This is a genomic window from Sphingosinicella humi, from assembly GCF_003129465.1.
Classification (GTDB): Bacteria; Pseudomonadota; Alphaproteobacteria; order Sphingomonadales; family Sphingomonadaceae; genus Allosphingosinicella; species Allosphingosinicella humi.
Genome location: NZ_QFFF01000001.1, coordinates 2,652,905 through 2,704,932, shown reverse-complemented (window position 1 = coordinate 2,704,932; position 52,028 = coordinate 2,652,905). Strand labels below are relative to the sequence as shown.

General features: G+C 65.0%; 48 protein-coding genes, 4 tRNA genes and 1 pseudogene (1 of these 53 cut by a window edge). 15 read left to right on the top strand and 38 right to left on the bottom strand.

Annotated elements, in window-relative coordinates:
* Nucleotides 1-808: 808 nt before the first annotated feature.
* Nucleotides 809-1,279: a hypothetical protein gene (locus tag DF286_RS15000; protein WP_146193634.1), complete on the top strand. Its 471-nt coding sequence runs from the start codon at nt 809-811 to the stop codon at nt 1,277-1,279.
* A gap of 152 nt (nt 1,280-1,431) precedes the next feature.
* On the opposite strand, the gene DF286_RS13320 is transcribed toward DF286_RS15000, so the two are convergent.
* The 15 genes and pseudogenes from DF286_RS13320 to DF286_RS13250 form a co-directional block, all read right to left on the bottom strand.
* On the bottom strand, nt 1,432-1,758 hold the full coding sequence (locus tag DF286_RS13320) for a hypothetical protein (RefSeq protein ID WP_146193633.1): 327 nt from the start codon (nt 1,756-1,758) through the stop codon (nt 1,432-1,434).
* 369 nt (nt 1,759-2,127) lie between these two features.
* Nucleotides 2,128-2,253: pseudogene (locus DF286_RS15450) on the bottom strand (tyrosine-type recombinase/integrase); the annotation flags it as partial.
* 116 nt (nt 2,254-2,369) lie between these two features.
* Nucleotides 2,370-4,196, bottom strand: a complete 1,827-nt coding sequence (locus DF286_RS13310) for a DUF885 domain-containing protein (RefSeq protein ID WP_109271884.1) — start codon at nt 4,194-4,196, stop codon at nt 2,370-2,372.
* 165 nt (nt 4,197-4,361) lie between these two features.
* Nucleotides 4,362-5,309: a type II secretion system F family protein gene (locus tag DF286_RS13305; protein WP_158274697.1), complete on the bottom strand. Its 948-nt coding sequence runs from the start codon at nt 5,307-5,309 to the stop codon at nt 4,362-4,364.
* Nucleotides 5,309-6,274 (bottom strand): type II secretion system F family protein, encoded by a 966-nt coding sequence (locus DF286_RS13300; protein WP_109271882.1) that lies wholly within the window; start codon nt 6,272-6,274, stop codon nt 5,309-5,311. The genes DF286_RS13305 and DF286_RS13300 overlap by 1 nt, the downstream gene beginning before the upstream one ends.
* The gene (locus tag DF286_RS13295; RefSeq protein ID WP_109271881.1) at nt 6,271-7,704 is read right to left on the bottom strand and encodes a TadA family conjugal transfer-associated ATPase; all 1,434 of its coding nucleotides are present in this window, start codon (nt 7,702-7,704) and stop codon (nt 6,271-6,273) included. Before DF286_RS13295 ends, DF286_RS13300 begins: the two co-directional genes overlap by 4 nt.
* Nucleotides 7,705-7,884: 180 nt before the next feature.
* On the bottom strand, nt 7,885-8,061 hold the full coding sequence (locus DF286_RS13290) for a Flp family type IVb pilin (protein ID WP_109271880.1): 177 nt from the start codon (nt 8,059-8,061) through the stop codon (nt 7,885-7,887).
* A 136-nt stretch (nt 8,062-8,197) separates the two neighbouring features.
* Nucleotides 8,198-9,400: a CpaE/TadZ family protein gene (locus DF286_RS13285; protein WP_109271879.1), complete on the bottom strand. Its 1,203-nt coding sequence runs from the start codon at nt 9,398-9,400 to the stop codon at nt 8,198-8,200.
* A complete protein-coding gene (locus tag DF286_RS13280) occupies nt 9,397-9,747 on the bottom strand; it encodes a hypothetical protein (protein WP_109271878.1) in 351 nt (116 codons plus the stop codon). Before DF286_RS13280 ends, DF286_RS13285 begins: the two co-directional genes overlap by 4 nt.
* Complete coding sequence (locus DF286_RS13275; RefSeq protein WP_109271877.1) at nt 9,744-11,069, bottom strand: type II and III secretion system protein family protein; 1,326 nt, start codon at nt 11,067-11,069, stop codon at nt 9,744-9,746. The genes DF286_RS13280 and DF286_RS13275 overlap by 4 nt, the downstream gene beginning before the upstream one ends.
* Nucleotides 11,066-11,929: a Flp pilus assembly protein CpaB gene (gene cpaB / locus DF286_RS13270; protein ID WP_109271876.1), complete on the bottom strand. Its 864-nt coding sequence runs from the start codon at nt 11,927-11,929 to the stop codon at nt 11,066-11,068. Before cpaB ends, DF286_RS13275 begins: the two co-directional genes overlap by 4 nt.
* The gene (locus DF286_RS13265) at nt 11,930-12,445 is read right to left on the bottom strand and encodes an A24 family peptidase (protein ID WP_158274695.1); all 516 of its coding nucleotides are present in this window, start codon (nt 12,443-12,445) and stop codon (nt 11,930-11,932) included. It lies immediately after the preceding gene.
* A gap of 155 nt (nt 12,446-12,600) precedes the next feature.
* The gene (locus DF286_RS13260; protein WP_109271874.1) at nt 12,601-13,887 is read right to left on the bottom strand and encodes a TadE/TadG family type IV pilus assembly protein; all 1,287 of its coding nucleotides are present in this window, start codon (nt 13,885-13,887) and stop codon (nt 12,601-12,603) included.
* Nucleotides 13,884-14,288, bottom strand: coding sequence for a TadE/TadG family type IV pilus assembly protein (locus tag DF286_RS13255; protein WP_109271873.1), 405 nt, complete (start codon nt 14,286-14,288; stop codon nt 13,884-13,886). Before DF286_RS13255 ends, DF286_RS13260 begins: the two co-directional genes overlap by 4 nt.
* On the bottom strand, nt 14,285-14,767 hold the full coding sequence (locus DF286_RS13250; RefSeq protein ID WP_158274694.1) for a TadE/TadG family type IV pilus assembly protein: 483 nt from the start codon (nt 14,765-14,767) through the stop codon (nt 14,285-14,287). Before DF286_RS13250 ends, DF286_RS13255 begins: the two co-directional genes overlap by 4 nt.
* A gap of 222 nt (nt 14,768-14,989) precedes the next feature.
* On the opposite strand from DF286_RS13250, the gene DF286_RS13245 reads away from it, so the two are divergent.
* The 3 genes from DF286_RS13245 (at nt 14,990) to DF286_RS13235 (ending at nt 18,340) form a co-directional block, all read left to right on the top strand.
* Nucleotides 14,990-15,364 carry a response regulator gene (locus tag DF286_RS13245; RefSeq protein WP_146193632.1) on the top strand — a complete coding sequence of 125 codons (375 nt, stop codon included), beginning with the start codon at nt 14,990-14,992 and terminating at the stop codon, nt 15,362-15,364.
* Nucleotides 15,365-16,142: 778 nt separating this feature from the next.
* The gene (locus DF286_RS13240) at nt 16,143-17,702 is read left to right on the top strand and encodes an ATP-binding protein (protein WP_146193631.1); all 1,560 of its coding nucleotides are present in this window, start codon (nt 16,143-16,145) and stop codon (nt 17,700-17,702) included.
* Nucleotides 17,699-18,340 (top strand): response regulator transcription factor, encoded by a 642-nt coding sequence (locus tag DF286_RS13235; RefSeq protein WP_109271869.1) that lies wholly within the window; start codon nt 17,699-17,701, stop codon nt 18,338-18,340. Before DF286_RS13240 ends, DF286_RS13235 begins: the two co-directional genes overlap by 4 nt.
* Nucleotides 18,341-18,818: 478 nt before the next feature.
* On the opposite strand, the gene DF286_RS13230 is transcribed toward DF286_RS13235, so the two are convergent.
* Nucleotides 18,819-18,895, bottom strand: a tRNA-Met gene (locus DF286_RS13230).
* A 148-nt stretch (nt 18,896-19,043) separates the two neighbouring features.
* On the opposite strand from DF286_RS13230, the gene DF286_RS13225 reads away from it, so the two are divergent.
* Nucleotides 19,044-19,481 carry a DUF3775 domain-containing protein gene (locus DF286_RS13225; RefSeq protein WP_109271868.1) on the top strand — a complete coding sequence of 146 codons (438 nt, stop codon included), beginning with the start codon at nt 19,044-19,046 and terminating at the stop codon, nt 19,479-19,481.
* A 128-nt stretch (nt 19,482-19,609) separates the two neighbouring features.
* Here the strand turns inward: DF286_RS13225 and DF286_RS13220 are convergent, their stop codons facing one another.
* The gene (locus DF286_RS13220; protein WP_243444827.1) at nt 19,610-20,086 is read right to left on the bottom strand and encodes a 2'-5' RNA ligase family protein; all 477 of its coding nucleotides are present in this window, start codon (nt 20,084-20,086) and stop codon (nt 19,610-19,612) included.
* Nucleotides 20,087-20,118: 32 nt separating this feature from the next.
* Complete coding sequence (locus DF286_RS13215) at nt 20,119-22,047, bottom strand: potassium transporter Kup (protein WP_109271866.1); 1,929 nt, start codon at nt 22,045-22,047, stop codon at nt 20,119-20,121.
* 160 nt (nt 22,048-22,207) lie between these two features.
* Between DF286_RS13215 and ald the strand changes: the two genes are divergently transcribed.
* Nucleotides 22,208-23,308: an alanine dehydrogenase gene (ald, locus tag DF286_RS13210; RefSeq protein ID WP_109271865.1), complete on the top strand. Its 1,101-nt coding sequence runs from the start codon at nt 22,208-22,210 to the stop codon at nt 23,306-23,308.
* Nucleotides 23,309-23,369: 61 nt separating this feature from the next.
* Here ald and DF286_RS13205 read toward each other — a convergent pair whose 3' ends face one another.
* From DF286_RS13205 to ccmC, 7 genes are all read right to left on the bottom strand, one after another.
* Nucleotides 23,370-24,002, bottom strand: a complete 633-nt coding sequence (locus DF286_RS13205) for a tetratricopeptide repeat protein (RefSeq protein ID WP_170303966.1) — start codon at nt 24,000-24,002, stop codon at nt 23,370-23,372.
* Nucleotides 24,002-24,400, bottom strand: a complete 399-nt coding sequence (locus tag DF286_RS13200; protein ID WP_424141257.1) for a cytochrome c-type biogenesis protein — start codon at nt 24,398-24,400, stop codon at nt 24,002-24,004. The genes DF286_RS13205 and DF286_RS13200 overlap by 1 nt, the downstream gene beginning before the upstream one ends.
* A 98-nt stretch (nt 24,401-24,498) precedes the next feature.
* Entirely contained in the window at nt 24,499-25,026 is a 528-nt protein-coding gene (locus tag DF286_RS13195; protein ID WP_109271864.1) for a DsbE family thiol:disulfide interchange protein, read from the bottom strand.
* Entirely contained in the window at nt 25,023-26,948 is a 1,926-nt protein-coding gene (locus DF286_RS13190; RefSeq protein ID WP_109271863.1) for a heme lyase CcmF/NrfE family subunit, read from the bottom strand. The genes DF286_RS13195 and DF286_RS13190 overlap by 4 nt, the downstream gene beginning before the upstream one ends.
* A complete protein-coding gene (gene ccmE, locus DF286_RS13185) occupies nt 26,945-27,379 on the bottom strand; it encodes a cytochrome c maturation protein CcmE (RefSeq protein WP_109271862.1) in 435 nt (144 codons plus the stop codon). The genes DF286_RS13190 and ccmE overlap by 4 nt, the downstream gene beginning before the upstream one ends.
* Nucleotides 27,376-27,507: a heme exporter protein CcmD gene (gene ccmD, locus DF286_RS14995; RefSeq protein WP_146193630.1), complete on the bottom strand. Its 132-nt coding sequence runs from the start codon at nt 27,505-27,507 to the stop codon at nt 27,376-27,378. Before ccmD ends, ccmE begins: the two co-directional genes overlap by 4 nt.
* Complete coding sequence (gene ccmC / locus DF286_RS13180; RefSeq protein WP_109271861.1) at nt 27,504-28,223, bottom strand: heme ABC transporter permease CcmC; 720 nt, start codon at nt 28,221-28,223, stop codon at nt 27,504-27,506. The genes ccmD and ccmC overlap by 4 nt, the downstream gene beginning before the upstream one ends.
* Nucleotides 28,224-28,416: 193 nt before the next feature.
* Between ccmC and DF286_RS13170 the strand changes: the two genes are divergently transcribed.
* Nucleotides 28,417-29,325 carry a DMT family transporter gene (locus DF286_RS13170; protein WP_243444825.1) on the top strand — a complete coding sequence of 303 codons (909 nt, stop codon included), beginning with the start codon at nt 28,417-28,419 and terminating at the stop codon, nt 29,323-29,325.
* Between the two features lie 39 nt (nt 29,326-29,364).
* Here DF286_RS13170 and DF286_RS13165 read toward each other — a convergent pair whose 3' ends face one another.
* Both DF286_RS13165 and DF286_RS13160 read right to left on the bottom strand, forming a co-directional pair.
* The gene (locus DF286_RS13165) at nt 29,365-30,414 is read right to left on the bottom strand and encodes a Glu/Leu/Phe/Val family dehydrogenase (protein ID WP_109271859.1); all 1,050 of its coding nucleotides are present in this window, start codon (nt 30,412-30,414) and stop codon (nt 29,365-29,367) included.
* Nucleotides 30,415-30,449: 35 nt separating this feature from the next.
* A tRNA-His gene (locus DF286_RS13160) sits at nt 30,450-30,526 on the bottom strand.
* 97 nt (nt 30,527-30,623) lie between these two features.
* On the opposite strand from DF286_RS13160, the gene DF286_RS13155 reads away from it, so the two are divergent.
* Nucleotides 30,624-31,613, top strand: coding sequence for an LLM class flavin-dependent oxidoreductase (locus DF286_RS13155; protein ID WP_109271858.1), 990 nt, complete (start codon nt 30,624-30,626; stop codon nt 31,611-31,613).
* Nucleotides 31,614-31,650: 37 nt separating this feature from the next.
* Here DF286_RS13155 and DF286_RS13150 read toward each other — a convergent pair.
* The 3 genes from DF286_RS13150 to lon form a co-directional block, all read right to left on the bottom strand.
* Nucleotides 31,651-31,725, bottom strand: a tRNA-Val gene (locus tag DF286_RS13150).
* Between the two features lie 152 nt (nt 31,726-31,877).
* Nucleotides 31,878-32,153 (bottom strand): HU family DNA-binding protein, encoded by a 276-nt coding sequence (locus DF286_RS13145; protein ID WP_109271857.1) that lies wholly within the window; start codon nt 32,151-32,153, stop codon nt 31,878-31,880.
* A gap of 150 nt (nt 32,154-32,303) precedes the next feature.
* Entirely contained in the window at nt 32,304-34,715 is a 2,412-nt protein-coding gene (lon, locus tag DF286_RS13140) for an endopeptidase La (RefSeq protein ID WP_109271856.1), read from the bottom strand.
* Between the two features lie 211 nt (nt 34,716-34,926).
* Between lon and DF286_RS13135 the strand changes: the two genes are divergently transcribed.
* The 4 genes from DF286_RS13135 (at nt 34,927) to DF286_RS13120 (ending at nt 38,678) form a co-directional block, all read left to right on the top strand.
* A complete protein-coding gene (locus DF286_RS13135; RefSeq protein ID WP_207790032.1) occupies nt 34,927-35,562 on the top strand; it encodes a TetR/AcrR family transcriptional regulator in 636 nt (211 codons plus the stop codon).
* Nucleotides 35,559-36,527 (top strand): HlyD family secretion protein, encoded by a 969-nt coding sequence (locus DF286_RS13130; RefSeq protein ID WP_109271855.1) that lies wholly within the window; start codon nt 35,559-35,561, stop codon nt 36,525-36,527. Before DF286_RS13135 ends, DF286_RS13130 begins: the two co-directional genes overlap by 4 nt.
* Entirely contained in the window at nt 36,524-37,441 is a 918-nt protein-coding gene (locus DF286_RS13125) for an ABC transporter ATP-binding protein (RefSeq protein WP_109271854.1), read from the top strand. Before DF286_RS13130 ends, DF286_RS13125 begins: the two co-directional genes overlap by 4 nt.
* 103 nt (nt 37,442-37,544) lie before the next feature.
* A complete protein-coding gene (locus DF286_RS13120) occupies nt 37,545-38,678 on the top strand; it encodes an ABC transporter permease (protein WP_109271853.1) in 1,134 nt (377 codons plus the stop codon).
* 137 nt (nt 38,679-38,815) lie between these two features.
* On the opposite strand, the gene DF286_RS13115 is transcribed toward DF286_RS13120, so the two are convergent.
* From DF286_RS13115 to DF286_RS15515, 4 genes are all read right to left on the bottom strand, one after another.
* The gene (locus tag DF286_RS13115) at nt 38,816-39,925 is read right to left on the bottom strand and encodes a class I SAM-dependent methyltransferase (RefSeq protein ID WP_109271852.1); all 1,110 of its coding nucleotides are present in this window, start codon (nt 39,923-39,925) and stop codon (nt 38,816-38,818) included.
* Between the two features lie 199 nt (nt 39,926-40,124).
* Nucleotides 40,125-41,384, bottom strand: coding sequence for an ATP-dependent Clp protease ATP-binding subunit ClpX (gene clpX / locus DF286_RS13110; RefSeq protein ID WP_109271851.1), 1,260 nt, complete (start codon nt 41,382-41,384; stop codon nt 40,125-40,127).
* Between the two features lie 113 nt (nt 41,385-41,497).
* Nucleotides 41,498-42,139 carry an ATP-dependent Clp endopeptidase proteolytic subunit ClpP gene (gene clpP, locus DF286_RS13105; protein WP_109271850.1) on the bottom strand — a complete coding sequence of 214 codons (642 nt, stop codon included), beginning with the start codon at nt 42,137-42,139 and terminating at the stop codon, nt 41,498-41,500.
* 120 nt (nt 42,140-42,259) lie between these two features.
* A complete protein-coding gene (locus DF286_RS15515) occupies nt 42,260-45,133 on the bottom strand; it encodes a TonB-dependent receptor (RefSeq protein WP_109271849.1) in 2,874 nt (957 codons plus the stop codon).
* 312 nt (nt 45,134-45,445) lie between these two features.
* Between DF286_RS15515 and DF286_RS13095 the strand changes: the two genes are divergently transcribed.
* Together DF286_RS13095 and DF286_RS13090 are read left to right on the top strand one after the other, a co-directional pair.
* Nucleotides 45,446-46,123, top strand: a complete 678-nt coding sequence (locus DF286_RS13095) for an aspartyl protease family protein (protein ID WP_158274693.1) — start codon at nt 45,446-45,448, stop codon at nt 46,121-46,123.
* Nucleotides 46,124-46,369: 246 nt separating this feature from the next.
* On the top strand, nt 46,370-46,993 hold the full coding sequence (locus tag DF286_RS13090; RefSeq protein ID WP_146193629.1) for a hypothetical protein: 624 nt from the start codon (nt 46,370-46,372) through the stop codon (nt 46,991-46,993).
* Between the two features lie 55 nt (nt 46,994-47,048).
* Here DF286_RS13090 and DF286_RS13085 read toward each other — a convergent pair whose 3' ends face one another.
* From DF286_RS13085 to DF286_RS13070, 4 genes are all read right to left on the bottom strand, one after another.
* The gene (locus tag DF286_RS13085; protein WP_109271846.1) at nt 47,049-47,984 is read right to left on the bottom strand and encodes a glycosyltransferase family 2 protein; all 936 of its coding nucleotides are present in this window, start codon (nt 47,982-47,984) and stop codon (nt 47,049-47,051) included.
* Between the two features lie 94 nt (nt 47,985-48,078).
* Nucleotides 48,079-49,662, bottom strand: a complete 1,584-nt coding sequence (tig, locus tag DF286_RS13080; RefSeq protein ID WP_109271845.1) for a trigger factor — start codon at nt 49,660-49,662, stop codon at nt 48,079-48,081.
* Between the two features lie 62 nt (nt 49,663-49,724).
* Nucleotides 49,725-49,809, bottom strand: a tRNA-Leu gene (locus DF286_RS13075).
* 77 nt (nt 49,810-49,886) lie between these two features.
* The gene (locus DF286_RS13070; protein WP_109271844.1) at nt 49,887-51,296 is read right to left on the bottom strand and encodes a methyl-accepting chemotaxis protein; all 1,410 of its coding nucleotides are present in this window, start codon (nt 51,294-51,296) and stop codon (nt 49,887-49,889) included.
* Nucleotides 51,297-51,408: 112 nt separating this feature from the next.
* Between DF286_RS13070 and DF286_RS13065 the strand changes: the two genes are divergently transcribed.
* Nucleotides 51,409-52,028 carry the 5' portion of a vWA domain-containing protein gene (locus DF286_RS13065; protein WP_109271843.1) on the top strand. It continues 562 nt past the right edge of the window, so 620 of the gene's 1,182 nt are visible here — the first part of the coding sequence; it begins with the start codon at nt 51,409-51,411; its stop codon lies off the right edge, out of view.

The window sequence follows — 52,028 nt, the reverse complement described above, 5'->3', positions numbered from 1 at the left end:
CCAGAACCTCAGGAAGCTCGCCAAGCTGATCCCGATGCCGGCACCCGCAACCACCTGAGGAGGATCACACTCTCAATCAGCGCGAGGCCGCTCCGATCCCTGACCGGAGTTTTTCAACGGCATCGGTCGGGAGCGGATCGATTGTTCCGCAGTTCGGGGGACCGATAGGCGACAGTCGGCTTTGTGGCGCCACTGATTCGGCGGCAAGCGGCCGAACGGGGTGGTTTAGTCATGATCGACGCGCGGATTTGCCCAGGAAAGGCGACGCAAAACGTTCAAGAGCAAACCACGATGCCATTATCGAACTCCCGAAAAATGCCCCGGGGACAGCATCGCCCCAAAAGGACAGATTTGAGTGAAGGATCAGATAGCCTGACCATCCTCCAACGCCCGCAGCAATTGTCGATCGATACCGCCAATCATCTATTTTCAAGCGGTGAAATACGTGCGTCAGTAACCAGCCGAGGAGGTAAGTAGGTAAGCATCCTATTCCGAAGACCCAGATTGAGGCGAAGCCTACGACAACAGGAAATAGCAGGAGAACGGCCAGCCCTCCCTGTGCAGCGCCTAGAGAATATGGGTCGAACATGAGATAAACGGCGAGCAGTACTACGCCAACGGCCGTACCAACGACCAAGGCACTCAGCCCTTGCAGGAAAGAAAAGCCAGCGCGCGACCTCATCTTGCCTCCATCGCACCGGCCCTGAACGTCCGCAATGGGTCGTTTTCAGCCTGGCCGGTGTGGGTGGAAGCGGACATTCGGCTCGTGACCCATTGCGGACATTGGCTCGTTGCTTAGACTGCCCGGATGAGAATTGAAGCTAACGGCGAGTTCGGATGGCTATTCCGGCTGATCGCCGTGGGTGTGGCAATCGCCGGGGTTGCCTATGCGTTGACCGGACCACGCGCACCTCCGACACCTTCGAGCGCCGCTGTTTTCGGTTGCTACGTCGCCCCCGCCAGCCCCGCCATTCTACTTGACGCAGCAGGTATGCACGTCCGCCAAGAAGGCTTTCGCACCATCCCGTTTCACCTCGAAAGGCTCAAGACAGGGATCGCTCTAGCAGCGGATGCACCCATCCGTGCCGACAGGACTGCCGAAGGCTATCGGTTCGGCATGAATGAGAGCGGAATGGGCTGGTTTATGCCTTTCTACCACATAGAGAATGGTCGGATGTATGGGGTGTTCGAGGAGCGCCTGCTAGACGGATTTCAGATGCTCGCGAGTGATGGCATCAACCTCAACTACGAGCCGACAGACGCAGCCAGATGTGCTTAGCTTCCTTGTGTCCGCTTTCCACCCTATCGTGGACATTCAGCTAGTCCTTTAGCCTCGAATCATGAAGTTGCGAGCGTTCCCACTAGCTAAGGCGCTGGCATGGGAGACGGTTGGATGAGCTTACGTTCGTGACGCCGCGCCCCTTGATCGATCTAGAACTCGATCATCACATCGCCACTCGTCGATCTTCCAAATGCAAATTTGAAAGCGCTTAGGGCTGCTCGGACGATATCTTTGGTTTCGTCCAACGACACGCCCTTTATAGATCCTTTCCCAATTCTAGGTTTCCAGATGACGATCGTTGCCCTCTCGTCATCATCTATCCTGGCAACCGTTCTGGTGGCAACGAACTGATAGCTAACGCTATTCGATTCCAAGCTAAACATATGCTGTGCGTCCGGGCCGGCCTGTAGGAGCTTAAGCTCCATTCCAGTTTCCGGATCGTATATCCTGGTCGGATTGTGATCGACAACGAACATTGGCATCTGGTTTTCTCACCCCTATCTCATAACCATTGGCGCAATTTGCCTGGGTAGAGTGTCACGCCAGAATGGGTCATGTTCCATTGAGTATGGGACTGGCCGTCGGATGCACTCCCGTCAATCTCGGCCATGGGTCGAAGCCGATATTGAGCCGCGACGATAATGGACGCCCGCTTCCCACCCCGTTCGGTCGCTAAAGGCCGAATCTGGGGCGTCACAAAGCTGACTGTCTCCTATCAGTCCCCCAAGCTCCAGAACGGACGGTCCCCTCACGGCCAGCTCCAGCCATTCTTCCAGGTCCGCAGCGCGGCAGGCATGTTGCGCAAGAGCAGACGTTCGGCGGGCGCAAGCGCTCGCCGTCGTAGCCTAGACGTCGGTGCCCTCGGAGAGGGCGAGCCCATCGTCGATATCGACGCCCAGGTAGCGAACCGAGCTTTCGATCTTGGTGTGGCCAAGTAGCAGCTGGACAGCTCGCAGATTGCCCGTGCACTTGGTCGATCCACCGATTGGCGCGGCTGTTGGTTGCGCTAAGCGCTATGATGGAGATGATGCTCCGGACGTTTGCGAAACCCTGCAGCGGCGACCGGATCTCCCATGATCGCATTTGCTCAACTCCGGGCAGCGATCCAGGCATCGACTTGCCGTTCGAGGATTGAAAGGGGAAGCGAGCCGGCGCCGACCAGGAGATCGTGAAAGCCCTTGATGTCGAACCTTGGACCAAGCTCGCGTTCGGCCTTGCCGCGCAACTCCATGATCTTGAGCATGCCAATTTTGTAGCCAGTAGCCTGCCCTGGCAACGTGATGTATCGGCGGACCTCGGAGCGGGCCTGATCGGGAGAAGCGCGGCCCGACGCCACCATGTAATCGATGGCTTGCTGCTCACTCCAGCCCTTGGCGTGAATGCCGGTGTCGACGACTAGGCGCGCGGCACGGAACAACTCGGCTTCGAGGCGCATGAAATCGCTGGCTACATCGGGATAGGCGCCCATCTCCTTGCACAAAGCTTCGGCGTAGAGGGCCCAGCCCTCGCCAAACGCCACGTAACGCGTGGCCTGACGAAACTTTGGCCCGCTCGTCTGGCCGACCTGGATATCGCCCTGCATGACGTGGCCGGGCACGCCCTCGTGGCACATCAGGTCGATGGTGGCGTCCGGGGCCGGATCGTCGGTGGTGCCGAGCAGGTGAACATAGACGCGGCCCGGACGGGCGCCATCGGGCGTGGGCGGCGCGGCGTGCGCAGCCCCGCCGGCGACTTCGCTGAACGATGGCTCGCGCACCACCTCCATGCGATGAGCCGGAAGGATACCAAAATATTTCGGCACCAGTTCGCGGTTGCGCGCGATGGCAGCGTTCGCATTGCGCAGATATTCGGCGCGAAGCTCGTCCGTCCACGGCCGGGGCGGATTGCGGCGCTCGCGCGCGGCATAATAAGCCAAGCGGTCCTTCGCGCCTGCCTGGCGGGCCAGCGCATCCTGCTCGCTTTCGATCCGCTTGACCTCCCTCAGGCCGATTTCATGAATCTGCTCTGCGGTGAGGTCGGTCGTCGTATTCAGCTTCAGCGCGGCCGCGTACCAGTCGGCACCTCCCGGCAGTGACCCGGCGCCGACGCGCCCGCCGGGTGCGTTCGGCAAAGCGCTTTTGGCCCAAGCGATCACCCGCTCATAGGCAGGCTTGATCGACAGCAGGGCGGTTCGTGTGTCGGCGAGCAGTGCCCGCGCCTGCGCGTCCGTCACCTTGCCGCTCGACTGGAGCTTGGCCACCTTGGCTTCAGCATCGGCCCATAGGGGCGACGCCGCGCCTTCATCGAACGGCGCGCCAGTGACGATGGCCCGGCTGCCGTCGATCACACGCTCGACCTGGAATTTCGGAGCGTGCACACCGATCGCAGCGGAGGCGCGGCTCTGGGTAATGGCTTCGTCCAGCACTGCCGGGATGGCGCGAAGGCGGGCTGCATAGGCCCGCATGTCGGCCGCATCCTGCACGACGTGCGTGTTGATCATGAAATCGGGCAGCCGCGAATGTGCCGAATAGAGGAACGAGTAGAAAGGCGGCGAATATTGGCGGTAGCGGTAGCGGAGCTCTGCACGGTCGAGCTCAAGCGCCCAGATGTCGTAATTGACCTGCGCGCTTGAGGAGAGCTTGGCGCGGTCGAACTGCGATTTCATGCGCGCGACGCTGGCGCGACGCCATTCCAGCTCTCGGAGCTCAGCGGCGTCGCTGATATCGTCGAGCCGATCCTGCCCCTCCTTCATACCCAGCCGCGTGGCGAGCTGAGGACTGTGTCGCAGCTGCTCGGCAAATTCCTTGTCCAGGAACGCATACAAACGCGCGTCCTCCGTCTCCGCCACAATTGCCGGCGCCTGGGCCGAGACGGCAGAAAGCGGGGGGACAGTGAATGCGAAGGCGCTAGCGGCGAGAAGAAGCAATTGGCGCATAAATAGACCCTCCTGTTAGGGAGAGCTTAGAGGCGGCGATGAATGCGGTGAAGCTGCAGTTTTCACGAGGTCGGACGCTCCATGCTGCCGCGCCAGGAATGGCCGCTAAGCAGATGTCTGCGATATGCAGCGCACAGTCGAACGTCCCCTTCCCAGCCCCCTGCTTTAGCCGATAGTGGTGGAGAGCACCTCGACGATCGCCGGTCCGACCAGCACGACGAAGAGCGGCGGCAGGATGAAGACCATCATCGGGACCGTCATCACCGCCGGAAGTCGGGCAGCCTTCTGCTCCGCCCTCATCATCCGGGACGCCCGGAAATCCTGGGACAGCACTCTCAGCGCCTGCGCCAGGGGCGTGCCATATTTTTCGGTCTGGGTCAGGGTGTTGACCAGGCTGTCGACCTCCGCAATTCCGACGCGAGCCGCGAGGTTGCTCAGCGCCTCGCGACGATCCGGCAGGAAGGCGAGCTCCACCGCGGTCAGGCCCAGCTCGTCCGCGAGCTCGGGCGCGTTCGCACCCATTTCGGAGCCGACCCGCTTCACCGCCGCGTCGAGGCTGAGCCCGGCTTCGGCGCAGATCACCAGCAGATCCAGCGCCTCCGGAAGACCCTTGAGGACCTTCTGCTGACGCCGCTGGATGGCGTTCCTTATCAATATCTTGGGAAGGTAGGTGCCGGCCATCGCGCCGGCCGCACCGGTAAACAGGCGCATCATCTGCCCGTCGCCCGCCGGCGCCACATAATAGCCGGCCAGAGCCAGCAGGAGGGGCGACGCCAGACGCACCGTCAGAAAGAGGATGATCGCATCGGGCGAGCGCCAGCCGGCGCGCGCGAGCAGGCTGGCTGCGTCCTTCGCATCCTTGCCGCCATTGAGCTTCAGCATCTCGACCAGGCGGCGCGCGATGCTCATCGGCCGCTCCCGCCGGCGCGAGCGGGGGCTGGAGAGCCAGGCTGCCCGAAGCTCGCCGCGTCGGCGCGAATGGCTGCGCGCGCGCGCGCTGACATTGTCGACCGGCGTCAGGGCCCGCATCACGAACAGCAGCGACACGAACATGACCGCCGCCGCGAAGGCCGCCACGGACGTGCTGTCGAACTGCAGGAGAGGATGGGTCATCATATTTCGAACCGAACCATTTGCCGCATGATGAAGGCGCCGGTGACGAGGCTGACGATGCCGCCGGCCAACATCATCTGGCCGAGTGGGTTGGTGAACAGCACCGTCAGATAATCGCGGCTGAACAGATACATCAGCAACGCCATGACGAAGGGCAGCGAGCCGATGATCAGGGCGCTCGCCGTGGCCTCGGATGACATCGCCTTGATCTTCAGGCGCATCTGGCCGCGGCTGCGGAGAATCTGGCCGAGATTTTCCAGCGTCTCGGCCAGGTTGCCGCCCGTCTCGCGCTGCACGGAAAGGCTGATCACGAGGAAGTTGAACTCAGGAAGCTTCAGCCGCCCCGCCGCCTGCCAGAGCGATTCTTCCAGGGGCCGGCCGAGACGCACCTGGTCCGCGACCCGGCGAAATTCTTCGCCGACGGGATCCGCCACCTCTCGCCCGACGACGCCGATCGTCTCGGTAATCGGGAGACCGGCGCGAAGGCCGCGCACGATGAGGCCGATCGCGTCGGTGAAGAGCTTCAGGAAACGCGCCTTGCGCCGCCCGGCCATGATTCCGACCGCGACGTGCGGAACGAGGAGCCCGGCCGTCACCCCGACAAAGAGGGCCGCCGCGAAGCTCGCACCGGCCATCAGCAGGAACAGCCCCGCCAGAAAAGCGGCGCCCAATGTCGCCGCGCCATAATGGCCGAGGGTGAGCGGCAAGCCGGTCGCTTCCAGTCGCAGCCGCAGCTGGGCGGGTTGCGGCAACAGGCGCTGGCTGAGCTTGTCGAGACGGTTTCCGCCACCGCGCGCGATCAGGACGGGCGCCGAAGCGGGCGTGCCGTTCCAGCCGCGGTTCGCGCTCAACGCCTGGGCGCGGCGGGATACCGTCGCCGATCCCCTTCCGAAAAAAACGAACAGGCAGAACAGCAGCCCGGCCGCCGCCAGAGCGACGAGGACAGGGAGAAGGGACAGGCTCATTCCATCGTCTCCAGCAGGATCCGATCCAGGCCGAAATATTCCGCGCGGGAGGTGAAATGCGGCCTCAAGCCCGAGGAATCGAACCGGCCCTTCAGGGTGCCGTCCGTGCCCTCCCCCTCGAACTTGTAGGAAAACAGTTCCTGGGTGGTGATGACATCGCCTTCCATGCCGACCACCTCGGTGATGCTGGTGATGCGGCGCTTGCCGTCGCGCATGCGGCTGATCTGGATGATCATCTGCACAGCGCCCGCGATCTGGGTGCGCATCGCTCGTGCCGGCAGGTTCACCCCCGACATGCCGATCATGTTCTCGAGACGCGTCAGCGCTTCGCGGGGGCTGTTCGCGTGGATGGTTCCGAGCGATCCGTCATGGCCCGTGTTCATCGCCTGCAGCATGTCGATCGCTTCGCCGCCGCGAATTTCGCCGAGGATGATACGATCCGGCCGCATACGCAGCGCGTTCTTGACGAGGTCCCTCATGCTGATCTCGCCGCGGCCCTCCAGGTTGGCCGGCCGTGTCTCGAGACGCACGACATGGGGCTGCTGGAGCTGGAGCTCGGCCGCGTCCTCGATGGTGACGACGCGTTCGTCGGCCGCGATCATCTGGGACAGGGCGTTGAGCAGCGTCGTCTTGCCCGAGCCGGTGCCGCCGGAGATGAGAATGTTCAGGCGGACGCGCGAGGCGATTTTCAGAAGCGTTGCCATCTCAGGCGACAGATTGCCCTGACGCGCCATCACGTCGAGCGTGATCGCCCGCTTCGAGAATTTTCGGATGGATATCGAGGCGCCGTCGATCGCGAGCGGCGGAATGATGATGTTGACGCGGCTGCCGTCCGGCAGGCGGGCGTCCACCAGCGGAGAGGATTCATCGATGCGGCGCCCGACCCGACTCACGATGCGGCCGGCGACGCTCATCAGATGATCATGATCCCGGAACCGCGCGCCCGAGAGGACCAGCTTGCCGCTTTGCTCGACATAGACCTGGTCGGGGCCGTTCACCATGATGTCGGTGACTCGATCGTCGGCCAGCAGCGGCTCGAGCGGGCCCAGGCCGAGCATATTGTCGAGCAGCAGCGAAAGAAGCTGCGCCTGCTCGCGCTGATTGAGCTGGATCTTCAGCTCGCCCGTAATGTCGGACAGGATGGCGGCCAGCTGCCGACCAAGCTCGTCACGCTCGAGGCGGCTGGCCGCTTCGCTGTCGATCCGTTCGAGCACGATCGGCTGAACGGCGCGCACGGCGTCCTGGAGCTTGTCGGAAGTTGCGCTGGGCTTGGCGTCACCCGTTTTCGTCGGCTCGATGCCGCCAGGCGCAGCCTGGGTGTCATTGCCGGGCAACGGGAGATCGTTGGTCGGGTGCAAGGCGAGATTGGCAAGCTGCAGCGGCGGGCGCTGCGTCGTCACTTTTTCGGCTACGGCTTTTCTACCGAACATTCACGCTCTCCGCAGGGGGTGGCGAAAGCCGGGCAGTGGCTCGGGCTCAAATCTCGCTCAGGGTAGGATGAAGAAGGCTCGGATAAGGGGCCGAGGCCCCTCCACCGACCGGGACCGGACCTAAGTCCGTGTACCTCAGGTCGGTGGAGGCTGGCGGAGGCTTGCGTCCGCCGCTCGTTGTTAGACAGTCGGCGTAGCGAGCTGCGAGCCCACTTCATTGAACTTGGCGCCGAGGTTGGTCTTGATCGTCGGCAGGGCGACGACCATGGCCAGCGACACGAAGGCCGCGATCAGGCCGTACTCGATGGCGGTGGCGCCGCTGCGATTGTCACGAAGATTTTTCAAAAACTTGTGCATGTCCGTTCGTCCATTTCGTTCGAGTGAGAGACATCGGAGGCCTCAGCGCTCCGTCTCGAACACGCTTATGTCAGAACGGACCGGGCCGGCCCATTTGGTAAAAATACGCTTCGTAGAAATACTTAATGAATTGTTATTACCCAAGAATTCGCTTCAGCCACGATTGAGGAGCCAACGTCCCGGCAACGTCGGACGATCCCCCCGCCAGACGGGCGGCGAGCCCGTTCAGAGCCTCGGTAAAGCCCTTGTTGGCGCTGACCTCCAGAAGCGATTTGCCGCGGTCGGCCGCATCGGCCGCCGCCTTGGAGTCGTTGGGAATGACATGGTCGAACGCCGCGCCGATGCCGCGTTCGAACTCGGCCTGCGGGACTTCGCCGGCGACACCGCCGACCCGGTTCGCGACCATCACCGTTTCACCTCCCGCCGCTTGCGCCAGCGCCAGCATCCGCTTGCTGTCGCGCATTCCAACAAGGCTGAGGTCCGTCACGATGCAGATGATGTCGGCGGCCTCGATTGCCGCCCTAGCGATGGCATCGAAATGACGCGGAACGTCCATCAGGACGATGTCCGAATGGCCTTCCAGCCATTTGAGCAGCGCCGAGATTCCCTCGGCGGGTAGGCTGAATTCGGCATCGAGCGGTTCTTCGGCACTGAGCAGGCGCAGCCGGTCCGCGGCGGGCGTCACCGCGGATTCGATCAAGAGTGTGTCGATGCGCTCGGGCGTGGAGAGGATCTCCCGCAAGCCGCGCGACGGCTCGAGGTCGAGGCTCATCGCCATCGCGCCGAAGCGGAGGTCCAGGTCGAGCAGAACCGTGCTGCGCTTGTGACGATCGGCCAGGGCGGCGCCCAGGGAAAGCGCCAGGCTCGTTGCGCCGACGCCCCCCTTGGCGCCGAGCAGCGCGATCTTCCTCAAGGATGTGGAGGGGCTTTGGCTCGGGACGGATTCAACTTCGCGCGCCCGTCTCAGGCCGTTGGCCAGCGCCTGTAGGGAAACCGGCTTCACCAGATAGTCGGTGAGCCCCATCTCCAGCAGCTTTCGGTAAAGCTCGATGTCGTTGACAGCGCCGATCGCGATGACGCGCGTGTGCGGCTCGCAGGCATCCGCCAACCGGTCGAGGCAATCGATCACGTCATCGCAGTCGCTGACGTCCACGACAAGCGTGGCGGGTGCCGGACCTTTAGAAAGATAGTCGAGCGCCGCCGCCAACCCACCCTCCTGAACCTCGTAATCGGCGATGCCGGCCAGCGCCACGGCTTCCCTGGCCACTCCACGAGTCGCCTCGTCGGCGGCGAAGGCGATCACGTCCCTCGCCGACGGGGAGCCGAGGCTATCGATCACTGCGGGCCCGCCTCCTGCGCGGCCTCCACGGAGGAATAGCCTCCGTCGCCTGCCACGCTGTCGACGCGATCCTCGCGGTGGCGCCGGGCAGCGTCGAAGGCGGCGTCGCCGCGTGCCCGGCCCAAGGCCGCCGGCGCTTCCAGGTCGGCCGGATTGGCGACCATGCTCTCGAGGTTGGCGGCGTTGGCGCAGCCCAGGCGCTCTATCTCATCCGCACCGGCGACGCAGCTCATCGCGGACAAAGCCCCCGGCGCGTTCGCATCGCTATGCTCGCAGCCCCCAAGCGCGAGGCCCGCTATCGCGACCCCTGCCAAGAGCAAGCGACCTGGGAAAGCCTGGCCCGTCATTCCACCGTCTCCCCCTCCTGGTCCGGGCCCGCGGTCGCCTGCAGCGCTTGGGTCGGCGGATCCAACGGAGTGGCAAGACGCTGGGAGACCGGCTCGACGAGATAGGGCGTTACGATAATCACCAACTCCGATTTGTTTTCCTGAAAGCTCCTCGAGCGGAAGAGGTTCCCGATGATCGGCAGGTCGCCGAGGCCGGGGAACTTCTCGATGTCCTCCGACACGCTATTCTGAAGAAGCCCGGCGATGGCGAAGCTCTGGCCGCTCGCCATCTCGACGGTGGTCTCCGCGCGCCGCGTCGTGAGGGCGGGCACGGTGATCTCGTTGAGCGTGATCGCGCCGGTCGTGGAGAGCTGGCTCACCTCCGGCGCGACCTTGAGACTGATGCGATTGCTGTCGAGGACGGTGGCGACGAAGGAGAGGCTGACGCCGAAGCGCTTATACTGGATGGTGATCTGCTCGTCGGATTGCGGCACCGGGATCGGATATTCGCCGCCCGCAAGGAAGCTCGCCGGCTCGCCCGACAAGGCGGTGAGGTTCGGCTCGGCGAGGATCGAGATCAGGCCCTTATCCTCCAGAGCGTCGACGACCAGGTTGATGTCGACATCGTCCGACGTGATCCCGCCGAAGAAGGAGCCGCCTTCGCGCGCGCGCAGCACATTGCCGGCGCTGTCCAGGATGGGGCGGCCCGTCGCCAACCCCAGCGTCGCATCGCCGATCGTGACGAGGCTCGACCAGTTGAAGCCAAGCTGCTGCCTCGCCTCGTGCGAGACCTCCGCCACGCGAACCCGAAGATTGATCTGGTTGGGCGCGTTAAGGGTCATCTGGTTGATGATCCAGGAAGGCGCTTCGCCGCCCTCGGCGTTGACGAATCGCCTGGCGATGCGAAGGATCTCATCGCCGGTCTGCGCCGAAGCGACCTCGCCGCTCAGCACGAGGGAATCGTTGACGCTGCTCACGTCGATCTGGCTGTCGGGCGCATGCTCCCGCAAGGTTCTTTCCAGCCGCGCCTCGTCGAAGCCGACGTTGACGTCCGCGCTGAGGATGACCCGCTCGGACGCATCGATGGCGTAGAGGGAGGTGCCGCCGGGCGCCTTGCCGACAAGATAGATCAAGGTGGGCGATTTCACGAGGACATCCGCCACATTCGCATCTGCGATGAAGACCGTCGTCGCCGGTCGATCGAGCTTGATGAGGCGGCCCTTGCCTACTTCGACACTGAATTCGGTGCCGTCGCTGGAGATGATTTGCGATGCAGCGGCCGCTTCTGGCCGGGCGGCTGCGGCCATGGCCATCGCGGCGAATACAAAAAAAACGCGCTTCACCGGCTGCTCCCCTCGACGCTGCTACTGATTCCGCGCACCACCTCGACCGCCGCGGGTGCTGGGCGGCTCACGCTGCGGCTGCGGGGTGCGCTGGCGGACTGCTCTCCCGTCCCGCCCCCCACGAGCCATGAAGGCGACGCATCGGCCGTCGCATCGTCCGCCTCGCCGCGTGCAACGCTGCGAAGGGCCAGAGTCAATTTGCCGAGCTCGCTGGCCGCGACCACCTGCTCCGCCTGGGCGGGAGTGACCTCGATCGTGGCGGTCTGCGGCGCGATGACCTCGCCGTCCGGCTTCGCAACTTTCTGGTCGACGCCCACTACCCGCACGTCTCTAAGAACCGTGTCGCTCGTCACACGCTTGGCGTTGCCCGCACCTTCAAGGACGCGGCTCAGGATGAGGTCCACGCGGTCGCCGGGCGACACGAAGCCGGCCACGCCCGTGCTGGCCGAGACATCCAGGGTGACGGCGCGGTAACCCGGCCGCAAGACCGCCGACATGACGCTTCCTTCTCCCGGCCGGGCGATCGCATCGGCCGCGATCGGCTCGCCGCGAAACAGCGCGTTTCGCGCGACGGAGCCCGCCACCGATTCAAGCGACGCCTTGCCCTGCTCGAAATAGGCTTCGGTCGAAGCGTCCTCTGGCCAGGACGCCCATTCGAGATGTTCGGCTGTCAGGATGGTACCTGGATTGACGCTCTGCGCGGCAACGAGGATTTTTCGGCTGCTGACCTTTTCGCCCGCGTCCGCCGTCGCCGTGGCGCGGCTGACTTCCGATTCGAGCCAGCTTTGCGTGATCCAGAATGCCAGGGCCGCAAGAACAAGGGCGACGACTAGATAGACATAACGTCGATTGTTCCGCACTCAGCCCCCTCCATACGCCAAGGAAGTGATTTGTAGGGCTACGATCCAAAGACCCCCAACCGCAAGAGGAACTCCAAAAGCCATGGGTTGGTTCAGACGCGTCGCCAGCGCGGAAGCCTGAGCTTCGCCGGGCCCGGCCGCTCGAGTCTTCGGCAGCGCGACCATGACCGCCGCCATGACCACGCCGCTGATGGACACCATCGTCACGAAGTCGGCGAGGAGTAGCGGTCCGGCCCATAATATCGTCGCGGTTGCCAGCTTGACATCTCCGCCGCCGACCCACTGGCGGGCGAAGAGGAACGCTCCCACGCCGAAGGCGACGAGCGCCGTGGCGACGCCGGCAAGCCACACGCTCCACCCCATTCCCGGGAGCGCCAGCAGATAGGACAGCGCAATTGCCGCGGGCATTCGATTGGGGATGAGGTAATGGCGTACATCGCTCCAGGCCGCCCCGAGGAGGGCACCGCTCGTGATCACCAGCGCAGCGGCGGTGAGGGCGTCCGAATAGCTATTCATAGGCTTTCCTGTTGAGGGCACAGGCCTCATGGACCTGCCGCCGGCCAAATCGGGATCGGCCGCTCCGAGATATGATTCCGAACTGGTGAAGCCTATTTCGTAGTTTTACCTACGAAGGACCTTCGAGGCGTCCGCACCCGCAGGCTGCGGCATCTTTATTCGACCAGCGCGACCGCTGAACCTCCTGCCCGCCTGATCCCGCTATTCTCGCATTTCATCTGGAAGTGGGAATCCCCGCGGAACGCGACTTGGCTCGCGACAAGCTGAAGGCACCCGTTCGTCTCCGTGGAGGAGCCGCCGGTGAAGGTGACGATCTGGTTCGGGAAATAGACCGCGCCCTTCAGCTTTTGGCTCGAACCTCCACTCAGCGAATTGTTGCCCCCCTCCGGAGCGCGCCGGTCCTGGTAGAGGACCAGGCCCGCCATCGGTCCGGACGTTGGAGCCGTCAGGTCCACCGTCGCTCCGCCATTGATCTGCATGGTCGCATAGTCGGAGCCGGTGCTGCTGGTCAGCACGATCGTCACACCGGTGCCCTTGAGCGTGGCGCCGCCGTTCACGACGAAAGACCCTCTGTCGACGATGTAGATACCGGGGTTGAGGGTGACCGAAACGCCGCTGTTGAGCCTCAGCCCGTTGCAAAAGACGGTCGGGGAGCCGGAGCCGTTCCCGTATGTGCCGCTTGAAAGGCTCGCGCCATTATAGGTGCAGCCGCTGTAAGGCGGCACCGTAACATCCTTATAGGGATCGGCGATGCTCGCTTGATTGGTGTGGATACCGCTGACGGTCGTCAGCGTCGCGTTGTTGCCGATGGAATAACCCCCGACGACATTCACGCTGTCGGCCCGGAACTCGGCCGCCCCCTTCAGCGTGAACGCGGTCGCGCTGGTGGAATTGGAATAGAGCGAGCAGCCTTCGAGGTTGATGTTCGCCGATCCGGTCTCCAGGGCCGACGCCTCTGCGGTGGAGCTCAGCGCCACGACACAGGCATTTCCCGAGGGACTCACCCGGGCGACGGCGCGCGCGCGGATCATGTCGTCACCGCTGCTGAACAGCGCCGAGAAGAAGCGTCGGGCCGGCCGCTCTATGAGAACTTCGACGGCCTTTGCATCGCCTGTATGCGCTCCTGTCGTCGGCGGGCTGCTGACGAGAACCGCGGTGCCGTTCACGTCGTGCGCGAAGCCGTACCCGGCCGCGATCGCCCGGGCTTCGCCGCTCACCCCCGCACCAGCCGACGCCAACGTCACGGCTGCGCTGGTAGCGGCCGAATCGGCCGCATTCTGGGCGCTGCGCCGCGCATAATAGGCTGAACCCATGTCGATCCCGAGGCCCAGGAAGCCGAGCAATATCGTTCCCAGCAAGGCGAAGGTGATCGCGGTCGTGCCGGATCGGTCGCTCAGCAAGGCACGCGCGTCGAAGCTGTTCGTGGAAGGGCGCCTTGTCATGGCCGGCAGAACTCCGCGGTGAGTGTCGGGCCGGAAGGAAAGACCCGGTACAGGATAAGCTTGTGCTCTACGGTGGCGCGGACCTCGGTCCCGCAGCTCTGGACGGAGACGCTGAAAGCCTCCGGGCTGACGCGCAGTCCCGAGGCCTTTTGCGCCGCAAATTCGGCAGTTCGAGCCGGTGTGCCGCAAAGGTCCTGGCGCACGGCCGAGCAGCGCGCCGCCTCCTGCACGGCGAAATTGAGCGTCGACTGCGCCCAGCCGACCCGCGCCATCTCGAAGGTTCCAAGCAAGGCCAGCATGAAGAGGGGGAGCAGGAATGCGGCTTCGACGGCGGCTGAGCCACCTCGGCAGGCGTGCAGGCGGCGGAGCCCACGGACGAGGATTCGAAGGCGACTGATCATTGCGTGCGGACCCGCGCGGTCCCTTCGATCACCGGGGGGAAAACAAGATCGGGCCAAGGCATCAGCGGGTCGAAGGCGACCCGCGCCGAGGTCAGGACATATTTTCCCGCCGCGTCACCCGAAGGACAGGTCGAGCCCGCTACTTCGACAAGAGACCCAGCCGAAAGGCAGGCCGACATGAGGCGCGGCGCCGGCTCGGCGCCGACCGGCAGCGACGTGGCGCTTGTGATCGCCTGGATCACAGCGGCCTCGTTCCAACCCTTGCTCATCACCTGGGCTGCGCCCGCCTGCGCGGCAGACTCGACCTGCATCTGCTGCACGATGAACCGGGACCCGTCGATGAGTCCCGCTATCATCAGCAGGAGTATCGGGAGGACGAAGGCGAATTCCACAGCCACGGCGCCATCCCGTTCGGATCCAATCCGCCCGAGGGTGCGAAAGGCGTGGCTCATCGCTTCGCGCGTCACTCTGCCTGTCATGATCGGTTTCCGGGGAGCCATATGCGGCGTCGATATAGCGTCCAGACAAGCCTTTGACGCTTAGGGATTTTTACGTAGCGTTGCGGAACAGACGTCGGCAGGCCAGTGCCGAACCGGGACAGCTGCCCGGAGGCGTAATTCTACTTAATTTTCCTCCTCCCAGGTTCGCCGTAGACGGTTGCTTTGATCGATGCGCGACGCATCTTGGAAAAGGACCAGTGCGTGGATGTGGCACAAAGGAAAGGCGCACCCGCGGCCGTCATTGCCCGCGACGAGGGGCTCCGAACGTCCCTCTCGTTCGTGCTCGCCGCCTGCGGCTTCGCCGTCCGTGCGTTCGACGATATAGATCGCTTCCTTGAATCGCACTGCTCAGGCGACGCGATCCTGTTTGTCGATCTCGAACTGCTCGGCCGGACCTGCCCCGATTTCATGGACACGCTTCGCGCCAAGGGCTGGATAGGCAACCCCGTCCTGATGGTGGAAGACGAGCCCTGCTGGTCCTTGCCGGACGGCGCGCCCGAAGGATGCGCGGTTCTCGTGAAACCTTTCACATCCGAAGACGTGCTGGGCACGATCGGGATGATCGGAACGATCTAGGCGCCACCCACGAAGCCCTTGAATCAGGAACCTTTCCGCCCCCGTCACGTTCGTTGATGATGTTCTCAGTTGGGTGTGCGTGGTTCCAGCCGTTGCGTGCTCATCGGCGACTTTGTCCGGTAGCGCAGTTGGCGTTGCGTAGTCCAAGGCGTGATCCGGTGAATCGCGCGTTGGCGTCTCCTACGGGTCGGCCACCACACGCTCAGCATTCAAGCCGCCTGCCTCCTCCCGCATGGAACGCCGGGTGATCCGTCGCTCCCGAGCGGCCTCGGAGGCCATCGGGACCTTGTCTCGTCCCTCGGAGCCCGGTTCTACACCCCGCCTCGGCGATGCCCTCAGTCGCTCCTTGAGGGGCGATATCGGGCCGGATGAGGCCCTTCATCGGGAGCCTGTCGCGTGGCCAAGCAAGAGAGCCCGCCGGCTGCCCGGCTTGGCGGCGACTCTCACCTTTGTTCTGGGCGGCCTGGCCTTGGCGGGCACGCTCTGGGGAACAGGCGGGGTCCTGCAACTCCTCCAGGCAGAACGTCCGGCGCCTCCTCTCGCGGCCGTGGGCCTCATGTTGTGCAGCCTCGCTGTCGTTCTCCTGATGATCGGCCCGCGCTGGATCGCCAAAAGCGTAGCCCTCCTCTGCGCGCTCATCGGATTGGCCATCCTTGTGCCGGGCTTGCCGCTTGCTTCGGCCCTCACTCTACCCTTCGCAAATGCGGTCTCGGCCTGGGGGGACCCGGTCGCGATTGCGGTGGGGCCCTGCTTTATCCTTTTCGCCATCGCGGCGTTCATGATCACTGACCATAAGAGCGGCCGGAGATTGCTCGCCGTCATCAGCGGCACGGCGGGGCTTGCCGTCACCCTCCTGTCCTTCCTGGGTCACATTTTACTGAGCGGCCGTCGGCCGGGCGAAGTCGATGCGACTTTGATCATGCCGTTCCAGACAGCCTTCTCGCTCGCGGCCGTGTTCTGCGCCCTCCTTTTGGTGCGCCCCAAGGCAAGCTGGGTCGGGATCCTGCTTTCCAATGACAGCCGCGCGCGTATCGCTCGGATATTGCTGGTCATCGCCCTTACCCCATTGCCGCTGGGCTGGCTGGCCGACCGAGGCCATCGGATCGGTCTTTACGGAGCCGACGTTCGGTTCCTCCTCGTCGTGCTCGGCGCCGTCCTCCTCCTGACCCTGCTGGCACTCGCCGCCGCGGTGATGATCGGGGATGAGCAGCGAAACCGGCTGGAGGTGGCCCGCGCGCTCGACCTCTCCCCGATCCTCCTCCAGGATTTTGACGGGAGGATCGTCTACTGGAGCAAGGGCTGCGAGACGCTCTATGGCTGGAAAGCGCACGAAGCCGAGGGAAGATTCTGCGCCGATGTGCTCGGGCAATGCGCTCCGGATTTCGGGCGCCTCGACACTCTCCTCCTCGAAAACGACGCTTGGCAGGGGGAACTTCGCCACCGGACCCGCGACGGCCGCGAGCTTTGGGTCTCGGCGCGATGGGTGCTCTACAGGCAAGGCGAAGCCACCCCGCCGATCACGCTCGTCTCGTTCACCGACGTCACCAAGGAGCGTCAGGTCCAAGAGGCGCTTCTGGAGCGTGACTCCCGGCTTCTCCAACTCCAGTCCGAACTGATCGAAGTCTCGCGTCTGAGCTCGATGGGCGAAATGGCCGCAGCCCTCGCCCATGAGCTGAATCAGCCGCTCACGGCGGCTGCCAATTTTCTGGGTGCGGCGGAAATGGTGCTTTCCCATCCCGAGCCCCCGCCCGCGACACGAAAGCATGTCGCGGATGCAGTCTCGCGCGCCAAGGAGGAAGCCCTTCGCGCCGGCGAGATCGTCAGGAGGCTTCGTGAATTCATCTCGCGCGGCGAGGCCGACATGCAGCGGGAGTCGCTACCGGACATCATCAACAATGCCGTCCTGCTGGGACTGGCCAATGTGGGGCACAAGGCGATCAACCTGGAATGTTCGCTCTCTCCTGAAGCCGAATATGTGCTCGCCGACCGCGTCCAGATTCAGCAAGTCATCGTCAACATCGTTCGCAATGCGGCCGAGGCCATGATGCAGCAGGCGGCCGGCCCGCGTCGGATCACCATCTCCACGCGCGCCAGGCCACAAAAATGCGCCGAGATCATCATCCGCGACACCGGTCCCGGGATTAGCGAGGAGGTAGCCTCCACGCTGTTCACGCCCTTCACTTCTTCCAAGGCCACGGGGATGGGTGTGGGGCTCTCCATCTGCAAGCGGATCGTCGAAACCCACGGCGGGGAGATCTGGATCGGCCAGGCGCCCGGCGGAGGCGCGGAATTTCACTTCACGCTGCCCTTGTTCCATCGAGCGGAGGATGCCCCATGACCCATCGAACAGTCTATCTTGTCGACGATGAGGATTCCGTCCGGGAATCGGCCGAAATGCTGCTGACGGTGGCGGGCTACCAAGTCGAAGCCTTCCCGTCCGGCATCCCCTTCCTCGAGCGCCTAGACACGGCCGAGCCCGGCTGCGTGCTGCTGGACATCCATATGCCGGGGCTGTCCGGCCTTGAGGTCCAGCGGATCATGCAGGAGCGCGGGTGCGACTATCCCGTGATCATCCTCACCGGGCAGGGCGACGTCGGGATGGCCGTCCAGGCGATGAAGAGCGGCGCCGCGGATTTTCTGGAGAAGCCCTATAGGAACGAGACGCTTCTCGCGACGGTCAAGGATGCTCTCGAGAGCCTGGACGCCTCGCTCGAGGAGCGCGAGAAGGTTCGCGAGGCGCGTGCCAAGGTGGAGGCATTGTCTCGCCGGGAGGTAGAGGTGCTTCGTGGGCTTCTGGCCGCCTTACCGAACAAGCTCATCGCCTATGAGCTGGGCCTCAGCGTCCGCACGGTCGAAGTCTATCGCGCCAACATCATGGAAAAGCTCGGCGCGCGCGGCCTCTCCATGGCCGTCCGCATCGCCCTCCTCGCCGGACTGGAGCCGCTCGGCGAAACGGCGGACTCCGGCGTCGAATAGGCGTGGAGGCTTGCACCGGCGCTCAGCATTGGGGCCCTCCTGCTGATGGTCTTAGACTTGGCCGCTTTGCCCTGTGGAGCCGGCATTCGCAGTGGAGGCTATTAAGGTCATGGTGGCCGCCGTACTCCTCGTGCTCGTTCGACAGCCGGAGCTGACGGCCTAATGCTCTGCAGAGTCCGCTTCGGACATAGCCGACTAGTTAGGGCGAGCGTCCGCTTTTCGGAAGTTCAAGCACTCTCGGGAACGTCCGGAAAGGGTGGAAAGCGGACGCCCGCTAAAGCCGCATCCCCAGCCAAATGCACCGCCTAGGACAAAATGCACGCGCAGCATGTCGCGTCCATGTTGCACGGACGCGCTGGGAGCCGGACAGAAATGGCGGAAAGCCACGATATTCACCGGGACGCAACAAGAAAGGGCTAAGCGACCGAATTCGATGCCGCGACGGCAGCTAATGCCCTGATATTCCGATGTAAAAGGATGGTAGCGGAGGAGGGACTTGAACCCCCGACACGCGGATTATGATTCCGCTGCTCTAACCAGCTGAGCTACTCCGCCCCACGGCGTGCCGCGGCGCTTCGGCGCGGGCGTGCGCGGCCTATAAGCAGCGCCGCCGCGCCGGTCAACTGGCGGAAACGCCTTGCCGGAACCCGCCGCTCCGCCTGTCGTTCACGATGGAAAGGCCGCCGGCCGACGGAGACGACAGATGGAATTGCTGAACCCGATCGATACGCTTTGCAGGCTTATCCTCCGCGCCCGCGAGAATGAAGCGCAGGTGCCCGCGGTCGATCCCGATGAGGACGCCGACAATGTCGACGACCTCGACGATGACGACGAGAGCGGAGAGGCGCTCTCCGCCCTTGAGGACGAGCTCAACACCGGTGTCGAAGAAGAAATCCGCGCCATGCTCGACGATTTGGCCGACGATCAGCTCGCCGAAACCCTGGCGCTGGCCTGGGTGGGACGCGGCACCTACGACGCCAGCGAATGGGACGACGCCTTCCAGGAGGCGATGGACAGCGTCGAGGAAGACAGTGAGGCGGCGATCGACGAGCTCATGGACATGCCGCTCCTCGCCTCGCACCTGGAATCGGGCCTCGCCGCGTTCGATTTCAGCTGCGAGGGCGTGGGGCAGATGGACTAGCTAGCGTCATCGCGACGAAGCCGGGATCAAAGACATCTGGGTGAGCAGAAGGACGACAGGCGCATCGCCTCGCCGAGAATGCCGTGGTCTTGGGTCCCGGCTTTCGCCGGGATGACGAGAGGCGGAGGTTAGCCGCGAAAGCTGTAAGTCCGGATCGGCTCCCACGGGCCGCCCAGATAGCGCCACGATGCCAGGCCCTTGATCGCGAGCGGACGTGGCTCGAAGCTGGCGCGGAGGGTCGCTTGAAGCCGCCTCGCCTCGCGCGGCTCCACCTTGTTCTGGATGGTGACATGGGGCCGCCATGGCGATTGGTCCTGTGGCGTCAGGAGACCGCGGAGCGCCTCGGCGAGGTCGTCGCGAATATCCTCCAGCTCCTCGCTATCGACACGGAAGGCGGTGCCCTCGCCGAGATCGACGATCCCGGCAAGACGCGCCCGGGGCGGCGCGACCGAGGCATAGATGGCGAGGCGCCCATGCAGTTCCGTCTCAACGCTGGGCGGCAGATGATGAAACAAGGTGAGGTGCGCGGGCACCCGGTTCCGGTCGGGCGGATAATGCGTCTGCCGCAGGTCCTGGAGCCAGCCATTGTCGCCGTCGCCGAACAAAGCGGTGACGACGATCGGAGCGGGGCGCTGGCTCAGATTTCCACCTGGCTACCGAGCTCGACCACCCGGTTGGGCGGGAGCTTGAAGAACTCCATCGCGCTCTCCGCATTCCGCAGCATCCAGGAGAAGAGCTTTTCGCGCCAGATGGCCATGCCGGGCTTGGACCCGCCGGTGAGCAGAGTCTGGCGCGCGAGGAAGAAGCTGGTGTCCATCATCTTGAACTCGGGCCCGCAGCTTCCCACTCGCTTCAGGGCCGCCGGCACGTCCGAATCCTGCATGAAGCCGTAGCGCAGGACGAGCCGGTAGAAACCGCTGCCGAGGCTGGTGATCTCGGCCCGCTCCGTATCGGGAACATAGGGCTCGTCCTCGATGCGGACCGTCAGCAGCATCACGCGCTCGTGCAGCACCTTGTTGTGCTTCAGATTGTGGAGCAGCGAGTGTGGCACGCCGTCGGGCGAGGTCGTCATGAACACCGCAGTGCCGGGCACACGGGTGGCGCTGTTGGCGGCGGACTTGACGAAAATCTCGACCGGCATGGAGGCTTCGCGCATCCGGGCCAGCATCAGCTGCCTTCCCCGCGCCCAGGTCGTGAGCAAGGTGAAGGCGACGAGGCCGATCAGCAGCGGGAACCAGCCGCCGTCGGGCACCTTGGTGAGATTGGCCGCGAAATAAGCGATGTCGATGATGAAGAATAGCGCGAGCAGAGGCAGCGCGAGCCACGGCTTCCACTTCCAGAGCGTCAGCAGCACCACCGTGAGGAGACAGGTGTCGATCAGCATCGCGCCGGTGACGGCAATGCCATAGGCGGCGGCGAGGTTGCTCGAATTCTGGAAGAAGAGGACGAGGAGGATGACCATGACCATCAGTGCCCAGTTGATGACCGGGATATATATCTGCCCGGCGGCCGCGGCGCTGGTGTGCTGAATGCTGAGACGCGGAATGAAGCCGAGCTGGATCGCCTGCTGAGTCACCGAAAAGGCGCCGGAGATCACGGCCTGGCTGGCGATGATCGCAGCCGATGTCGCGATGATCACGAGCGGCAGGCGGAACCAGTCGGGGGCCAGGCGATAGAAGGGATTCTGGATGGCTTCGGGGTCGCCGATCAGCAGCACGCCCTGGCCGAGATAGTTCAGCATTAGCGCCGGCAGGACGAAATAGACCCAGGCGGCGCGAATCGGGCGCCGGCCGAAATGGCCCATGTCGGCGTAGAGAGCCTCGGCGCCCGTCACGGCGAGCACGACGGAACCCAGTGCGAGAAAAGCTTTCCAGCCATCGATGAAGAAGAAATTCAACGCGTAATAAGGATTTAGCGCCCAAAGGATGGTCGGATCGCGCAGGATGCTGAGCATGCCGAGCACGGCTATCGTCGTGAAATAGACGGCGACGATCGGCCCGAAGAAAATGCCGACGCGCGCCGTGCCGGCCTTCTGGATAAGAAAAAGCCCCAGCAGGATCCCTATGGCGATCGGGACGACCAACGGCTCCAGGCTCGTCTCGATGACCGTGAGTCCTTCGACGGCGCCCAACACCGAAATGGCCGGCGTGATCATGCTGTCGCCATAGAATAGCGCGCAGGCGAAGACGCCAAGGAGGACGATGCCCGCCGTCCATCGCTTCCTGCCGCCGCTGCCGCCACTTCGGGAGATGAGCGCGAGGAGAGCAAGGCTGCCGCCCTCGCCCTTATTGTCGGCGCGCATCAGGATCATGACATATTTGACGGTCACGACCAGCATCATCGACCAGAAGACCAGCGACAGGACGCCGTAGATGTGGATCTCGTCGAGAGTCAGCGGATGGTGTCCCGCGAAAGTCTCGCGGAAGGCGTAAAGCGGGCTGGTTCCGATGTCTCCGAAGACGACGCCGATGGCGCCGACAGTCAGCTTGACGAGGCTGCCTTGAGTCTCCCCGTGACTGGCGGGACGCGAGTCAGGGAGCTCCGATGCTGCGGCGGTGTCAGTCATTTCCAGGCGGGCGAGGAACGCCCCTTGATCCCTTGTTCAACTTCGCCGGCTCGGCCAGAAGCCGCGGCGCTTAGCATGGCCTGCATCCGCTTCGCAATGGCGACAAAGCGTTCGCGCCGGACTATAGACCCGCGATCAACCCTTTCCCACGGAGTCTCAGATGCGCGTCGGCGTGCCTAAGGAAATCAAGAACCACGAATATCGCGTCGGCCTCACTCCGCCTTCAGTGGCGGAACTGGTGGCCGCCGGCCATGAGGTGCTCGTCGAGACGCAGGCGGGCGGCGGCATCGATTTCGAGGATCAGGACTATGTCGACGCCGGGGCCCGGATCATGCCGGATGCGAAGTCGACCTTCGCCGGGGCCGACATGATCGTGAAGGTGAAGGAGCCGCAGGCCCGGGAGATCGCGATGCTGGAGCCGCGTCACCTTCTCTTCACCTATCTCCATCTGGCGCCCGATCCCGAGCAGGCGAAGGGTCTGATGAAGTCCGGCGCTACCTGCATCGCTTATGAGACGGTGACTGCGGACGATCGCTCACTACCGCTGCTGAAGCCGATGAGCGAGGTGGCCGGCCGCATGTCGGTCCAGGTCGGCGCCCACTATCTCGAAAAGGAACAAGGCGGCCGCGGCGTGCTGCTCGGCGGCGTGCCGGGCGTGGCCCCGGGCAAGGTGGCGATTCTCGGCGGCGGCGTCTCGGGCGTCAACGCAGCGCAGATGGCCGTCGGCATGCGCGCCGACGTCACCATCTACGACATCAGCAATAAGCGCCTCGCCGAACTCGACATGTTCTTCGGAAGCCAGATCAAGACGGCCTATGCGTCAAAGGCGGCGGTGGCGGCGGCGGTTCAGAGCGCCCATCTTGTCATCGGCGCGGTCCTGGTGCCCGGCGCGGCGGCGCCGAAGCTCGTCACCCGCGACATGCTGAAGACGATGAAGCGCGGCTCGGTCCTCGTCGACATCGCCATCGACCAGGGCGGTTGTTTCGAGACGTCGCGACCGACGACTCACGAAGATCCTGTGTTCGAGGTTGACGGCGTCATCCATTATTGCGTCGCCAACATGCCGGGCGCGGTGGCGCGCACGTCGACGTTCGCGCTCAACAACGCCACCCTCCCCTTCGCGCTGAGGCTCGCCAACATGGGCGCCGAAGCGGCGATGAAGGCCGACCCGCACCTCGCCAACGGCCTCAACGTCATGGACGGGAAGATCCGCCACAAGGCGGTCGCCGAGGCGCTCGGCGAAGAATTCGTGACGTTCTAAGCACCAGGCGTCATCCCGGCGAAAGCCGGGATGACATCCGTTTCTCCAAGTTCGGCCGCGGCTAGCGCACCATGCCCATCGCGCGCGCCTGATCCAGCATCATCAGCCGCTCCTCGATCATCGGCCGCCACGACACGTCGGGCGGCGCGGTGGCGAGGATGCCCCGCCAGATCGCCTCGGCCTCGTCGAACTTGCCGCCCTGGGCCAGCGCGAGACCATAGAAGAATTTGGGGCCCGGATGATCGGGCGCGATGGCGGCGGCGCGCTGGAAGGCAAGCTCGGCCGACGGCGTCATCAGGCCGTCGGCGTGAATGACGAGCGCATTGCCGAGCCCCACCCACAGGTCGGGATTGTTCGGATGTTCGCGGAGCGCCGAGCTGATCACCCCCGCCGCGTTCAGCGTGTCTCCGCGCCGGTGGTAGCTGTCGGCGATGGTCAGCCAGCGCGCGGCGGTATCGAACTCGCCGAGCATTCCGCCGCGGACCTCGGCGAAGGCGGTCTCGGGCAGCTTCTCGCGCATCGGTGGAGGGACGGGCTTCCCCTCCAGCCCCGGGCTGCCCTGCCAGGCATAGCCCGCGAAGGCGACCAGCAACGCGGCGCCGAGGAACTGGAGCGCGACCTTGTCGAACCTGCCGAAGCGCCAAAGGCCGGCGAACACCAGCACCGCCATCACTATGATCAGCACCCAGCCCATCAGCCTTTCCTCCGCCTGAAGCGGTTCCGCGCCAGCCAGCCGCCAGCGGCCAGCAGCAGGATCGGCGCGGCCCAGAGCGGCCAGGTCAGCGGCTCGACCGGCGGCGCATAGCTCACCCAATTGCCGTAACGCTCGATCAGCCAGGCACGGATCGCCTCCGGCTTTTCTCCAGCGGCGATGCGTTGCCGGACGAGCGCGCGCATGTCGCCCGCCATCTCGGCATCGCTGTCGGCGATCGACTGTCCCTGGCAGACGAGGCAGCGCAGCGTCTCCATCAGCGCCAGCGCCTCCGCCTCCTGCTCCGGGTTCGGGAGCTGGGTGTAGGCATATTCGGCCGGCGGCAGGAGGGAGTCGGCGGCGGCTGGGGCGGCGCAAGTCAGAGCCGCCGTTAGCAACAGGATCGTTCGTGCCGAGCGAAGTCGAGGCGCGCTGCACCGAATCCTCGTGGACGCCCCTCGACTGCGCTCGGGACGAACGGAATTGTTGGCCTCGCGCCTCACTTCAGCGCCTCATAGGCCGCAATGATGTCCGGCACGTCCGGTTCGTTGATCGGGCCGAAGTGATAATAACGGATGATGCCCTCGCCATCGACGATGAAGGTCTCCGGCACGCCCGAGGCGCCAAGGGCGATCTGGACGCGGCTGTTTACGTCGGAGCCGATGCGGGCATAGGGATCGCCCCAGCGCTGGAGGAACTCGGCGACATCCTGGGGCCGATCGCGGATCGCGACGGCGTCGATGGGAATGCCCTTCTCGGCGATCGCCTCGAGCTGCGGCGCCTCGGCGATGCAGGGGACGCACCAGCTGGCGAAGACGTTGACGATGCGCGGCTCGCCCGACGCGTAATCGGCGCTGTCGAGACCGGGGCGATCCGGCAGCATCGGCGGAAGCGTGAATGCGGGCACGGGCTTGCCCACCATCTGCGACTGGATCTTGCGATCGGACGGCGCGTAAAGGCCGATCGCCACCGTCACCAGGAAGGCGAGGAACACCGCCAGCGGCACCCAGAGAATGAAGCGCTTCATGCCCACGCCTCCTGAAGCTGGACCTTTCGCTCGCGCCGCACGCGCCCGATCAGCGACAGCACTCCGCCGAGCGCGATCAGGCCGCCGCCCAGCCAGATAAGGGTCACGAACGGCTTCCACCACAGGCGCAGCTGCCAGCGCCCTCCGGCATCGCCCTTGCCCAGCACCGTATAAAGCTGTCCGCCGAGCCGCGTCGCGATCGCGGCTTCGCTCGTCTCCGTCGGCGGCGAGCTGAACATCCGCGCCTGGGGCTTCAGGACGATAGGCTTGCCGTCGCCACGGCGAGCGGTGAGCGTCGCCTCGATCGCCGTCCAGTTGGGCCCGGCAACCGGCTGCACGGCGTCGAAGCGGACGGAATAGGGACCGACCTCCACCGTCTCGCCCACCGGCACCGCGACGAGTGTCTCCTGGGTGAAGGCGCTCTCCGAAGCCATGCCCGCGAGGCTGACGGCGATGCCGAGATGCGCCGCCACCATGCCCCAGGTGAAGAGCGGCGTGCGGCGAAGGTTGCGCTTCCACAAGGGCGCGACGCTGGCCGCCGCGACGCCGGTGGCGAGCGTGAGGCCGAACAGCGGGAACAGGCCGATGCCGGGGGCGAACAGCACCAGCGCAAAGAGCGTCACCGCCGAGATCAGCACCGGCAGCGCGATCCGGTTCACCACCTCGGGCGCCCGGTCGCGCCGCCATCTGACCAAGGGCCCGGCCGCCATGAAGACGACGAGGGCCAGCGCAATCGGCCCCGCCGCGCTGTTGAAATAGGGTGGGCCGACCGAGAGCTTCTCCCCCGTCACCGCTTCGACGCCCAGCGGATAAAGCGTCCCGACCAGCACGATGCCGAGGATCGCGGACAGCAGCAGGTTGTTCAGCACCAGCGTCCCCTCCCGGCTCACCGGCTCGAACGTCGCGCCTTCGCGCACCGTGCCCACGCGCAGTCCGAACAGGGCCAACGCGCCGCCGATATAGAGGGTGAGGAGGATCAGGATGAAGAAACCGCGCTCAGGGTCGACCGCAAATGCGTGGACGCTGGTCAGGATGCCTGAGCGCACCAGAAAGGTGCCGATCATCGACATTGAGAATGCGACCACCGCCAGCATCACCGTCCAGGCCCGCAAGGCGTCGCGCGTCGCCAGCACCGTCACCGAATGGAGCAGCGCCGTCGCCGCCAGCCAGGGCATGAGCGAGGCGTTCTCGACCGGGTCCCAGAACCACCAGCCGCCCCAGCCGAGCTCATAGTACGCCCAATAGCTTCCTGCGGTGATGCCGAGCGTCAGGAATATCCAGGCGGCGAGCACCCAGGGCCGCATCGCGCGGGCGAAAGCGGCCCCGACGTCGCGGGTGATGAGCGCTCCCACCGCGAAGGAAAAGGCGATCGAGATGCCGACATAGCCGAAATAGAGGGTCGGCGGGTGGAAGGCGAGGCCGGGGTCCTGGAGAAGCGGATTGAGCCCCTGCCCCACCGCCGCCGGCGGATTGAGCCGCTCGAACGGATTGGAGGAGAAGAGCAGGAAGGCGTAGAAGCCGAGGCCGATCGCCGCCTGCGCCGCCAGCGTCGCGATCAGCGTCCTTTGCTCCAGCTTCCGCTCGAACAAGGCCACCGCGCCACCGGCGATAGCGAGCACCGCCACCCAGAGCAGCATCGAGCCTTCGTGATTCCCCCAGGTCCCGGCGAACTTGTAGAGCCAGGGCTTGGCCGCATGGCTGTTCGCCGCGACCAGCGCGACGGACAGGTCCGTGCGCAGGAACAGCAGGATGAGGCAGAAAAAGGAAATCGCCACCAGCGCCGCCTGCACCGCCGCCACCGGCCGCACCGTGCGCAACAGCCCTTCGCCGCCCGGGCGAAGCGCGAACGCGCCAAGGCAGAGCTGCAGCAGCGACAATGCGGCGGCGAGCCAGAGTGCCGCCAACCCCGCTTCAGCGATCATTCCAGCGACTCGCTCTTATGCTTTTCACCGGCGAGCTCGGGCGGCATGTAATTCTCGTCATGCTTGGCGAGGATCTCGCTGGCGACGAAAGTGCCGTCCGCCTGGAACCGCCCTTCGGCGACCACGCCGCTATCCTCCTTGAACAGGTCGGGCACGATGCCCTTGAAGCGGACCGGGATGGTCGCCTCGGTCTCGTCGCCGACGACGAAGTCGATGCTGACGCCGTCCGGATCGCGCTTGATCGATCCGGGGACGACCATGCCGCCGATCCGCACCGCCTGATCCAGCGGCACGCCCTTTCGCGCCACGTCGGCGGGCGCGTAAAAATAGGCGGCCTGCTCCTTCAGCGCGGACATGCCGAGCAGCACCGCCCCCAGCACGGCGGCGATGGCGAGGATCAGCAGGGTGAGCCTCTGGTTCTTGGCTTTCATCGCTCGCGCCTCAATGCTTCGGCCTCCGCCTCGGCGCGGCGCATGGCGACCAAGCTCCAAAGGGTCACGCCGAGCGTGCCGACGATGGTCAGCGCATATGCGGCGAGGATGAAGGTCCAATGGTTCACGCGCCCATCCTCCTGAGACGCGCCTCGACCTTCTGCCGGGCAAGCATCGTGCGCATCCGCATGAGAACGATGGCGCCGAACAGCAGCGAGAAGCCCAGCGTCGATCCCATGAGCGGCCACAGCATCGACGCGTCGATGGTTGAGGAGCCGCGCACGAAGCTGATGCTCTGTCCCTGGTGGAGCGTGTTCCACCACAGGACCGAATAATGAATGATCGGTATGTTGATCGCCCCCAATAGGCCGAAGATGGCCGTGATCCGCCCTTCCCCGCCTCGCTCCCGGTCGGCGTCGGCCAGCGCGATATAGGCGATGTAGAGGAAGAGGAGGACGAGCATCGACGTCATCCGCCCGTCCCATTCCCAATAAGTGCCCCAGGTTGGCCGCCCCCAGAGCGAGCCGGTGACGAGGCAGATGGCCGTGAACAGGGCCCCCGGCACGGCGATCGCCCGCGCCGCCACGTTCGCCAACGGATGGCGCCAGACGAGCTGCATGAGGCTGGCTATGGCGATGCCGGTCCATCCGCCCATGCCGAGCCACGCGGCGGGTACATGGACATACATGATGCGAACACTCTCGCCCTGGAGATAGTCACGCGGCGCGACGAACAGCCCGATGGCCAGCGAAGTCACGATCAATGCCGCCCCGCCCCAGGCCAGCCAGGGTGTCAGCGGACGCGCAAGTTTCAGGAAACGTGCTGGATTAGCGAATGCGTGCATGGACGCGTTCCCTCTAGCCGAGCGGGGACGCGTGGCAAAGGCCTAACGCCATCGTGCGTCATAGCCGTCATTGCGAGGAGCGTAGCGACGCCGCAATCCAGTCCCGCGCTGGATTGCTTCGCTGCGCTCGCAATGACGGGGACGTGGCGACGGGGACAAACGACGGCAGGTGTCCTAAAGGCGTCGTCGAGCCATGCACGACTCCCGCCGCCCCCAGCAAAACCGCCTGCTCGGAATAAGCCTTCGCCTCGGTGCCACGACCTGCTTCGGCTTCATGGCGGCGATGATCAAGCTTGGCTACGAGGCAGGCGTCAGCACGCCCGAGCTGGTCTTCTACCGCTTCGCCTTCGGCCTGCCGCCGCTCCTCGCCTGGATCGCCTGGTCCGGCAATTATTCGGCCTGGCGCACCCAGCGGCCCATGGCCCATGTCGTTCGCGCGGTCCTTGGCCTCGCAACCATGGTGCTCGCCTTCACCGCTCTCAGCTACCTGCCCTTGGCGGAGGCGACGACGATCGGCTTCGCCGCGCCGCTTTTTGCCGTCATCCTCTCAGCCCTGGTGTTGAAGGAGCATGTCGGCCGCCACCGCTGGAGCGCGGTCGCGATCGGCTTCATCGGCGTGCTGATCGTGATGCGGCCGCAGGGGAGCGACCTGCCCTTGATCGGCCTCGCCATCGCTGCCCTTTCAGCCTTCGGCGTGGCCTGCGTCACGATCACTATCCGCCAGATCGGACGAACGGAATCGACGCAGACGACGGTCCTCTGGTTTACCGGCTTGTCGATGCTGGCAGTCGGCGCTTTGATGCCCTTCTATTCCGGGGTACACGAGCCGCGCGTCTGGGCGATCCTGGTCGCGCTTGGCTTCTTCGGCGGCACCGCCCAGCTCCTCCTCACCGCCGCCCTGCGCTACGCGCCGGTGCCGGTGATCGTCCCGTTCGACTATGCCCAGCTGATCTGGGCGGTACTGCTCGGCTGGCTGATCTGGGAAACCCAGCCGCCGGCCTCCACCTGGGTAGGCGCGGCCGTCATCATCGCAAGCGGCCTCTACACCCTCTACCGCGAGCACAAGCTCGGCCGCGACAAAGTGCGCGCCGAGGCGCTTTGAAAGGCGTCATCCCGACGAAAGCCGCGATGACGATATCGCTCAGCCGCGCCCGATCAGGCGCTGCGCCATAGCGTCGGCGACCTCGGCGGGGTTGCGGCCGGTGGCTTTGCTCTCCTGCCAGATCGATTCGAGGCGGCCCGGGATCTGCTCGATCCGCGCCTTGACCCCCACTTCGTCGGCGTCGCCCAGATGCTCCGACGACACGTTGATGATGCCGCCGGCGTTGATGACATAATCGGGCGCATAGAGGATGCCGCGCGCGGCGATGCGGTCGCCGTCTTGCGGCGTCGCCAGCTGGTTGTTGGCCGCCCCGGCGACGACCGGAACGCGAAGCGCGCCGATGCTCTCCTCGGTGAGGATCGCGCCCAAGGCGCAGGGGCTGAGCACGTCAGCTTCCAGGGTGAGGATTTGGTCCGGGCTCACGACCGTGCCGTTCACCTCGTCGGCCAGCGAGCGCACGCGGCCTTCGTCGATGTCGGCGATGCTGAGGCGGGCGCCTTCCTTGGCGGCGAGGCGGGCCAAGCCGCTCGCCACGCTGCCGGCGCCTTGAATGGCGATGTGCAGCCCGTCGAGGCTGTCCTTGCCGAGCGCGTGGCGGACGGCCGCCTTGACGCCCAGGAACACGCCGTAGGCGGTATGCGGCCCCGGATCGCCGCCCACCGCGCCTTCCGCGGCGGGAAGCCCGGCGACATGACGGGTGTGCTTCGAGACTTCGACCAGGTCGGCGACGCTCATGCCGACATCCTCGGCGGTGATGTAGCTTCCGCCGAGGCGGTCGACGGCCTTGCCGAACGCCGCGATCAACTCCGGCGTCTTGGTCCGCTGCTTGTCGGCCAGGATCACGGCCTTGCCGCCGCCGAGCGGCAGACCGGCCATGGCGTTCTTGTAGCTCATGCCGCGCGAGAGGCGCAGCACGTCCCGCATCGCGTCGGCCGGCTCGTCATAATGCCAGAAGCGGCAACCGCCCGCCGCCGGACCAAGCGCGGTGGAATGCAGCGCGATGATCGCTTTCAGGCCCGTGTTCCGGTCGGTGACGAAATGTACGACCTCGTGATCGTCGAAATCGGGATAATCCCACGGCGACTGCATTGGCTTTGTCCTGGCGATGAAAGGGTGATTGCGAGTGGGGCGATCGACGGGACTTGAACCCGCGACCCTCGGTACCACAAACCGATGCTCTAACCAGCTGAGCTACGATCGCCACAGGATGCGCGGCGCACATAAGGGCCGGTGCCCCATAAGGTCAAGGAGACTCGGCGTCGGCTGGCAACTGTGGGCCGCAGCCCCATATCCCTACCATGATTCCGTTTTCGATCCTCGACCTCGCCCCTATCGTTGAAGGTGGCGACGCCGCCCTCGCTTTCGGCAATTCACTGGACCTCGCCCGCCATGCCGAAGGCTGGGGCTACCGGCGGTTCTGGATGGCGGAGCATCATTCGATGCCGGGCGTCGCCAGCGCGGCGACGGCGGTGGCGCTCGGCCATATCGCCGCCGGCACCTCGACCATCCGCATCGGCGCCGGCGGGGTCATGTTGCCCAACCATGCGCCGCTGGTGATCGCCGAGCAGTTCGGCACGCTCGAATCGCTCTACCCGGGCCGCATCGATCTCGGTCTCGGCCGTGCGCCCGGCACCGACCAGGCCGCCGCCCGCGCCCTCCGCCGCAACCTCGATTCCGACCCGAACGCCTTCCCCCGCGACGTGGTCGAGCTGATGGAATATTTCCAGCCATCGGAAGAAGGCCGCCGCGTCCGCGCCATTCCCGGCGAAGGGCTAGACATTCCGATCTGGATCCTGGGCTCGAGCCTCTTCGGAGCCCAGCTTGCGGCCATGCTCGGTCTCCCCTACGCCTTCGCCTCCCACTTCGCGCCGCAGCAGATGATGGAGGCGATCGAGGTCTACCGCGCCACCTTCCGGCCGTCCGAGCGGCTTGCCGAACCCTATGTGATGCTGGGCTTCAACGCCTTCGCCGCCGAAAGCGACGAAGAGGGCGAACGTCTCGCCACCTCGATGCAGCAGACCTTCGTCAACCTCAGGACCGGCCAGCCGACGCCGCTCCAGCCGCCGATCGAAGGTTATAAGGCCTCGCTCCCGCCCCATCAGCAGACCATGCTGGACCAGCTGCTCTCCTGCTCCGCCATCGGCGCTCCGCCGACGGTCAAGGCTGCGATCGTGGATTTCGTCGCCCGGACCGGCGCCGACGAGCTGATGATCACCTCGCAGATTTTCGACCACGCCGCCCGGCTGCGCTCCTACGAGATCGTCGCCGGACTCTTTCCGGCAATGTAGGCGGGAGGCGGCCGTCGCCGCGAAGAAAGGTGGAGCGTGGTGGGCGCGGCAAGGATTGAACTTGCGACCCCTGCGGTGTGAACACAGTGCTCTACCACTGAGCTACGCGCCCACGCTCCGGGCCCGCCGGGTTGTATGTTCGGCGGGCAAAAAAGGCGGCAAGTGCCGCCGTGCGGACGGTCCCATAATGCGCCGCCGGAGGCCTGTCCAGCGTCGCCGCACCGAAAATGGGCCGGTGCGCACCGCGGCGCACCTGCCCCCCATTTAACGGTTGACGGAGTCCTTGAGGCCCTTGCCGGCCTTGAACTTGGGCTGGGTCGACGCCTTGATCTGCATCGGCTCGCCGGTACGGGGATTGCGGCCAGTCGAGGCCTTGCGCTGCGAGCAAGTGAATGTGCCGAAGCCAACCAGGCGAACCTCGTCGCCCTTCTTGAGGGCGGCCGTGATCGCGTCGAAAACCCCCTCGACGGCCTTGCTGGCGTCGCCCCTGCTGAGACCAGTCGTATCGGCGACCGCGCCGATAAGCTCCTGTTTGTTCATGCTGTCCGAACCCCTGTTAGAAATGGAATCGCGGCGGCTGCCGAACCGATACCTTCAATCAGGATAGCCGCGTGAGTCAAAGGGGAAAGCGCGATTTTCCCAGATAGCCGTGCCTTCACCCTCTCTTCGCTGTGGCCTGCCTGACACAATCTAGTGGCGACTGGCCGCCCCGGCCGCCTCGTCCGGTGCGCTAGCGAGCTCGGTCGGCGGTAGCGCCGCCAGTTCGTCCGCCTCGGTCCACTCGATGGGATTGACCGGCGTGACCAGCGCCCGGCCCAGCACCTCGTCGACATGCTTCACCGGCACGATCTCGAGCTCGGACGTAATGTTGGCGGGTATCTCCGCCAGGTCCTTTTCATTCTCCGCCGGGATCAGCACGGTCTTGATGCCGCCGCGCAGGGCCGCCAGCAGCTTCTCCTTCAATCCGCCGATCGGAAGCACGCGGCCCCGGAGCGTCACCTCGCCCGTCATCGCCACATCCTTGCGCACCGGAATGCCGGTCAAGGTGGAGATGATCGCGGTCACCATGCCGATGCCCGCGGAAGGCCCGTCTTTGGGCACCGCGCCTTCAGGCAGGTGGACGTGGATGTCCTTGCGGCCGATCTGATTGGGCCGGACGCCATAGCTGGGGCTGCGCGCCTTGACGAAGGAAAAGGCCGCCTGGATCGACTCCTGCATCACCTCGCCGAGCTTGCCGGTCGTCTTGATCTGCCCCTTGCCCGGCACCGTCACCGCCTCGATGGTCAGGAGTTCCCCGCCCACCTCTGTCCAGGCGAGACCGGTGACGGCGCCGATCTGGTCCTCCTCTTCGCCGATACCGTGGCGGAACTTACGGACCCCGGCGAAGTCGGCGACATTGTCGGGGGTGAGCTCGACCTTCTCGGTCTTGCCCTCCAGAATCCGCCTCAGAGCCTTGCGCGCGACCTTGGCGATCTCGCGCTCCAGGGTGCGGACGCCCGCCTCGCGCGTATAGTAGCGGATGAGCGCGCGCAGACCCTCCTCGGTGAAGGTCAGCTCGCCTTCCTTGAGGCCATGGCTCTCGATTTGCTTCGGGATCAGGTGGCGCTGCGCGATCTCCACCTTCTCGTCCTCAGTATAGCCTTCGAGCCGGATGATCTCCATGCGGTCCATCAGCGGCTGCGGCATGTTCATGCTGTTCGCGGTCGTCACGAACATCACGTCCGAAAGATCGTAGTCGATCTCCAGATAATGGTCCTGGAACTTGTTGTTCTGCTCCGGATCAAGCACCTCGAGCAGCGCCGAAGCCGGATCGCCGCGGAAATCCTGGCCGAGCTTGTCGATCTCGTCGAGCAGGAACAGCGGGTTGGACGTGCCAGCCTTCTTGAGGTTCGACACGATCTTGCCGGGGAGCGAGCCGATATAGGTCCGGCGGTGACCGCGGATCTCGGCCTCGTCGCGCACGCCGCCCAGTGACTGGCGCACGAACTCGCGCCCGGTCGCCTTGGCGATCGAGCGGCCGAGCGAGGTCTTGCCGACGCCCGGCGGGCCGACGAGGCATAGGATCGGGCCTTTCAGCTTGTTGGTGCGCGCCTGGACCGCGAGATATTCGACGATCCGGTCCTTCACCTTCTCCAGGCCATAATGATCCTCATCGAGAATGCGCTGGGCCTCGCCGATATCGTGCTTCAGCTTCGATTTCTTGCCCCAGGGAAGGCCGAGCAGCACGTCGAGATAGTTGCGGCTGACCGTGGCCTCGGCCGACATCGGCGCCATGGCCTTGAGCTTCTTCAGCTCCTGCGTGGCCTTGGACCGCGCCTCCTTGGATAGCTTCAGCTTGGCGATCTTCTTGGAAAGCTCGCCGAGCTCGTCGCCCTCGCCCTCCTCGCCTTCGTTGCCGAGTTCGCGCTGGATCGCCTTCAGCTGCTCGTTCAGATAATATTCGCGCTGCGTCTTCTCCATCTGGCGCTTGACGCGGCTGCGGATCTTCTTTTCGACCTGGAGCACGCCCAGTTCGCCCTCCATGAAGGCGAAGACCATCTCCAGCCGGCGGACGGGATTGAGCTCGGCGAGCAGCGCCTGCTTGTCCGATACCTTGATGGTGATGTTGGCGGCGACCGCGTCGGCGAGCTTGGAGGATTCCTCGATCTGGCCAAGCTGAACCGCCGTTTCGGCCGGCAGCTTTTTGTTGAGCTTCGAATAATTTTCGAACTGCTCAACCACGGAGCGCATCAGCGCCGACACCTCGGCCCCTTCAATCTCCTCGACGTCGACCGGCTTCACCGCGGCAACAAGATGCTGTCCGCGCATCTCCATCGACTCGAGCCTCGCCCGCCGCTGCCCCTCGACCAGCACGCGCACCGTGCCGTCGGGCAGCTTCAGGAGCTGCAAAACGGTCGCCACCACGCCGAGATCGTAGAGCGCGTCGCGATCAGGATCGTCCTCGGCCGGGTCGAGCTGCGAGACGAGGAAAATGCTCTTGTCCGCCGCCATCGCGCTTTCGAGCGCCGCCACCGACTTGTCGCGCCCGACGAACAGCGGGACGATCATCTGCGGGAACACCACGATGTCGCGAAGAGGAAGGACGGGATAGGATTCGGTCACTGAAAACTCCAGGCAGGCGCGGCAAAAGGCGCGCCATTGCTATATGGGCCCGTCACCGGCCTTAGCAATGGTGACTCAACTCAGGGATCGCCGTCAGCTTTCGCTATGGTCACGCGGCGCAAGGAGCTCGCGGTGTCGTTTCGAACGACCTCTCGACATCGTGGCTCAATCTAGCTAATGACTGACTGGTCATTTATTTATGAGCCGCATCATGGCCGAAGAACCCCGGTGGCGCAGGCGTAAAGAGGACAGGCCCGGCGACATCTGCGCCGCCGCCCTTCAGGTCTTTGCCGAGAAGGGTTTCGCCGGTGCGCGTATCGAGGAGATCGCCAGGCGTGCCGGTCTCTCCAAGGGGACGCTCTACCTTTACTTTCCGACTAAGGAGGCCGTGTTCCGCGCGGTCGTCCGCGACGCCGTTGCCCCCAATATCGAGGTGATCCGGCAGACTGTGCTGGCGAGCGACCAACCGTTCGATGAGCTGGTCCGCATGCTGCTCCCCCGGGTCGCCGAGATCATCACCGCCGTTCCGCTGGGCGCCGTACTGAAGATGGTGGTGGGCGAATCGCGCAACTTTCCCGAACTCGCCAAGGTCTGGCACGACGATGTCGTCCTGAAGGCCGTGACCATATTGAGCGACGCCATCGAGAACGCCCAAGACCGCGGCGAGGTGCGGCCGGGGGATTCGCGCATCCATGCCTTTTCGCTGGTCGGACCGATGCTGCTCGGCGTCCTCTGGCGCGAGACCTTCACACCCGTCGGCGCGGCCGAGATCGATCTTCCCGCCATCGCCCGGCAGCATGCGGAGACCGTGCTGGGTGGCCTCAGCATTGCGGAGAAGGCGGGATGAAGCCCCAGCGCATCGTCATTGCCGGGCTCGTCGCGCTCGCCCTCCTGTTCCTCGGCTGGCGATTGTTGGCGCCCCAGTTCCGCCCTGCCCCGACCCTTTCCGGCTATATCGAGGGGGAGACGCTGTATCTCTCCGCGCCCGTCGCCGGCACGGTGACCCAGCTCGGTGTTCGGCGCGGGCAGCGGGTAGCGGCGGGCGCTCCTCTTTTCGAGATCGAGCCCGACCAGCGCCTCGCCCAACGCGACCAGGCCGAGGCGGAGCTCACCGCGGCCCTCGCCCAGGCCGAGGACGCCCGCAAGGGCCAGCGGCCGGTCGAGCTCGGCATCCTTGAAGCCGATCTGGCCGCCGCCGAAGCCCAGGCACGCGAGGCGCGCGCCAACCTTCGCCGCGTGGGGGCGCTCGTCGACAAGGGCATCTATGCCAAGGCCCGCCTCGACGACGCGCGCAACCAGTCGCAAAGCGCGGACGCGCGGGTCGCCGCCGCCCGCCGCCGTGTCGCCGCTGCGACTTTGGGCGACCGTGAAGACCAGATCCGCGCCGCGGACGCCCGCGTCGCCCAAGCGCGGGCAGGCGTCACCGAGACCGGCGCGCGGCTCAAGGACATGGCCCCGGTCGCCCCCGCCGCCGCCCGCGTCGAGGACGTCTTCTTCCAGCGCGGCGAATGGGCGAGCGCCAACCAGCCGATCGTCGCCCTCATTCCCGACGACCGCGTCTTCGTCCGCTTCTTCGTGCCCGAAACCGAGGTCGCCGCCTACAAGCCGGGGCAAAAGATCGAATTTTCATGCGATGCCTGCGCCGGCGCCCTTTCCGCCACCATCGTCTATGTCAGCCCGCGGCCGGAGTTCACCCCACCCATCATCTACAGCCGCGAGGCGCGCGACCGCCTGGTCTTCATGGTCGAGGCGCGGCCGGAAAACGGTGCCCGCCTGGTGCCCGGGCTTCCCGTCGACGTAACGCCACTATGACTATCGCCATCGACGTTCAGGGCCTGAACAAGTCCTTCGGCGCCCATCATGTGGTGAAGGACTTTTCGATCCAGGTGGAGGAAGGCCGCATCACCGGCTTCCTCGGCCCGAACGGTTCGGGCAAGACGACGACGCTCCGCATGCTGTGCGGCCTGCTCACCCCCGACAGCGGCCGTGGAACGGCGCTGGGCCTCGACATCGTCACCGATGCCGCAGCGATCAAGCAGCGGACGGGCTACATGACCCAGCGCTTCTCGCTCTACGAGGATCTGACCGTCGAGGAGAACCTCCAGTTCGCCGCCCGCATCCACGGCCTCGATCGACGCGATGAGCGGGTACGGACGGCGCTGGATGATCTCGGCCTCGCCGAACGCAAGGACCAGCTTGCCGGCGTGCTGTCGGGCGGATGGAAGCAGCGCCTGGCCCTCGCCGTCGCCACCCTGCACGAGCCCCGCCTGCTCCTCCTGGACGAACCCACGGCCGGCGTCGATCCGCAGGCCCGCCGCCACTTCTGGGACGAGATCCACGCCCTCGCGGCCAAAGGCCTGACGATCCTCGTCTCCACCCATTATATGGACGAGGCGGAACGCTGCCACGACATCGCCTATATCGCCTACGGCCGGCTGATGGCGCGCGGCACCGCCGAGAAAGTGGTAGAGGCCTCGAACCTTTCCACCTGGCGCGGCGACGGCCCGGGCGTCGACCGCCTCTCCGCCGAGTTGCTCCGGCAGCCTGGCGTCGAAATGGCCGCTCCTTTCGGCTCCGCCCTCCATGTCAGCGGAACCGACGCGCACGCGCTGGAGGCGGGACTCGCCCCCTATCGCCGACCCCCCTTCCGCTGGGAGAGAACCGAGCCCACGCTGGAGGATGTCTTCATTCACCTGATGAGCCAGGCGGAGGACAATTTCGGATGACGGATGCGTCTGCCCTCGTACGTCATTGCGAGCGCAGCGAAGCAATCCAGCGCTGCATGGATTGCCGCGTCGCTACCCTCCTCGCAATGACAGCGGCAGCCCTATGACGGCCTTCTCCCTCAGTCGCGTGATGGCGGTGCTGGTCAAGGAGTTCACCCAGCTCAGTCGTGACCGGCTCACCTACGCGATGCTGCTCGGGATTCCGGTCATCCAGCTCCTGCTTTTCGGCTATGCGATCAACACCGATCCGCGTGAGCTTCCGACCGCCGTTCTGGTGCAGGAGAATTCCAGCTTCGCCCGCTCCACCCTCGCTGCGATCGAGAATAGCGGCTATTTCGATATCGTGGCGCAAGCCCGCTCGCCCACCGAGCTCGACGAACTCGTACGCAGGGGCGAGGTCCAGTTCGCGGTCACCATCCCCGGCGACTTCACTCGCCGCGTCATTCGCCGCGACAAAGCCCAGATCCTCGTCGAAGCCGACGCCACCGATCCCGCGGCGACGGGCGGCGCCGTGGCCGCCCTCGCCGCCATTCCGCAAGAAGCGCTGCGCCACGACCTCACCGGCGCCGCCGCTCCCGAAAACGGCTCGGCCCAGCCCTTCGAGGTGGTCGTCCACCGGCGCTACAACCCGGAGAACATCACCAGCTACAATATCGTCCCCGGCCTGCTCGGAATCATCCTGTCGATGACCCTGGTGATGATGACCGCGCTCGGCGTCACCCGCGAGCTGGAACGCGGCACGATGGAAAGTCTGCTCGCCACCCCGGTCCAGCCTCTCGAAGTGATGGTCGGCAAGCTGGCTCCCTATGTCGTCGTCGGCCTCATCCAGACGATCCTCATCCTCATCCTCGCCCGATTTCTCTTCGACGTTCCCATGGCGGGGGGATGGTTCGGTCTCGGCGTCGGAGTCATGCTCTTCATCATCGGCTCGCTCGCGCTCGGCTTCCTCATCTCCACCGTGGCTCGCACCCAGCTCCAGGCAATGCAGCTCTCCTATTTCTATATGCTGCCGTCGATCCTGCTCTCGGGCTTCATGTTTCCATTCCGCGGCATGCCCGATTGGACCCAGGCGCTCGGCACCATCATCCCCGTGACCCATTTCCTGCGCGTGGTGAGAGGCGCCCTTCTCAAGGGGCAGTCGATCGCCGACATGGGGCCGAGCCTCCTTGCCCTCGCCATCTTCGTCTGCGCGGTCACCGCACTGGCGCTGGCGCGCTATCGGACCACCCTCGACTAACGCGCGTCATCCCGGCGAAAGCCGGGACCCAAGAACACGTGTTTACGAAGTCAGGCAACGATGCCTTCGCCTCTGCTCGAAGGCCAATGTTCTTGGTTCCCGGCTTTCGCCAGGATGACGGATAGCCCGAGGGGGGCCTAAGGCCGCGCTTCCAGGATCAGGTTGAACGGCGTCGTCGTCGCCACCCGCACCCGGCTGAAACCCGCCTCGCACAGCACTTCGCCGAGCCGCTTCGGCCCGGCCTGAGCGCCGAGTCCGAGGCCCACTTCCTGGGCCAGGCTGCCGGGCGTGCAGATCATGGTCGAGGCCGCATAATAGAGCCGTCCCACCGGGTTCATATTCTCGGTCAGCGAGTCGCCCGCCATCGGTTCGACGATCATGAAGGCGCCGTCAGGCTTCAGCATCTCGCGCACACGCCGTGCGGCGCCGACCGGATCCCCCATGTCGTGCAGGGCGTCGAACACGGTCACCAGGTCGTAGTCCGCACCCGGGCTGTCCTTGGCCGAAGACACCTCGAAGCGCAGGTTCGGCGGGTCACCGGCCTCGCGTGCCGCCTCTCGCGCCCGCAGGATCGAAGCCTCATGATAGTCGAGCCCGACGAACTGGCTGTTCGGGAAGGCCTGCGCCATGATGATCGTCGAAGCGCCGTGGCCGCAGCCGATGTCGGCGACTTTCGCCCCCGCCTCGAGCCGTTCGACGATGCCGTCCAGCGCCGGCAGCCATTCCTGGACCAGATGCGCGCGGTAGCCGGTGCGGAAGAACTGCTCGACACCGCAGAACAGGCAGGTCGAATGCTCGTGCCAGCCAACGCCCTCGCCGGTGCGGAAGGCCTCGGCGATCTTCGGCTCGTCCATGTAGACGGACGCGGTGAGTTGGAAGGCGCTCGCGACATAGACGGGCGAATTCTTGTCGGCGAGCGCCATGATCTGCTCCGGCGACATGAAGAAACGCCGCGTCTCGGCATCATATTCGACATAGCCCGAGGCCGCCTGGGCGTTCAGCCATTCGCGCACATAGCGCTCGTGCATCCCGGTCCGGTGGGCCAACTCCTCAGAGGTGACAGGCCCGCTCTCGGCCAGCGCCCTGTAGAGACCGAGCCGCTCGCCCAAGATGACCAGCGCGCCGCCACTCGCCGCCCCCATGTCGCCGACCATCTTGCCCATGAAGGCTTCGAGCTTGGCGGGGTCGGGTTCCGCGGCCGGCTTGGTGTCGGGTTGATGTTCGAGGGTGTTGAAAGTGGTGCCCATGGCTGGTCCTCCATCGGTTGAGACGCGAACGCCGCGAGCGGCGCACCGCTGGTGCCACCGTTCCTGTCAGCGTTGGAATAGCCTCTCGCCCGTGAAGGCCGCTTCGCGCGCCTGGCTGACGGTGCGACTCCCGCTGCCGTGGCTCCTGGGCACTTATATCATGGAAGCGGCGCCGCCGCCCAGCGGCGGCGGCGGGATATCAGGCCGCGTCTTCGTCCTTCTTCTCGGCATAGACGCGGACCGGCTCCTTGCGGCCTTCGACCACGTCCTTGTCGATCATCACCTCATCGACTCCGTCCATCGAGGGCAGGTCGAACATGGTGTCGAGGAGGATGTTTTCCAGGATGGAGCGGAGGCCACGGGCACCGGTCTTGCGCTCGATCGCCTTCTTGGCGACCGCGACCAAGGCCTCGTCGGTGAAGCTCAGCTTCACTTCCTCCATGTCGAACAGCTTCTGATACTGCTTGACGAGGGCGTTCTTCGGCTCCTTGAGGATCTGGACGAGCGCGTCGGTGTCGAGATCCTCCAAGGTCGCGATCACCGGCAGACGGCCGACGAATTCGGGTATCAGGCCGAACTTCAGAAGGTCCTCGGGCTCGCCTTGGCGCAGCACCTCGCCGGTCCGGCGCTCCTCGGGCGCGGCGACATAGGCGCCGAAGCCGATCGACTTCCCTTGCAGGCGATCCGAGATGATCCGCTCGAGGCCCGCGAAGGCGCCGCCGCAGATGAAGAGGATGTTGGTGGTGTCGACCTGCAGGAATTCCTGCTGCGGATGCTTGCGCCCGCCCTGAGGCGGGACGGAGGCCGTGGTGCCCTCCATCAGCTTCAAGAGCGCCTGCTGCACACCCTCGCCCGAGACGTCGCGGGTGATCGACGGATTGTCCGACTTGCGGCTGATCTTGTCGATCTCGTCGATATAGACGATGCCGCGCTGCGCCCGCTCGACATTATAGTCGGAGGCCTGGAGCAGCTTCAGGATGATGTTCTCCACATCCTCGCCGACATAGCCGGCTTCGGTGAGCGTCGTCGCGTCCGCCATCGTGAACGGCACGTCCAGGATGCGGGCCAGGGTCTGCGCGAGCAACGTCTTGCCGCAGCCGGTCGGGCCGACGAGCAGGATGTTCGACTTGGCCAGCTCCACATCCGCGCCCTTGGCGCCATGGGCGAGCCGCTTGTAGTGATTGTGGACCGCCACGGAGAGCACGCGCTTGGCATGGTCCTGGCCGATCACATAGTCGTCCAGCACCTTGCAGATCTCGGCCGGCGTGGGGACGCCGTCGCGGGTCTTCACCAGCGCCGACTTGGTCTCCTCGCGGATGATGTCGTTGCACAGCTCCACGCATTCATCGCAGATGAACACGGTCGGCCCGGCGATGAGCTTCCTCACCTCGTGCTGCGACTTGCCGCAGAAGGAGCAGTAGAGGGTGCTTTTGGAGTCGCCGCCGCTCAGTTTCGTCATATATTCCTTCAGGCGTGGCGCCTGCCTTCTTACCCTCGGCCTATCCTAGACCCTTATCTCACGATCACAATGGCCTAAACGTTAAGCCGACGCCTAAACGCCCAAGCTAAACGCTAAGCCGCGTTTTTCGCCGCATCCTCTTCCGCCGGCGCCGGCCGTTTGTCGAAAACCTCGTCCACCAGGCCGAATTCCTTCGCCTCGCCGGCCGAGAAGAACTTGTCGCGCTCGACGTTCTTTTCGATCTCCTCGATCGGCTGGCCGGTATATTGCGCCATCAGCTCGTTCATCCGGTGCCGGATGCGCAGGATCTCCTTGGCCTGGATCTCGATGTCGGTGGCCATGCCCTGGGCGCCGCCGGAGGGCTGGTGGATCATGATCCGGGCATTGTTCAATGCCACCCGCATCCCCGGCTCGCCGGCGCACAGCAGGAAGGCGCCCATCGAGGCGGCCTGACCGATGCACACCGTGCCGACCCGCGGGCGGATATATTGCATGGTGTCGTGGATCGCCATGCCCGCCGTCACCACCCCGCCCGGCGAGTTGATGTACATGAAGATGTCCTTCTTCGGATTCTCGCTCTCCAGATACAGGAGCTGTGCGGTGATGAGGGTCGCCATATGGTCCTCGACCGGGCCCGTCACGAACACGATCCGCTCGCGCAGCAGGCGGGAGTAAATGTCGAAGCTACGCTCGCCCCGGTTCGACTGCTCGATGACGATGGGAACGAGGGCGTTGACGATATCGGCGTGGTCCATGTGGGGAAGAATCCTGTGTATCTGGTTTGCTCCGGATACATCGGAGCATCCGAGGAAAGGTTCAAGCCCCGGCGGGCCGCGGCGACGCCGTCGGGGCGCCGCCGCGGTCTCCTCATGCTCTTACATACGCAACGTCGCCCGGGCATAGAAATATCGGCCCGGAACATCGTAGAGGGTCGGATCGAAATTATTGAGATCGCAGCTGAGGCAGGCCGGGGGGTCCTTGTCGAATAGGTTGTTGACGCCCACGGCGAAGCCGAAGTCGTCAGCGCCTGGCACGGTGAACCGCAGCTGCACGTCCGTATAGAAGCGGCTGCTCAGCACGTTCCGGTCCTCGTCGCCCCGCAGCCCTTCCTTCAGTTTCGAGATATAGCGACCGGTGATCGTCGCACCGAAATTCTCGATGTCCCAGTCGATGATGCCGATCGCCTTCCACTTCGGAAACCCCTGCGAAGGGCTGCCAACCTCCGTCCCCTCACGGCTGAGGACCTGAAGCCCCTCAGGGCCGGGGACCGTCACGTCGAAATTGAGCAGGAAGGTGTTGTTCCAAGTGAAGCCGAAGCGCCCGATCCCCGTCTCGCCGGTCCGATAGGCAAGATTCACGTCGACGCCGTCCGTCTCGATCTTCGCGATATTCTGCAGGAGGCCCGTCACCTGTGTCAGCTGGGCGCCGGCGCGGGTAATCAAGGCGCAGGCCGCGGGATCGTTGGTTATGACGCAGTTGGCCAGCGTTACTTCCGCGTCCACCGCCTGGATCGCATCGTCGATCTCGATATTGTAATAATTGGCCTCGACCGAGAGCCCTGGCAGGTAGGATGGGCTGTAGACGCCACCGACAATCCAGCTCTTCGATGTTTCTGGGGTCAGCGCTTCATTGCCGCCCACCAGCACCGATATCTGCGGATTGGCCTGCTGATAGCTTCCGCTCGCCGGAACGCCCGCGGCGATGCAATTCGCGCGCACCGTCGCGTCGTTCTGGAACCGGCGTGTGGCCGTGTTGCCCGCGTGGGACGAGCAGGGATCGTCGAGCGTCTGGTCGAAGCGGGACTGGGTCCCGAACAATTCTCCGATCGACGGCGCCCGGAAGCCCTCCGCAAACGAACCACGAAGGCGCAGATCCTGGATCGGCTTCCAATTGACACCGCCCTTGAACGTCGTTGTCGAGCCCGACGTCGAATAGTCCGAAATCCGCACCGCCCCATTCAATTCGAGCAATTGAACGAACGGTATGTCGGCCAGCAGCGGCGCGTTGATTTCGGCATAAGCTTCCTTGACCGAATAGCTGCCCCTGGTCGGTTGTGCCGGAATGTCGGAGCTGAAGCCGGCGGCAACGATGGGATCCGGATCGAACCGTCCTTTGAGCTTGCGATATTCGACGCCCGCGGCGATGCCGAGCGGGCCGCCGGGCAGATCGAACAGCTCGCCCGAGATGTTACCGGTGACGTCCCATTGGCTCTGCCGACTGCTGTCATTCTGGACGAAGGTGACGAAGTTGATCATTTCCGGCGTGATCGAGCCCGCGCCGCCGAACAGGTTGAAGGGGACGCAGGGCGCCGTGCAATCCGCCACCGGTCCGAGCGCCTGACGCAGCCGGCCGGAGTGGATGTTGCCGAACATCTGCTGCTCGGCCTTGTTGCGGCCATAAGAGCCGTTGACATCCCAATACCAGTCGCGATCGCCAATCTGGAACCGGCCGTCGAGGGTCGCGACACCATAGACCGTCTCGACGGTCTGCTCGAACCGCCGCGGCCCGCCCTCGACGAAGCGGCGCAGGATGAAGTCCATATTGCTCGCATCCAGGGTCACACCGAACGGGTTGAACGGGTTTGTGGCATCGACGGTAATCGCATCCAGCACCGGCGTGATGCCGGCCGCTGGCCCTATGCCGAAGGGTAGCGGCGCCGCCTGATTCTTCGATTTGCGCTCGTTCCAGATGCCCTTCACCGAGAAGTTTATCGCCGGCGTGACCTCGTAGTGCAGATTGCCGAACACGCCGTACCGTTCGAGCGGGATCTGAATATAGTTGAAAGGCGCGAAGTTGAACCGATCAGCCGGGTCCCTGAAGGCCCGAAAATCGGCCGGCGTGGTCGTCCGCCCGATGACCGGTGCATCAAGCGTCAGGTTGTTGCGCCGCCCTGGGCCCGCTCCGAACAAGGAATAGAAGCCGTTCGGCAGGAAGCCCGAACACCCGCCCTCCAGGCAGCTGGTCGCATAAGGCGCGGGGAAGCGGGAGAGGGCACGATCGATCGCCCCGATCGGGTACTGCTTCACGTAATTGGCGCCAACGACGATCCGAAGCGGGCTGTCCCCGCCATTGCCCCAGCTTAGCTGATAGTTCTGGGTCTCCCCGTCGCCTTGTTCGAAAACGCCAATCTGCGCGGAGGCTTCTAGCCCCTCCTGCTCCTTCTTGGTGATTATGTTGACGACGCCGGCGATCGCATCGGACCCGTAAATGGCCGAGGCGCCGTCTTGGAGCACCTCGATCCGCTCGATCGCGCTTTCCGGAATGGAGTTGAGGTCGGTGGAGCCGGGCACACCGCTTGCCGATGCCCCCAGCACATAGCGGATACCGTCGACCAGGACGAGCACGCGCCGCGACCCCAGATAGCGAAGGTCGATCTCCGCGGCGCCCGCGCCCACGCCGCCGCCGTCGGGCGGATTGCCAAGATTGCCACTATTGTTGAACTTGGAGTTGAGCCCGCCGCCGGAACTGGGCAGGCGCTGGAGGACATCATTGACGGAGTTCAGGCCGGTCTTGGCGATGTCCGCCTCGTCGACGAACACGATCGGCGCCTCCTGCGACAGCGGGTCTCGACGGATGCGCGAGCCGGTGACAATGATGGCTCCACCCTGCGTTTCGGCGGCCGTCGAAGCCTGCTCTTCCGGCTGCTCCGGAGGAATGATTTCCTGCCCGAAGGCCGGCGCCGCGAGCGCCGCTGCGACGGTCGTGAGCGAGACACAAGCAAAACGACACATTTTCGGATAATGCGACATTTCTTGCCCCTTTCACCGTTCAAGGCGCGGAGTGCGCCGCCGCGCGTACGGAATAATGCTGTCGAAGGGGAAAGTTCCGGAGACGGGCTTTTCACGTAGTTTTTTAGCCTGTTGTTGCCTCTTTGTGACAGTTGACAATGGCTTCCTCGGTCGCCTGCTCGCGACTTCCTTAAAAGACTTGCTCCTAAAGGATTCCCGACTCGACTGGAGCGGAACATGGGCCGCCCTCCCCCACCCCGTACCCATCGCATATTTCCACCCCCCGTAGTTCGCGTTAACCATATGGCAGGACGGGTGTGGGAATTGGGCGGGATGGGGCAGAAGAAGCTGGGCGCCGTTGGCGCCATATTGTCACTCATGCTGACGACGGGCGCGGCCTCGCAACCGGCCGCGGCGGCAAGTCGCGCCGGCTCCGGGCGCACGCCGTCCCCTCTGTCGGCGTCCTTATGCCGCCTCGGCTTCGCCTCCATCCCGATGACTCCGCTGGCCAGCGGCCACCATATGGTCGAGGTGAGCGTGAACGGCCGGGCGGGTGCCTTCCTGGTCGACACCGGGGCGGGCGTGACGATCGTTCACACACCGTCTCTGGAGTCGTTCGGGTTGGCGCCCGCTGCCGGCGGCCATGCCGCCGGTACACTGACGGGAGTCGTGCCTTTTGCTCCCGTCGCGGTAGCCCGGTTTGCAATCGGCGGCACCGCTACGCAGATGAGCCGAATCTACGCGATGGACCTATCTCACATTGTGGAGACGATCGCGGCGACTACGCGGCAGCCGATCCAGGGCTTGATCGGGCAGGACGTGATGCGGGCCCAAGAGGCCATCATCGATGTCGAACACTCGGTTCTTTATCTGAAGACGGTCGACGCCTCGCGAGCGGATCCCGCATTGTGCAACGACGAAACGGCGCCGGCCGGGACGGCGATTGCCAAGGTCGTCGGCAACGGCGCCTTGCAGCCCCCGGCGGTGGGGCTTGTGGTGAGCCGAGAATAGAAGCCTGCCCTTTTCCCTCTCTGGGAAGGGCCGATCGGCATCTCCTCCACTTTGCCGCCTTGGCGCGGCCAGGCGGCCTGCCGCGCGCTCGGCACGACCCGTCCCGTACTAACCCGGACGGAACCGAATCGACGCGTAATAAGTCGCCGCTCATCGGTTTACCCTTCAGCTGATGCGGCCGGAGCGCCGCACCTAACCGCGGCGCCGCCGTCGCCGGCAGCCCGCCTTGGAAAAGGAGTAGATGTGATGAGAACAGCCGCTTTAGCGATTGCGCTTCTGATGAGTGGCGCGGCCATCGCGCAGACCTACGAGACCGATACCACGGTCGATACTGGCGCCCAGCCCGATACCGATCAGAGCGTCGATGCCGATGTCCAGACGCAGCCTGACATGACGACCGACACCGACACGACGGCCGAGCCGGGCATGACCACGCAGACCGATACCACCCAGACCGCGCCGCCCACCCAAACCGACCAGCCTACCCAGACCGACACGACAACTCACACGGACATGACGACGCACACCGGCACCCCGTCCCAGACGGACCCGATGGCGACAACAACCATGGACCAGACCCAGACCCAGACTCAGACTCAGATGTCGACAGCCATGGCCCCCGCGAGCGAGCCGATCGTCCAGCCGGGCAATGACAATCCGGAGCACGACGCGCGCGGCATCGCCGTCATTTCCGATCCGGCGATGGTTCCGTCGGGCTGGAACGGCATCACCGGCAGTGCCGTCGGCGGCCCGCTCGTCGACCCGGCGACCGGCGAGACCATGGCTGCGGCCGACGCCTCCTACCCGCCTTGCTCGGCTGACGTCACCGACAACTGCCTGCAGGCCTATGAACGGGGCCGTTCGAGCTAAGTCCTGAGCAGCCTCACAAAATCCCGTCCCTGCGCCACGGCCGGGGCGGGATTTTCTATTCGCCTACGGCCGGAAAGCTCAAATAATGGAGCCGCCGCACCTCACGGCGTCCGCGCACGACGGTGTCGAGGATGAGGCCGGTCATGAAGCTCAAGGCCGCAACGATCATCATGCCGGTGACGAGCACCGCCGTCGGAAAGCGCGGCACCAGGCCGGTCTCGGCGTAGGTGATGGCGAGCGGAATGGCGAGGACCACCGCCGTCACCGCCAGCGCCAGGCCGAAGCTGCCGTAGAAGAGCACCGGGCGCTCGATGCGGAAGAGATGGCCGATGGTACGCATGATGCGCCAGCCGTCGCGATAGGTGGAGAGCTTGGACTCGGAACCTTCCGGCCGGGCGCCATAAGCGGTCTCGACTTCGGCCACCGGCATGGCGAGTTCCAGAGCGTGGACCGATATTTCCGTCTCGATCTCGAAGCCACGCGAAAGGGCCGGGAAGGATTTGACGAACCGTCGGGAGAAAACGCGGTAGCCCGACAATATGTCGCTGAAGGTCCGCCCGAAGATGCGGGCGAGGATACCTGTCAGCATGCGATTGCCGAAGCGATGCCCGCGCCGATACGCCGCCTGCTCCTCCGAGCGCCGCGAACCGACCACCATATCCAGCTGTTCGCCCGCCAGCCGCTGCACCAGCACCGGTGCCGCGGCGGCATCGTAGGTGGCATCGCCGTCTGCCATCACGTAGACGTCGGCCTCGATGTCCGCGAACATACGCCGCACGACATGCCCCTTCCCCTGCATGCGCTCGGTGCGAACGATGGCGCCGGCCGCTGCGGCAACCTCTCGGGTGCGGTCGGTCGAATTATTGTCGTAGACGTAGATACGCGCGCCGGGCAGCGCGGCGCGGAAGCCGGCGACCGTCTGCCCGATCGCCGCTTCCTCGTTATAGCAGGGCAAGAGGACGGCGATGCGAAGCGCTTGTTCGTCGCTCATATTCCCCCACTCCGTTCCGCCTGAGCCTGTCGAAGGCCTGCCCTTCTCTTAAGAAGAAGAAAGGTGCTTCGACAAGCTCAGCGCGAACGGCTTATCAGGCCTTCTTCGCCGCGGCCTTCTTGGCGGCAGGCTTCTTGGCAGGAGCCTTCTTGGCGGCAGGCTTGTCGTCGGCCTTCTCGGCCTTCGCTTCCTTCGCCGCCGCGGCCTTCTTGGGAGCGGCCTTCTTCGCCGGCTTCTCCTCGGCCTTGGTCTCCTTGGCGGCCTCGGCCTTGCCCTTCTTCGTGGCAGCCTTTTTCACCGGCTTCGCCTCGCCATGGTCGTGCCCGCATTCCGGACCATGGACATGGCCTTCCTCGGCCTCGATCTCATGCTCCAGTACGTCGCGCGTCACGGTGCGATCGGTGATCTCCGCCTTCGAGAAGAGGAAATCCACCACCTTGTCCTCGAACAAGGGCGCGCGCAGCTGTGCGGCCGCCATCGGCTCCTGACGGACGTACTGGACGAACTTCTCGCGGTCGGCGGGCTTATACTGCTGCGCCGCCTGCATGATGAGCTGGTTCATCTCTTGGTTGGTGACTTCGATGCCGTTCTTCTGGCCGATCTCGGAGAGGAGCAGGCCCAGACGCACGCGGCGCTCGGCGATCGCGTGGTAATCGTCCTTTTCCTTCTCCATCTCGGCGAGCGCGGCCTTGGGATCGGCCTCGTGGCTCGCTTCATGCTCGAGCTGGCGCCAGATCTGGTTGAACTCGGCCTCGACCATCGAGGGCGGGACCGGGAAATCATGGTCGGCGGCGAGCTGGTCGAGCAGCTTGCGCTTCATATGGGTGCGGGTGAGACCGTTCAGCTCCTGCTCGATCTGGCCCTTGATGAGGCCGCGGAGCTGGTCGATGCCCTCGAGGCCCATCGCCTTGGCGAACTCGTCGTCGGGCTTGGCCTCGCGCGGGGTCTGGACCTCGTTGATCGTGACGTCGAAGGTCGCGGTCTTACCTTTGAGGTAGTCGACGTTATAGTCCTCCGGGAAGGTAACGTTGACCGTGCGCTGCTCGTTGGCCTTCGCGCCGATCAGCTGGTCCTCGAAGCCGGGGATGAGGCGGCCGGAGCCGATCTCGATCGACATGCCCTCGCCCTTGCCGCCTTCGAACGGCTCGCCGTCGACCTTGCCCTCGAAATCCATGATAACGAGGTCGCCCTTCTCGGCCTTGTGCTTGGCCGGGGCGGGGTCGAAGCTCTTCTGGCCCTGGGCGAGCTGCTCCAGCGCCTTGTCGACGGCCGCTTCCTCAGGTTCGACCGTGAGGCGTTCCAGCTCCAGCGCGTCGATCTTGGGCTCGGGAACGTCGGGAAGCGTCTCAAGCTCGACGGTCACGACCGCGTCCTTGCCGGGCTCGCCGCCTTCCTTGAGCTCGACGGCGGGCTGCATCGCCGGACGCAGCTTCTCGTCGGCCATCAACTTCTGGACGCCTTCCTGGATGGCGCTGTTCAAGGCCTCCTGCTGCAGGGCCGGGCCATGCATCTTGCGGACGAGGTTGGCGGGCACCTTGCCGGGGCGAAAACCGGGCATGCGGATGCGCGGCGCGACCGTCTTCAGCTCCTGGTCGACGCGGGCGTCGATGTCCTTGGCCGGAATGGTGATCTTGAAGGCGCGCTTCAGGCCCTCGTTCAACGTCTCGACAGTCTGCATTTCGGAGCCAAACCTTCGTCTGATGGAAATCTGTGTGAGCGGCACTTCGCTGGCGGCGAAGCTGGTGCGGGCGAAGGGACTCGAACCCCCACATCTTTCGATACCAGAACCTAAATCTGGCGCGTCTACCAGTTCCGCCACGCCCGCAGGGCCGCCGGTCGACGCGCGTCTATAGGCTGCGCGCGCGAAGCGCAAGGCGCGGATTGCGCATCGCGCTGCTCGCCTTAGTCCATCGCATCGTCACGATAGGCGAGTTCGAAATTGCCCCATCGCCGGCCGTTCACATAGAGCGGCACGAACACGTTCTTGACCGGAAGATAGCGCCCCTGCCCAAGGTCCATCCGGTAGGTGACGAGCATCGCTTCCTTGTCGCTCTCCACCGCCCGCCGCGTGGCGTCGTCCATGAAATTGCGGCGGTTGCGGCAATATTTGGCGTTCCATTCCGGATCGGGACTCTGCGGCTGGGACCGCTCGGAGATGTGGGTCGGCAGGTAGCCGTTGATGTCGGTCAGGGCGCCGGCGATGTGGCGCGCGTCGGCATTCTTGATCCGGTCCAGGATCGGCCGAATATGCTCGTCGGCGAAAGCGCAGAAACGCGTCTCGTACTGGACGGGATTGGTCCCGGGCATCGGCACATAATCGAAGTCGAACACCGCCTCCGCGTCGATCTCGCCCCGGGCGACGCCATCCTCGATCACCTGCGTGATCTCGCGCGTGACCGCCTGGGCGCGCTCGACGAACACCGTGTCGTCGATGCGGACGCCGCAGCCGGCGAGCCGGTCGAGCATGTCGCCGGACAGTTGCTCCAGCTTCGCCAGCCGCTCCTGCGCCGCGTGAAGCTGTCCGCCATTCTCCCGCGCGTCGGCGGCGAAGGCGGAAAGCCCCCCTTTCATGCTGTCGACGCTGTGCTGGATGAGCGCGGTCGACTGGGCGATCCCGTCGGTCTGCCGGTCGACCATGGCGACGATGTCGGCGACGTCGCGGGCCGTGTCGTTGATCGTCGCGAAGCCGGTCTTGGCGATCCGGCTCTTCTCGACGCCGGTCTTGATCTCGGAGGTGACCGCTTCCGCCTCCCGTGTCAGCGAGGCGATGGTGGCGGCGATCTCGCTGGTCGCGGAGCGCGTGTCGTGGGCGAGCTTCTTCACCTCGGCGGCGACGACGGCGAAGGAACGGCCCGCCTCCCCCGCCCGCGCCGCCTCGATCGTGGCGTTGAGCGCGAGCATGTTGGTCTTGTTGGCAATGCCCTCGATGCTGCTGGAGACCTTCTGGACCTGGATCATCGCGTCGGCGAAGCCCGACATGCGGTCGCCGAGTTGCACGACCAGGTCGGTGAGGCCGCTGAAGATGGCGATGGTGTCCTGGATCGCCGCCTGTCCCTGGCCGAGCTTTTCCCGCGCCTGCTCGGCCAAAAGCCGTGCCTCGTCGGTGGAATCGGAGACCCTGGCCTGATCCTCCATCAGGCGGGAGGTCACGTCCTCCAGCGTATCCAGCGTCTTGAGGTTCGAGGATATGCGCTCCGAGACCCCGGCGACGTAGCCGGAGACGTCGCTGCACTCGATCGCCAGAGATCCGCAATTGCGCGCCACGATGTTGATGGCATCGCCATCGGCCCGGTCGATCGCACTACTCGCCACGCTATGCCCCCGCTTCAGCTATGTCGCGCCTCGTTCTAGGAACGAAATATTGAGAGGTCGTTAACCACCCGCCCGCTGGTTTCCGCCTGCCGGCTGGGCTAGAGCGAGCGGCATGTTCTTCTCCTTCGTCGACGAACTTCGTGCCGCGGGCATCCCCGCTTCGATGAAGGAGCATCTCATGCTCCTGGAGGCGCTCGACGCGTCCGTGATCGCGGCGAGCCCGGAGGAATTCTACTATCTCGCCCGCGCCACCTTCGTGAAAGACGAAGGGTTGCTCGACCGGTTCGACCAGGTGTTCGGCAAAGTCTTCAAGGGGCTGGAGGCGAGCTACGGCACGGACGCGGTGCCGATCCCCGAGGAATGGCTGAGGAAGATCGCGGAACTCTATCTGACGCCCGAGCAAATGGAGGCGATCAAGGCGCTCGGCTCCTGGGACGAGATCATGGAGGCGCTGAAACAGCGGCTCGAGGAGCAGAAGGAGCGTCACCAGGGCGGCAACAAATGGATCGGCACCGGCGGCACCTCCCCCTTCGGCGCCTATGGCTATAATCCGGAAGGAGTCCGCATCGGCCAGGAGGGCGGCCGGCAGGGCCGGGCGATCAAGGTCTGGGACAAGCGCGAATTCCGCAACCTCGACAACTCCAAAGAACTGGGCACGCGCAACATCAAGGTCGCGCTCCGGCGTCTGCGCCGTTTCGCCCGCGAGGGCGCGGCCGAGGAATTGGACCTCGA

Excerpts from the sequence above, each read along its gene's own strand:
- DF286_RS15000 (WP_146193634.1), top strand. The coding sequence starts at position 809 with ATGAGAATTGAAGCTAACGGCGAGTTCGGATGGCTATTCCGGCTGATC.
- DF286_RS13125 (WP_109271854.1), top strand. The coding sequence starts at position 36,524 with ATGACTATCGCCATCGACGTTCAGGGCCTGAACAAGTCCTTCGGCGCC.
- DF286_RS13095 (WP_158274693.1), top strand. The coding sequence starts at position 45,446 with ATGGGGCAGAAGAAGCTGGGCGCCGTTGGCGCCATATTGTCACTCATG.
- DF286_RS13255 (WP_109271873.1), bottom strand. The coding sequence starts at position 14,288 with ATGATCAGTCGCCTTCGAATCCTCGTCCGTGGGCTCCGCCGCCTGCAC.
- DF286_RS13130 (WP_109271855.1), top strand. The coding sequence starts at position 35,559 with ATGAAGCCCCAGCGCATCGTCATTGCCGGGCTCGTCGCGCTCGCCCTC.
- DF286_RS13225 (WP_109271868.1), top strand. The coding sequence starts at position 19,044 with ATGGAATTGCTGAACCCGATCGATACGCTTTGCAGGCTTATCCTCCGC.
- DF286_RS13090 (WP_146193629.1), top strand. The coding sequence starts at position 46,370 with ATGAGAACAGCCGCTTTAGCGATTGCGCTTCTGATGAGTGGCGCGGCC.
- DF286_RS15515 (WP_109271849.1), bottom strand. The coding sequence starts at position 45,133 with ATGTCGCATTATCCGAAAATGTGTCGTTTTGCTTGTGTCTCGCTCACG.
- DF286_RS13215 (WP_109271866.1), bottom strand. The coding sequence starts at position 22,047 with ATGACTGACACCGCCGCAGCATCGGAGCTCCCTGACTCGCGTCCCGCC.
- DF286_RS13205 (WP_170303966.1), bottom strand. The coding sequence starts at position 24,002 with ATGGGCTGGGTGCTGATCATAGTGATGGCGGTGCTGGTGTTCGCCGGC.
- DF286_RS13320 (WP_146193633.1), bottom strand. The coding sequence starts at position 1,758 with ATGTTCGTTGTCGATCACAATCCGACCAGGATATACGATCCGGAAACT.
- DF286_RS13155 (WP_109271858.1), top strand. The coding sequence starts at position 30,624 with ATGATTCCGTTTTCGATCCTCGACCTCGCCCCTATCGTTGAAGGTGGC.
- DF286_RS13190 (WP_109271863.1), bottom strand. The coding sequence starts at position 26,948 with ATGATCGCTGAAGCGGGGTTGGCGGCACTCTGGCTCGCCGCCGCATTG.
- DF286_RS13250 (WP_158274694.1), bottom strand. The coding sequence starts at position 14,767 with ATGACAGGCAGAGTGACGCGCGAAGCGATGAGCCACGCCTTTCGCACC.
- DF286_RS13085 (WP_109271846.1), bottom strand. The coding sequence starts at position 47,984 with ATGAGCGACGAACAAGCGCTTCGCATCGCCGTCCTCTTGCCCTGCTAT.
- DF286_RS13290 (WP_109271880.1), bottom strand. The coding sequence starts at position 8,061 with ATGCACAAGTTTTTGAAAAATCTTCGTGACAATCGCAGCGGCGCCACC.
- ccmC (WP_109271861.1), bottom strand. The coding sequence starts at position 28,223 with ATGCACGCATTCGCTAATCCAGCACGTTTCCTGAAACTTGCGCGTCCG.
- ald (WP_109271865.1), top strand. The coding sequence starts at position 22,208 with ATGCGCGTCGGCGTGCCTAAGGAAATCAAGAACCACGAATATCGCGTC.
- DF286_RS13115 (WP_109271852.1), bottom strand. The coding sequence starts at position 39,925 with ATGGGCACCACTTTCAACACCCTCGAACATCAACCCGACACCAAGCCG.
- DF286_RS13165 (WP_109271859.1), bottom strand. The coding sequence starts at position 30,414 with ATGCAGTCGCCGTGGGATTATCCCGATTTCGACGATCACGAGGTCGTA.
- DF286_RS13195 (WP_109271864.1), bottom strand. The coding sequence starts at position 25,026 with ATGAAGCGCTTCATTCTCTGGGTGCCGCTGGCGGTGTTCCTCGCCTTC.
- DF286_RS13135 (WP_207790032.1), top strand. The coding sequence starts at position 34,927 with ATGGCCGAAGAACCCCGGTGGCGCAGGCGTAAAGAGGACAGGCCCGGC.
- DF286_RS13260 (WP_109271874.1), bottom strand. The coding sequence starts at position 13,887 with ATGACAAGGCGCCCTTCCACGAACAGCTTCGACGCGCGTGCCTTGCTG.
- DF286_RS13280 (WP_109271878.1), bottom strand. The coding sequence starts at position 9,747 with ATGACGGGCCAGGCTTTCCCAGGTCGCTTGCTCTTGGCAGGGGTCGCG.
- DF286_RS13295 (WP_109271881.1), bottom strand. The coding sequence starts at position 7,704 with ATGTTCGGTAGAAAAGCCGTAGCCGAAAAAGTGACGACGCAGCGCCCG.
- clpP (WP_109271850.1), bottom strand. The coding sequence starts at position 42,139 with ATGGACCACGCCGATATCGTCAACGCCCTCGTTCCCATCGTCATCGAG.
- DF286_RS13300 (WP_109271882.1), bottom strand. The coding sequence starts at position 6,274 with ATGAGCCTGTCCCTTCTCCCTGTCCTCGTCGCTCTGGCGGCGGCCGGG.
- tig (WP_109271845.1), bottom strand. The coding sequence starts at position 49,662 with ATGCAGACTGTCGAGACGTTGAACGAGGGCCTGAAGCGCGCCTTCAAG.
- DF286_RS13305 (WP_158274697.1), bottom strand. The coding sequence starts at position 5,309 with ATGACCCATCCTCTCCTGCAGTTCGACAGCACGTCCGTGGCGGCCTTC.
- DF286_RS13120 (WP_109271853.1), top strand. The coding sequence starts at position 37,545 with ATGACGGCCTTCTCCCTCAGTCGCGTGATGGCGGTGCTGGTCAAGGAG.
- ccmE (WP_109271862.1), bottom strand. The coding sequence starts at position 27,379 with ATGAAAGCCAAGAACCAGAGGCTCACCCTGCTGATCCTCGCCATCGCC.
- DF286_RS13265 (WP_158274695.1), bottom strand. The coding sequence starts at position 12,445 with ATGAATAGCTATTCGGACGCCCTCACCGCCGCTGCGCTGGTGATCACG.
- DF286_RS13145 (WP_109271857.1), bottom strand. The coding sequence starts at position 32,153 with ATGAACAAACAGGAGCTTATCGGCGCGGTCGCCGATACGACTGGTCTC.
- DF286_RS13170 (WP_243444825.1), top strand. The coding sequence starts at position 28,417 with ATGCACGACTCCCGCCGCCCCCAGCAAAACCGCCTGCTCGGAATAAGC.
- DF286_RS13240 (WP_146193631.1), top strand. The coding sequence starts at position 16,143 with ATGATCACTGACCATAAGAGCGGCCGGAGATTGCTCGCCGTCATCAGC.
- DF286_RS13310 (WP_109271884.1), bottom strand. The coding sequence starts at position 4,196 with ATGCGCCAATTGCTTCTTCTCGCCGCTAGCGCCTTCGCATTCACTGTC.
- DF286_RS13235 (WP_109271869.1), top strand. The coding sequence starts at position 17,699 with ATGACCCATCGAACAGTCTATCTTGTCGACGATGAGGATTCCGTCCGG.
- clpX (WP_109271851.1), bottom strand. The coding sequence starts at position 41,384 with ATGACGAAACTGAGCGGCGGCGACTCCAAAAGCACCCTCTACTGCTCC.